The organism is Pseudomonas sp. MYb118 (assembly GCF_040947875.1).
In the GTDB taxonomy this organism is placed as follows: domain Bacteria; phylum Pseudomonadota; class Gammaproteobacteria; order Pseudomonadales; family Pseudomonadaceae; genus Aquipseudomonas.
This window is the reverse complement of sequence record NZ_JBFRXN010000002.1, coordinates 1,533,351-1,590,514: the sequence shown is the minus strand read 5'-3', so window position 1 is coordinate 1,590,514 and position 57,164 is coordinate 1,533,351. Positions and strand designations below refer to the sequence as shown.

Annotated in this window: 51 protein-coding genes and 4 pseudogenes; 23 read left to right on the top strand and 32 right to left on the bottom strand. The window is 55.6% G+C overall.

Annotation, left to right across the window (positions count from 1 at the left end; genetic code table 11):
- Positions 1 to 61: 61 nt before the first annotated feature.
- From alr to ABVN20_RS13195, 4 genes are all read left to right on the top strand, one after another.
- Positions 62 to 1,135: an alanine racemase gene (gene alr / locus ABVN20_RS13210; RefSeq protein ID WP_368556112.1), complete on the top strand. Its 1,074-nt coding sequence runs from the start codon at positions 62 to 64 to the stop codon at positions 1,133 to 1,135.
- A 117-nt stretch (positions 1,136 to 1,252) separates the two neighbouring features.
- Positions 1,253 to 1,801, top strand: a complete 549-nt coding sequence (locus tag ABVN20_RS13205; protein WP_368556111.1) for a cupin domain-containing protein — start codon at positions 1,253 to 1,255, stop codon at positions 1,799 to 1,801.
- Between the two features lie 181 nt (positions 1,802 to 1,982).
- Complete coding sequence (locus ABVN20_RS13200; RefSeq protein WP_368556109.1) at positions 1,983 to 2,396, top strand: cytochrome c5 family protein; 414 nt, start codon at positions 1,983 to 1,985, stop codon at positions 2,394 to 2,396.
- A 233-nt stretch (positions 2,397 to 2,629) separates the two neighbouring features.
- Complete coding sequence (locus ABVN20_RS13195; protein ID WP_368556108.1) at positions 2,630 to 4,552, top strand: acetyl-CoA hydrolase/transferase C-terminal domain-containing protein; 1,923 nt, start codon at positions 2,630 to 2,632, stop codon at positions 4,550 to 4,552.
- A 137-nt stretch (positions 4,553 to 4,689) separates the two neighbouring features.
- Here the strand turns inward: ABVN20_RS13195 and ABVN20_RS13190 are convergent, their stop codons facing one another.
- Together ABVN20_RS13190 and rep are read right to left on the bottom strand one after the other, a co-directional pair.
- A complete protein-coding gene (locus ABVN20_RS13190; RefSeq protein WP_368556107.1) occupies positions 4,690 to 5,262 on the bottom strand; it encodes a xanthine phosphoribosyltransferase in 573 nt (190 codons plus the stop codon).
- 56 nt (positions 5,263 to 5,318) lie between these two features.
- Positions 5,319 to 7,328, bottom strand: a complete 2,010-nt coding sequence (gene rep, locus ABVN20_RS13185; protein WP_368556106.1) for a DNA helicase Rep — start codon at positions 7,326 to 7,328, stop codon at positions 5,319 to 5,321.
- 265 nt (positions 7,329 to 7,593) lie between these two features.
- Between rep and ABVN20_RS13180 the strand changes: the two genes are divergently transcribed.
- A complete protein-coding gene (locus tag ABVN20_RS13180; RefSeq protein WP_368556105.1) occupies positions 7,594 to 9,267 on the top strand; it encodes a putative bifunctional diguanylate cyclase/phosphodiesterase in 1,674 nt (557 codons plus the stop codon).
- 150 nt (positions 9,268 to 9,417) lie between these two features.
- On the opposite strand, the gene ABVN20_RS13175 is transcribed toward ABVN20_RS13180, so the two are convergent.
- Entirely contained in the window at positions 9,418 to 10,815 is a 1,398-nt protein-coding gene (locus ABVN20_RS13175; protein ID WP_368556104.1) for a NorM family multidrug efflux MATE transporter, read from the bottom strand.
- Between the two features lie 159 nt (positions 10,816 to 10,974).
- On the opposite strand from ABVN20_RS13175, the gene ABVN20_RS13170 reads away from it, so the two are divergent.
- Complete coding sequence (locus tag ABVN20_RS13170) at positions 10,975 to 11,895, top strand: LysR substrate-binding domain-containing protein (protein WP_368556102.1); 921 nt, start codon at positions 10,975 to 10,977, stop codon at positions 11,893 to 11,895.
- Between the two features lie 177 nt (positions 11,896 to 12,072).
- The gene (locus ABVN20_RS13165) at positions 12,073 to 14,049 is read left to right on the top strand and encodes a methyl-accepting chemotaxis protein (RefSeq protein ID WP_368556100.1); all 1,977 of its coding nucleotides are present in this window, start codon (positions 12,073 to 12,075) and stop codon (positions 14,047 to 14,049) included.
- 112 nt (positions 14,050 to 14,161) lie between these two features.
- On the opposite strand, the pseudogene ABVN20_RS13160 reads toward ABVN20_RS13165, so the two are convergent.
- A pseudogene (locus tag ABVN20_RS13160) lies at positions 14,162 to 15,457 on the bottom strand (YifB family Mg chelatase-like AAA ATPase); the annotation flags it as partial.
- A gap of 660 nt (positions 15,458 to 16,117) precedes the next feature.
- Between ABVN20_RS13160 and ABVN20_RS13155 the strand changes: the two are divergent.
- From ABVN20_RS13155 to ABVN20_RS13135, 5 genes are read left to right on the top strand one after another with little or no spacing between them, the layout of a single operon-like run.
- Positions 16,118 to 17,428, top strand: coding sequence for a tyrosine-type recombinase/integrase (locus ABVN20_RS13155; RefSeq protein ID WP_368556099.1), 1,311 nt, complete (start codon positions 16,118 to 16,120; stop codon positions 17,426 to 17,428).
- Positions 17,425 to 19,059 carry a hypothetical protein gene (locus ABVN20_RS13150; protein ID WP_368556098.1) on the top strand — a complete coding sequence of 545 codons (1,635 nt, stop codon included), beginning with the start codon at positions 17,425 to 17,427 and terminating at the stop codon, positions 19,057 to 19,059. The genes ABVN20_RS13155 and ABVN20_RS13150 overlap by 4 nt, the downstream gene beginning before the upstream one ends.
- The gene (locus tag ABVN20_RS13145; protein WP_368556097.1) at positions 19,056 to 19,250 is read left to right on the top strand and encodes a hypothetical protein; all 195 of its coding nucleotides are present in this window, start codon (positions 19,056 to 19,058) and stop codon (positions 19,248 to 19,250) included. Before ABVN20_RS13150 ends, ABVN20_RS13145 begins: the two co-directional genes overlap by 4 nt.
- A gap of 15 nt (positions 19,251 to 19,265) precedes the next feature.
- Entirely contained in the window at positions 19,266 to 21,113 is a 1,848-nt protein-coding gene (locus tag ABVN20_RS13140; RefSeq protein ID WP_368556095.1) for a hypothetical protein, read from the top strand.
- On the top strand, positions 21,073 to 21,528 hold the full coding sequence (locus tag ABVN20_RS13135) for a hypothetical protein (RefSeq protein ID WP_368556094.1): 456 nt from the start codon (positions 21,073 to 21,075) through the stop codon (positions 21,526 to 21,528). Before ABVN20_RS13140 ends, ABVN20_RS13135 begins: the two co-directional genes overlap by 41 nt.
- A 206-nt stretch (positions 21,529 to 21,734) precedes the next feature.
- Here ABVN20_RS13135 and ABVN20_RS13130 read toward each other — a convergent pair whose 3' ends face one another.
- Positions 21,735 to 22,076 (bottom strand): hypothetical protein, encoded by a 342-nt coding sequence (locus ABVN20_RS13130; RefSeq protein WP_368556093.1) that lies wholly within the window; start codon positions 22,074 to 22,076, stop codon positions 21,735 to 21,737.
- 366 nt (positions 22,077 to 22,442) lie between these two features.
- On the opposite strand from ABVN20_RS13130, the gene ABVN20_RS13125 reads away from it, so the two are divergent.
- On the top strand, positions 22,443 to 23,507 hold the full coding sequence (locus tag ABVN20_RS13125) for a hypothetical protein (protein WP_368556092.1): 1,065 nt from the start codon (positions 22,443 to 22,445) through the stop codon (positions 23,505 to 23,507).
- Here the strand turns inward: ABVN20_RS13125 and ABVN20_RS13120 are convergent.
- Complete coding sequence (locus ABVN20_RS13120; protein WP_177182170.1) at positions 23,504 to 24,133, bottom strand: sce7726 family protein; 630 nt, start codon at positions 24,131 to 24,133, stop codon at positions 23,504 to 23,506. The two genes, ABVN20_RS13125 and ABVN20_RS13120, sit on opposite strands and share 4 nt — an antisense overlap.
- 565 nt (positions 24,134 to 24,698) lie before the next feature.
- On the opposite strand from ABVN20_RS13120, the gene ABVN20_RS13115 reads away from it, so the two are divergent.
- The 5 genes from ABVN20_RS13115 to ABVN20_RS13095 all read left to right on the top strand — a co-directional run bounded on the left by ABVN20_RS13115 (position 24,699) and on the right by ABVN20_RS13095 (position 28,862).
- Entirely contained in the window at positions 24,699 to 24,962 is a 264-nt protein-coding gene (locus ABVN20_RS13115) for a hypothetical protein (protein ID WP_093466155.1), read from the top strand.
- Positions 24,959 to 25,711 (top strand): hypothetical protein, encoded by a 753-nt coding sequence (locus ABVN20_RS13110; protein WP_368556090.1) that lies wholly within the window; start codon positions 24,959 to 24,961, stop codon positions 25,709 to 25,711. Before ABVN20_RS13115 ends, ABVN20_RS13110 begins: the two co-directional genes overlap by 4 nt.
- Positions 25,712 to 25,811: 100 nt before the next feature.
- The gene (locus ABVN20_RS13105) at positions 25,812 to 27,410 is read left to right on the top strand and encodes an ATP-dependent endonuclease (RefSeq protein ID WP_368556089.1); all 1,599 of its coding nucleotides are present in this window, start codon (positions 25,812 to 25,814) and stop codon (positions 27,408 to 27,410) included.
- Complete coding sequence (locus tag ABVN20_RS13100; RefSeq protein WP_368556088.1) at positions 27,403 to 28,500, top strand: UvrD-helicase domain-containing protein; 1,098 nt, start codon at positions 27,403 to 27,405, stop codon at positions 28,498 to 28,500. Before ABVN20_RS13105 ends, ABVN20_RS13100 begins: the two co-directional genes overlap by 8 nt.
- A gap of 242 nt (positions 28,501 to 28,742) precedes the next feature.
- Complete coding sequence (locus ABVN20_RS13095; protein ID WP_368556087.1) at positions 28,743 to 28,862, top strand: ATP-binding protein; 120 nt, start codon at positions 28,743 to 28,745, stop codon at positions 28,860 to 28,862.
- Between the two features lie 166 nt (positions 28,863 to 29,028).
- On the opposite strand, the gene ABVN20_RS13090 is transcribed toward ABVN20_RS13095, so the two are convergent.
- The 6 genes from ABVN20_RS13090 to ABVN20_RS13065 form a co-directional block, all read right to left on the bottom strand.
- Complete coding sequence (locus ABVN20_RS13090) at positions 29,029 to 32,187, bottom strand: efflux RND transporter permease subunit (RefSeq protein WP_368556086.1); 3,159 nt, start codon at positions 32,185 to 32,187, stop codon at positions 29,029 to 29,031.
- On the bottom strand, positions 32,184 to 33,668 hold the full coding sequence (locus tag ABVN20_RS13085; protein WP_368556085.1) for an efflux RND transporter periplasmic adaptor subunit: 1,485 nt from the start codon (positions 33,666 to 33,668) through the stop codon (positions 32,184 to 32,186). The genes ABVN20_RS13090 and ABVN20_RS13085 overlap by 4 nt, the downstream gene beginning before the upstream one ends.
- Positions 33,665 to 34,921, bottom strand: coding sequence for a TolC family protein (locus ABVN20_RS13080; protein WP_368556083.1), 1,257 nt, complete (start codon positions 34,919 to 34,921; stop codon positions 33,665 to 33,667). The genes ABVN20_RS13085 and ABVN20_RS13080 overlap by 4 nt, the downstream gene beginning before the upstream one ends.
- A 99-nt stretch (positions 34,922 to 35,020) precedes the next feature.
- Complete coding sequence (locus ABVN20_RS13075; protein ID WP_368556082.1) at positions 35,021 to 35,362, bottom strand: hypothetical protein; 342 nt, start codon at positions 35,360 to 35,362, stop codon at positions 35,021 to 35,023.
- 101 nt (positions 35,363 to 35,463) lie between these two features.
- Positions 35,464 to 36,852, bottom strand: a complete 1,389-nt coding sequence (locus ABVN20_RS13070) for a heavy metal sensor histidine kinase (RefSeq protein WP_368556080.1) — start codon at positions 36,850 to 36,852, stop codon at positions 35,464 to 35,466.
- Positions 36,849 to 37,532, bottom strand: a complete 684-nt coding sequence (locus ABVN20_RS13065) for a heavy metal response regulator transcription factor (protein WP_368556079.1) — start codon at positions 37,530 to 37,532, stop codon at positions 36,849 to 36,851. Before ABVN20_RS13065 ends, ABVN20_RS13070 begins: the two co-directional genes overlap by 4 nt.
- A 280-nt stretch (positions 37,533 to 37,812) precedes the next feature.
- Here ABVN20_RS13065 and ABVN20_RS13060 point away from each other — a divergent pair, with 280 nt between their 5' ends.
- Entirely contained in the window at positions 37,813 to 38,250 is a 438-nt protein-coding gene (locus tag ABVN20_RS13060; RefSeq protein ID WP_368557704.1) for a DUF411 domain-containing protein, read from the top strand.
- Between the two features lie 48 nt (positions 38,251 to 38,298).
- On the opposite strand, the gene copD is transcribed toward ABVN20_RS13060, so the two are convergent.
- The 5 genes from copD to ABVN20_RS13035 all read right to left on the bottom strand — a co-directional run bounded on the left by copD (position 38,299) and on the right by ABVN20_RS13035 (position 42,869).
- On the bottom strand, positions 38,299 to 39,234 hold the full coding sequence (gene copD, locus ABVN20_RS13055; protein ID WP_368556078.1) for a copper homeostasis membrane protein CopD: 936 nt from the start codon (positions 39,232 to 39,234) through the stop codon (positions 38,299 to 38,301).
- 2 nt (positions 39,235 to 39,236) lie between these two features.
- Positions 39,237 to 39,620 (bottom strand): copper homeostasis periplasmic binding protein CopC, encoded by a 384-nt coding sequence (gene copC / locus ABVN20_RS13050; RefSeq protein ID WP_007247295.1) that lies wholly within the window; start codon positions 39,618 to 39,620, stop codon positions 39,237 to 39,239.
- Between the two features lie 73 nt (positions 39,621 to 39,693).
- Positions 39,694 to 40,635 carry a copper resistance protein B gene (locus ABVN20_RS13045; RefSeq protein WP_368556077.1) on the bottom strand — a complete coding sequence of 314 codons (942 nt, stop codon included), beginning with the start codon at positions 40,633 to 40,635 and terminating at the stop codon, positions 39,694 to 39,696.
- A gap of 10 nt (positions 40,636 to 40,645) precedes the next feature.
- The gene (locus ABVN20_RS13040; protein WP_368556076.1) at positions 40,646 to 42,511 is read right to left on the bottom strand and encodes a copper resistance system multicopper oxidase; all 1,866 of its coding nucleotides are present in this window, start codon (positions 42,509 to 42,511) and stop codon (positions 40,646 to 40,648) included.
- Positions 42,512 to 42,659: 148 nt separating this feature from the next.
- Positions 42,660 to 42,869 carry a co-regulatory protein PtrA N-terminal domain-containing protein gene (locus tag ABVN20_RS13035; protein WP_368556074.1) on the bottom strand — a complete coding sequence of 70 codons (210 nt, stop codon included), beginning with the start codon at positions 42,867 to 42,869 and terminating at the stop codon, positions 42,660 to 42,662.
- A 420-nt stretch (positions 42,870 to 43,289) separates the two neighbouring features.
- Between ABVN20_RS13035 and ABVN20_RS13030 the strand changes: the two genes are divergently transcribed.
- The gene (locus ABVN20_RS13030; protein ID WP_368556073.1) at positions 43,290 to 43,616 is read left to right on the top strand and encodes a four-helix bundle copper-binding protein; all 327 of its coding nucleotides are present in this window, start codon (positions 43,290 to 43,292) and stop codon (positions 43,614 to 43,616) included.
- Positions 43,617 to 44,093: 477 nt separating this feature from the next.
- On the opposite strand, the gene ABVN20_RS13025 is transcribed toward ABVN20_RS13030, so the two are convergent.
- On the bottom strand, positions 44,094 to 44,459 hold the full coding sequence (locus ABVN20_RS13025) for a hypothetical protein (RefSeq protein ID WP_368556072.1): 366 nt from the start codon (positions 44,457 to 44,459) through the stop codon (positions 44,094 to 44,096).
- 677 nt (positions 44,460 to 45,136) lie between these two features.
- Between ABVN20_RS13025 and ABVN20_RS13020 the strand changes: the two genes are divergently transcribed.
- Positions 45,137 to 45,697 carry an arsinothricin resistance N-acetyltransferase ArsN1 family B gene (locus ABVN20_RS13020; protein WP_236383502.1) on the top strand — a complete coding sequence of 187 codons (561 nt, stop codon included), beginning with the start codon at positions 45,137 to 45,139 and terminating at the stop codon, positions 45,695 to 45,697.
- A gap of 26 nt (positions 45,698 to 45,723) precedes the next feature.
- On the opposite strand, the pseudogene ABVN20_RS13015 reads toward ABVN20_RS13020, so the two are convergent.
- From ABVN20_RS13015 to ABVN20_RS12985, 7 genes and pseudogenes are all read right to left on the bottom strand, one after another.
- Positions 45,724 to 46,793, bottom strand: a pseudogene (locus ABVN20_RS13015) (ArsO family NAD(P)H-dependent flavin-containing monooxygenase).
- 32 nt (positions 46,794 to 46,825) lie between these two features.
- Positions 46,826 to 47,248, bottom strand: coding sequence for an arsenate reductase (glutaredoxin) (gene arsC, locus ABVN20_RS13010; RefSeq protein ID WP_368556070.1), 423 nt, complete (start codon positions 47,246 to 47,248; stop codon positions 46,826 to 46,828).
- A 20-nt stretch (positions 47,249 to 47,268) separates the two neighbouring features.
- Positions 47,269 to 47,982 (bottom strand): arsenical resistance protein ArsH, encoded by a 714-nt coding sequence (arsH, locus tag ABVN20_RS13005; RefSeq protein WP_017337071.1) that lies wholly within the window; start codon positions 47,980 to 47,982, stop codon positions 47,269 to 47,271.
- A 47-nt stretch (positions 47,983 to 48,029) separates the two neighbouring features.
- Positions 48,030 to 48,500, bottom strand: coding sequence for an arsenate reductase ArsC (locus tag ABVN20_RS13000; RefSeq protein ID WP_003395039.1), 471 nt, complete (start codon positions 48,498 to 48,500; stop codon positions 48,030 to 48,032).
- Between the two features lie 16 nt (positions 48,501 to 48,516).
- The gene (locus tag ABVN20_RS12995) at positions 48,517 to 49,800 is read right to left on the bottom strand and encodes an arsenic transporter (protein WP_368556068.1); all 1,284 of its coding nucleotides are present in this window, start codon (positions 49,798 to 49,800) and stop codon (positions 48,517 to 48,519) included.
- A 24-nt stretch (positions 49,801 to 49,824) separates the two neighbouring features.
- A complete protein-coding gene (locus ABVN20_RS12990) occupies positions 49,825 to 50,169 on the bottom strand; it encodes a metalloregulator ArsR/SmtB family transcription factor (protein WP_368556067.1) in 345 nt (114 codons plus the stop codon).
- 8 nt (positions 50,170 to 50,177) lie between these two features.
- Positions 50,178 to 50,601 (bottom strand): annotated as a pseudogene (locus ABVN20_RS12985) (arsenate reductase ArsC).
- A gap of 127 nt (positions 50,602 to 50,728) precedes the next feature.
- On the opposite strand from ABVN20_RS12985, the gene arsN2 reads away from it, so the two are divergent.
- Entirely contained in the window at positions 50,729 to 51,190 is a 462-nt protein-coding gene (arsN2, locus tag ABVN20_RS12980) for an arsenic resistance N-acetyltransferase ArsN2 (RefSeq protein ID WP_368556066.1), read from the top strand.
- A gap of 104 nt (positions 51,191 to 51,294) precedes the next feature.
- On the opposite strand, the gene ABVN20_RS12975 is transcribed toward arsN2, so the two are convergent.
- The 5 genes from ABVN20_RS12975 to ABVN20_RS12955 form a co-directional block, all read right to left on the bottom strand.
- The gene (locus ABVN20_RS12975; RefSeq protein ID WP_368556064.1) at positions 51,295 to 51,594 is read right to left on the bottom strand and encodes an antitoxin Xre/MbcA/ParS toxin-binding domain-containing protein; all 300 of its coding nucleotides are present in this window, start codon (positions 51,592 to 51,594) and stop codon (positions 51,295 to 51,297) included.
- A gap of 315 nt (positions 51,595 to 51,909) precedes the next feature.
- Positions 51,910 to 52,539 (bottom strand): HAD family hydrolase, encoded by a 630-nt coding sequence (locus ABVN20_RS12970; protein WP_368556063.1) that lies wholly within the window; start codon positions 52,537 to 52,539, stop codon positions 51,910 to 51,912.
- Between the two features lie 81 nt (positions 52,540 to 52,620).
- Positions 52,621 to 53,118, bottom strand: coding sequence for a hypothetical protein (locus tag ABVN20_RS12965; RefSeq protein WP_175385222.1), 498 nt, complete (start codon positions 53,116 to 53,118; stop codon positions 52,621 to 52,623).
- 98 nt (positions 53,119 to 53,216) lie between these two features.
- Positions 53,217 to 53,534 (bottom strand): hypothetical protein, encoded by a 318-nt coding sequence (locus ABVN20_RS12960; RefSeq protein ID WP_033901845.1) that lies wholly within the window; start codon positions 53,532 to 53,534, stop codon positions 53,217 to 53,219.
- Positions 53,535 to 53,609: 75 nt separating this feature from the next.
- Positions 53,610 to 54,344, bottom strand: coding sequence for a metallophosphoesterase (locus ABVN20_RS12955; protein ID WP_368556061.1), 735 nt, complete (start codon positions 54,342 to 54,344; stop codon positions 53,610 to 53,612).
- Positions 54,345 to 54,520: 176 nt separating this feature from the next.
- On the opposite strand from ABVN20_RS12955, the gene ABVN20_RS12950 reads away from it, so the two are divergent.
- Positions 54,521 to 54,997, top strand: a complete 477-nt coding sequence (locus tag ABVN20_RS12950; protein ID WP_368556060.1) for a helix-turn-helix domain-containing protein — start codon at positions 54,521 to 54,523, stop codon at positions 54,995 to 54,997.
- Positions 54,998 to 55,049: 52 nt separating this feature from the next.
- Here the strand turns inward: ABVN20_RS12950 and ABVN20_RS12945 are convergent, their stop codons facing one another.
- Positions 55,050 to 56,246: a hypothetical protein gene (locus tag ABVN20_RS12945; protein ID WP_368556059.1), complete on the bottom strand. Its 1,197-nt coding sequence runs from the start codon at positions 56,244 to 56,246 to the stop codon at positions 55,050 to 55,052.
- Positions 56,247 to 56,556: 310 nt separating this feature from the next.
- Positions 56,557 to 56,763 (bottom strand): annotated as a pseudogene (locus ABVN20_RS12940) (magnesium chelatase domain-containing protein); the annotation flags it as partial.
- Positions 56,764 to 57,164 lie beyond the last annotated feature (401 nt).

Sequence of the window (57,164 nt, the reverse complement as noted above, 5' to 3'; positions counted from 1 at the left end):
GCGGTTACGCTGCCAGCCAGCGCCGGTTTTTATTCTCACGTCCGCCTAGAAGCCTGCCGCCATGCGTCCAGCCCGTGCCCTGATCGACCTCCAAGCCCTGCGTCATAACTACCGCATCGCCCGCGAAACCACGGGTGTCCGCGCGCTCGCGGTGATCAAGGCCGATGCCTATGGGCATGGCGCGGTGCGTTGCGCCCAGGCGCTGGAAGCCGAGGCGGACGGCTTTGCCGTGGCCTGCATCGAAGAAGCGCTGGAGCTGCGCGCCGCCGGCATCCGCGCACCGGTGCTGTTGCTGGAAGGTTTTTTTGAAGCCGATGAGCTGGGGCTGATCGTCGAGCATGACTTCTGGTGCGTGGTGCATTCGCTGTGGCAGCTCGAAGCCATTGAAAAGGCCTCGCTGAGCAAACCCATTGCGGTGTGGCTCAAACTCGATTCGGGCATGCACCGGGTCGGCCTGCACCCCAAGGATTACCAGGGCGCATACCAACGGCTGCTGGCCAGCGGCAAAGTGGCGAAGATCGTGCTGATGAGCCACTTCGCCCGTGCCGACGAGCTGCACAGCCAGGCCAGCACCGAGCAAGTGGCGGTTTTTGAAGCGGCGCGCCAGGGCCTGGCGGCGGAGGTCAGCCTGCGTAACTCGCCGGCCGTGCTTGGCTGGCCGCAGATTCCCAGTGACTGGGTACGCCCGGGGATCATGCTCTACGGCGCCACGCCGTTCGAAGAAGCCAACGTGGTGGCCTCGCGCCTGCAACCGGTGATGACCCTGGAATCGAAAGTGATCTGCGTGCGTGAATTGCCGGCCGGCGAGCCGATCGGCTACGGCGCGCGCTTCATCACCGACAAACCGATGCGCGTCGGAGTGGTGGCCATGGGTTACGCCGATGGTTATCCGCGCCAGGCACCGACCGGCACGCCGGTGCTGGTGGCCGGGCAGCGCAGCCGCCTGATCGGCCGGGTGTCGATGGACATGCTGTGCATCGACCTGACCGATGTGCCACAGGCGGGCCTGGGGTCGCCCGTTGAATTGTGGGGTAAAAACATCCTGGCCAGCGACGTCGCGGCTGCGGCTGACACGATTCCTTACCAGATCTTCTGCAACCTGCGTCGAGTGCCAAAGCTCTATTCCGGGGATTGAGCCCAGGCTGGACGGATTGCAAGGCCGGGATTGGGGGCCAAGTGTTGTAAATACTGAACGCTGTCGCCATGATGACGCTCAATATTCCTACAACATGATTCCCTGGAGGCTCCAGCCTTGGACGTCGGTGAACGACTGCAATCCATCCGTAAGCTCAAAGGTCTTTCGCAGCGTGAACTCGCCAAACGCGCGGGCGTCACCAACAGCACCATTTCGATGATCGAGAAGAACAGCGTCAGCCCTTCGATCAGTTCGCTGCGCAAGGTCCTGGGCGGGATTCCCATGTCCATGGTCGAGTTCTTTTCCGAAGAGATCCTGCAGGAAGTCCCGACCCAGATCGTCTACAAGGCCAACGAGCTGATCGACATCTCCGATGGCTCGGTGACCATGAAGCTGGTCGGCCGCGCGCACCCGAGCCGTGCAATCGCGTTCCTCACCGAGGTGTACCCGCCGGGCGCCGATACCGGTGACGAAATGCTCACCCATGAAGGCGAAGAAACCGGAATCCTGGTGGAAGGGCGGCTGGAGTTGGTGGTCGGCCTGGAAACTTTTGTGCTCGAAGCCGGCGATAGCTACTACTTTGAGAGTACCAAGCCGCATCGTTTCCGTAATCCGTTCGACGTGCCGGCGCGACTAATCAGCGCAGCTACACCGGCGAATTTCTAAGAGAAGAGGCGTCCTGCCAGCATGGCAGCGGCACCCAAAGGGTTTTTCCGTGGCGCAACAAGACCCCTTCGACTTTGGGGTTGTTTCAGAGCGACGGGCTAACCGTTATACTTGCGCCCGCCTGCGAACCGTGGCCGTAGGCGTGACTAGCCACCATGAGGGTGAACGCGTGAACCTAATTATGAAAATGCTGGCTGTACCAGCAACCGTATTGGCCCTATGGGCTGCCAGCGCTCAAGCTGCGACCAATGACGACATCGCAAAACGCATCGAGCCTGTTGGCCAGGTCTGTGTGACCGGTCAGGAGTGCAAGGGCATGGAAGTGGCCGCCTCTGCTGGCGGTGGCGGCGCGAAGTCTCCGGACGACGTGATTGCCAAACACTGCAACGCTTGCCACGGTACCGGCCTGCTGGGCGCGCCTAAAATCGGCGATGCCGCTGCCTGGAAAGAGCGCGCTGACCACCAGGGCGGCCTCGACGGCATCCTGGCCAAAGCCATCACCGGCATCAACGCCATGCCACCAAAAGGCACCTGCGCTGACTGCACCGATGACGAGCTCAAAGGCGCCATCCAGAAGATGTCTGGCCTGAAGTAATCGCTTCACGCCAAAAAAAGCCGCTTTCGAGCGGCTTTTTTGTGCCCGCAAGGTTTATCGCCCCCCTGTAGGAGCGAGCTTGCTCGCGATAGCGGTGTATCAGCCGGCATCATTGTTGGGTGTTGAATCGCAATCGCGAGCAAGCTCGCTCCTACAGGGGACAATTCAACACTGTTCAATGCAGCAAACACCCGTCAATCTCGGTCCAACCCCAAACGCCAAGGGAGGATCAGATGGTGCAGCTGTGTTCTATCGAGCAAGCGGTCGATGAGGTGTTGGCGCGGTTGCCAGCGCATATCCACATGGGTCTGCCGTTGGGGCTGGGCAAGCCCAACCCGTTCGTCAACGCCTTGTTCCGGCGCGTGGCGCAGTTGCCCGAGCGGCAGCTGACGGTCTATACCGCGCTCTGCCTGGGCCGGCCGGCGTTGGGCGATGGTTTGCAGAAACGCTTCCTCGAGCCCTTTGTCGAGCGGGTGTTCGGTGACTATCCGGAACTGGAATTCCTCGCCGCCCTGCGCCAGAACAACCTGCCGGCCAACATCCACATCCAGCAGTTCTTCATGCAGCCCGGCAGCCTGTTGCACAGCGAGACGGCCCAGCAGGACTACGTCAGCAGCAACTACAGCCATGCCGCGCGGGACATCAATGCCGCCGGCCTCAACCTGGTGGCGCAGATGGTCGCCAGCCACGGCGACCACCCGGATCGCCTGAGCCTGAGCTGCAACCCGGACATCACCCTCGATCTGTTGCCGATGATCGCCAGGCGCCGGGCGGCGGGGGAGACCGTCCTGCTGGTGGGCCAGGTGCACAATGACTTGCCCTACATGCCGGGCGACGCAGAGGTCGGCATGGATACCTTCGACCTGCTGATCGACGAGAAGGACAGCACCACGCTGTTCTCCACGCCCAACATGCCCGTGGGTTTCCAGGATCATTTCATCGGCCTGCATGCCAGTACCCTGGTACGTGATGGCGGCACCCTGCAGATCGGTATCGGTGCCATGGGCGACGCGCTGACCGCCGCGTTGCTCGCCCGCCAGGCGGATAACGACGGCTACAAGGCGCTACTGGGCGATGTGAATCTCAGCCAGTGGGCGCAACTGATCAAGCGCGAAGGCGGCCTCGAACCGTTCGCCCAGGGCCTGTACGGCTGCAGCGAAATGTTCGTCAACGGCCTGCTGGTGCTGGCCGAGGCCGGCATCATTCGGCGCAAAGTCTACCCGGACGTGCCGACCCAGCAACAGGCGAATGCCGGCACCCTCGACGAAGCGGCGCAAACCGATGGCATCTCGGTGCATGGCGGCTTTTTCCTCGGCCCGCGCAGTTTCTACGAGCGCCTGCGCGAGTTGCCCCAGAGCAAGCGCCTCGAATTCAACATGACCCGCATCAGCTACATCAACGAGCTGTATGGCCAGGAAGAGCTCAAGCGCTTGCAGCGCCTCGATGCGCGGTTCATCAACACCGTGTTCACCATGACCCTGCTCGGCGCCGGCGTGGCCGATCAGCTCGAGGACGGGCGAGTGCTCAGCGGTGTCGGCGGGCAATACAACTTCGTCGCCCAGGGCCACGCCCTGGAAGGCGCGCGCTCGATCCTGCTGCTGCGCAGCTGGCGCGAGTCGGGGGGCGAGGTCAGTTCCAACATCGTCTGGGAGTACGGCCATTGCACGATCCCTAGGCACCTGCGCGACATCGTGGTCACCGAGTACGGCATCGCCGACCTGCGTGGCCAGACCGATGCGGCGGTGATCGAGGCGCTGTTGAACATCAGCGATTCGCGCTTCCAGCCAAGGCTGATCGAGCAGGCAAAGAACGCAGGCAAATTGCCGAAGACGTTTGCCATCGACCCGCGGTTTGCCGACAACACCCCGGAGCGCTTGCAGGCGATCGCGGCGCGCCATCCTCAGCTGTTCCCGGAGTACCCGCTGGGTTGTGATTTCACCGCGCAGGAGCGCGACCTGTTGCGGGCGCTGAACTGGTTGAAGAGCAAGTTCAAGCTCAGTGAGGTGCTGGAGTTGGGCAAGGCGGCGCTGGATGCGCCTGCGCCGGAAGAGTTTGCGGAGCACCTGGAGAGGATGCAACTGACCCAGCCCGATGGGCTGAAAGAGGAGCTGTTCCAGCGGCTGTTGCTCACGGGCCTTAAGGCCACCGCCCGATAGCAGACAACCTGCAAAATCAACTGTGGGAGCGAGCCTGCTCGCGATGAGGTCCTGTCATTCAACACTGATGTTGGCTGACAGTCCGCTATCGCGAGCAGGCTCGCTCCCACAGGGGCAAGACTTGCCGTTCGGCAGTGTTACTCGATGAAGGTCACAACCCCACCCGCCAGCGACTTCACCCGCGCCAGCGATTCAACCCGGTAACCCTGCGCGTCCAGCTCGGCACGGCCGCCCTGGAACGACTTCTCGATCACGATCCCCAGGCCCGCCACGGTGGCACCGGCCTGCTTGATGATCGAGATCAGCGCCTGGGACGCCTTACCGTTGGCCAGGAAGTCGTCGATGATCAGCACGCGGTCGCTGCTGGTCAGGTGGCGCGGGGAGATTGCCACGGTGCTTTCGGTCTGCTTGGTGAACGAGTACACGGTCGCCGACAGCAGGTTTTCGGTCAGGGTGAGGGACTGGTGCTTGCGCGCGAAAATCACCGGTACGCCCAGGTTCAGGCCGGTCATGATCGCCGGAGCGATGCCCGAGGCTTCGATGGTGACGATCTTGGTGATGCCCGAATCCTTGAACAGCGCGGCGAATTCGTCGCCGATCAGCTTCATCAGGGCCGGGTCGATCTGGTGGTTCAGAAAGGCGTCGACTTTCAGGACCTGGTCGGAAAGCACGATGCCTTCTTCGCGGATTTTTTTGTGCAGGGCTTCCATGAAGCTGTCCTCATTTGACGCCGTCGGCGTCGAAGGTCTAGTAAAAGTGGTCAATTCTAGCGCTTTAACATCGCGCGTATATCTGCCAATGCAGTATTGCCGCGAACGGCTTTGACTTCGGTTGGCGTGTCGTCGGTGCCTTCCCAGGCCAGGTCGTCCGGCGGCAGTTCATCAAGGAAGCGGCTGGGGGCACAGTCGATGATCTCGCCGTACTGCTTGCGCTTGGCGGCGAAGGTGAACGCCAGGGTCTGACGGGCGCGGGTAATGCCCACGTAGGCCAGGCGCCGCTCTTCCTCGATGGTGTCGGCTTCGATACTGGAGCGGTGCGGGAGGATTTCCTCTTCCATGCCCATGATGAACACGTAGGGGAATTCCAGGCCCTTGGATGCATGCAAGGTCATCATCTGCACGCCTTCGGCACCGTCTTCCTCTTCCTGCTGACGCTCCAGCATATCGCGCAGGACCAGTTTGCCGATGGCGTCCTCGACGGTCATTTCGCCGTCTTCGTCTTTTTCCAGGGTGTTCTTCAAGGCTTCGATCAGGAACCAGACGTTGCTCATCCGGTAGTCCGCGGCCTTGTCGCTGGAACTGTTGGTGCGCAGCCAGTTCTCGTAGTCGATGTCCATGACCATGCTGCGCAGCGCCGAGATCGGGTCTTCGCCGGCGCATTGCTCGCGCACCTTGTCCATGAAGCGCTTGAAGCGCGACAGGCGATCGGTGAAGCGACTGTCCAGATGCTCGCCCAGGCCGATCTCGTCGGTGGCGGCGTACATCGAAATCTTGCGTTCGGTGGCGTAGTTGCCGAGCTTTTCCAGGGTGGTCGAACCGATTTCCCGGCGCGGCACGTTGATCACCCGCAGGAAGGCGTTGTCGTCGTCCGGGTTTACGATCAGGCGGAAGTAGGCCATCAGGTCCTTCACTTCCTGGCGTCCGAAAAAGCTGTTGCCGCCGGACAGGCGATACGGCACCTGGTGATGCTGCAGCTTCAGTTCGATCAGCTTGGCCTGGTAGTTACCGCGGTACAGGATCGCAAAATCGCTGTAGGGCCGGTCGGTGCGCAGGTGCAGGCTGAGGATTTCCATGGCCACGCGCTCGGCTTCGGCGTCTTCATTGCGGCAGCGGATCACGCGGATCTCGTCGCCGTGGCCCATTTCACTCCACAGCTGCTTTTCGAATTCGTGGGGGTTGTTCGAAATCAGCACGTTGGCGCAGCGCAGGATGCGACTGGTGGAGCGGTAGTTCTGCTCGAGCATCACCACTTTCAGGGAGGGGTAGTCTTCCTTGAGCAGCATCAGGTTTTCCGGCCGCGCGCCGCGCCAGGCGTAGATCGACTGGTCGTCGTCGCCTACCACGGTGAACTGGTTGCGCGTGCCGATGAGCATTTTCACCAGCAGGTACTGGCTGGCGTTGGTGTCCTGGTATTCGTCCACCAGCAGGTAGCGCACCTTGTTCTGCCACTTTTCCAGAATGTCGGCGTGCTCTTCGAACAGCTTCACCGGCAGCAGGATCAGGTCGTCGAAGTCCACCGCGTTGAACGCCTTGAGCGTGCGCTGGTAGTGGGTGTAGACGATGGCGGCGGTCTGCTCCTTGGGGTTGCGGGCGTTTTCCAGGGCCACGGCCGGCAGGATCAGGTCGTTTTTCCAGGCGCCGATCATGTTCTTGATCTCGTCGACGCCGTCGTCGCCCGAGTATTCCTTCTGCATGATGTCGGTCATCAGGGCTTTGACGTCAGTTTCGTCAAAGATCGAGAAGCCCGGTTTGTAGCCCAGCCGCACGTGTTCCTTGCGGATGATGTTCAGGCCCAGGTTGTGGAACGTGCACACCGTCAGGCCCCGGCCTTCACCGGCGCGCAGCAGGGTGCCGACCCGTTCCTTCATCTCGCGCGCAGCCTTGTTGGTAAAGGTCATGGCGACGATGTACTGCGCGCGAATGCCGCAGTTCTGGATCAGGTGGGCGATCTTGCGCGTGATTACACTGGTCTTGCCGGAGCCTGCACCGGCGAGCACCAAAAGAGGGCCGCCGACGTAGTTCACGGCTTCTTGCTGCCGGGGATTGAGTCGGGACATAGGTCGATTCAGGGGTCAGTCACGAAATGGGCCGGCATTTTAACAGGCTCACAGATTTGTGCTGCTCTCTCCGACTTGTGACGTAACACGCGATTCATATTTGCCGGTTTTGTTACTTTCACGCAGGATGCGCAAGGAATTTACGTCTAATGTACGTAATTCCGGATACAAGGATCCCGTTTGATAACTGATGTCGTTTGGTCATTGGTTGTCAGCACGGCATAATGCCAGCCGCCTACATCATTGCAGAGTCTAGGGAGCAAGCTTGTCTACGCCTGTCGAACCCTTGCGTTTGCTGCTACTGGCTGAAGAGCCAGCGTGGGCAGCGTTGTTGCGCGAGTGTCTGGCTCCGATGGGGAGCTCGGCCGTGCTCATCAGCGCTCCGAGCTGGGAATCGGTCAGCACTCTGTTCGACGACAACCGCAGCGCGGTGTTGTTGACGGTCCCGGCGCTTCAACCGGCGCCGGGCCGGTGCAATCTGCCGACGGTGTTGCTGCTCGAACAGGAGCCGCAACTGCCGCCCGATGGCGTGAGCGACTGGTTGGTACGCGATCATCTTGATGCGGGCATGCTGCGCCGCTGCCTGCGCCACGTGCGCGAGCGTGGTTTGCTGGAGCACACCCTGCAACGCCTGGCGGAACAGGATCCCTTGACCGGCATCGCCAACCGCCAGGGCTTCCAGACCCTGCTGGCCGCGCGGCTCGCGGAAAACGAAGGGCGGGGCGTGGCCCTGGGGCACCTGGACCTCGACAACTTCCGCCATGCCAACGACGCCCTTGGCCACCAGGCCGGCGACCGGCTGATCCTGCAAGTGGTCGCACGCCTGAAAAGCCAGCTCGAAGCCGGTGATCAACTGGCGCGCCTGGGCAGCGACGAATTCGCCCTGCTGATCGACACCCGCCGTGCGCCACAACGCGCCGAATGGATGGCTGAACGCATCACCGAAGCCCTGGCCGAACCCTACTGGGTCGACGGCGAAAGCCTGCTCATCGGCTCCAGCCTGGGCATCGCCCACGCCCGTGCCCAGGCCGGCGCCGACCCGCTGATGTGGCACGCGCACATCGCCATGCAGCAGGCCAAGAGCACCCAGGGCTGCACCTTCCACATCTTCAACGAACGCATCAACCGCAATGCCCGCAGCATGGCTGACCTCGAAAGCGAGCTGCGCCGGGCGTTGCGCCGCGATGAGCTGGAACTGCATTACCAGCCACGCCTGAACCTGGAAGACGGCCAGATCGTCGGCCTCGAAGCCCTGGTGCGCTGGCGCCACGCCGAACGCGGCTTGCTACCACCGAGCGAATTCGTGCCGCTGGCCGAGCAGAGCGGCTTAATCGTGCCGCTGGGTTACTGGGTGATCTCCCGCGCGTTGCGCGACATGCAGGTGCTGCGCGAACGTGGCCTGCCGGCGCTGCACATGGCGATCAACCTGTCGTTCCGCCAGTTCCAGGACAGCCAGTTGCTGTCGACCCTGAGCCGGCTGATCGCCGAACGGGGCGTCGAGGCGCAATGGCTGGAATTCGAACTGACCGAAACCGCCGTCATGCGCCGCAGCGACCTGGTGCAACAGACCATGGACGCCCTCGGGCGCCTGGGCGTGCGTTTCTCCCTCGACGACTTCGGCACCGGCTTCTCGTCCTTCGTGCACCTCAACAGCCTGCCGATCGCCTTGCTGAAGGTCGACAAGAGCTTTGTCGGCGGCATGGAATCACGCGAAGAGAACCGCAAGCTGGTCCACGCCATGATCAACCTGGCGCACAACCTCAATCTGGAAGTGGTCGCCGAGGGCGTGGAAACCGAAGAGCAACTGGACTTGTTGCGCGGCTTTGGCTGCGATCAGGTGCAGGGCTACCTGATCAGCAAGCCGCTGCCGCTGGCGGAGCTGGTGGAATACCTGAGCTTTGGCAGCAGCCAGCAGCCGGTGTTGGAAATCGTCGGCTAGGCAGGCTGTAACTGGGCTTGAATATCAAACTGTGGGAGCGACGGTGCGACGATTCGACCTGCTCGCGATGGAGTGTCAGTCGACGGTAATGTCACTGATAGAACATCGCGAGCAGGCTCGCTCCCACAGTCGTTTTTCCAGCGGTAAATCTCACTCAGTCTGAGCGTTCGCAAAGCCGTCTGTGGACGCCGACTCCCGCCGAATCATCCCCTCCATCTTCCACTCGAACGCCAGCGTCAAACTCACCGCCGCGCACGCCAGGCCGAGGGCCAGGCCCCACCAGACGCCCGTCGGCCCCCAGTTCAGGTGGAAGGCCATCCACCACGCGGAGGGTGCGCCAATCAGCCAGTAGCAACCCAGCCCGACCAGGAAGGTGGTCTTGGCGTCCTTGAGCCCGCGAATGCAGCCCATGGCGATGGTTTGCGTGCCGTCGAACAGCTCGAACCAGGCGGCCACGGCCAGCAGGCTCACCGCCATCTCGATCACCGGGCGGAAGGCCGGGTCGTTGTGGTCCAGGAACAGGCCGATCAACTGATTCGGCAGCAGCCAGAACACCATGGCGAAGCACAGCATCGCCACCGCCCCGAAGGTGATACCGACCCGCCCGGACATCCGCGCGTCCTGCAATTGCCCGGCGCCGTAGTGCTGGCCGATGCGCATGGTGATCGCGTAGGACATGCCTGCGGGCACCATGAACGCCACCGAAACGATCTGCAGGGCGATCTGGTGCGCGCCCAGTTGCGTGCTGCCCATGGTGCCCATGCACAGCGCCGCGAAGGCGAACAGCCCGACTTCCACGGCATAGGTGCCGCCAATCGGCAGGCCCAGGCGCCACATCTCCTTGAGGTACTGCCGGTTCGGACGCGACAGCCCCGGGAGCAACGGGTAGGCGTCGTACGCCGGATGCCGGCGAATGTGCCAGGCCAGCGCCAGGGCCATGAGGTTGGCGACAATCGCCGTAACCAGGCCGATGCCCACCAGGCCCAGTTTGGGCAGGCCGAACATGCCGGTGATCAACGCGTAGTTGAGTACGAAGTTGGCCACGGTGCCGGCCAGGCTGATGACCATCACCGGTGTCGCCCGGCCAATGGCGCTGGTGAACCCGCGCAGGGCCATGAAGCTCAGGTAGCCGGGCAGGGCGAACGGCAGGATCAGCAGGAACTGCCCGGCTGACTCCACGTTGGTCTCGGTCTGGCCGAACAACAGCAAGACCGGTTTGAGATTCCACAACAGCAAGCCGGCCACCAGCGCCATCAGCCACGCCAGCCACAGACCCGCCTGGGTCAGCCGCGCCGCCCCTGCGATGTCGCCAGCGCCGTGACGGATCGCCACCAGCGTGCCCACCGCGGCAATCACGCCGATGCAGAAAATCGAAACAAATGAGTAGCTCGCTGCGCCGAGCCCGCCGCCGGCCAATGCCTCGGGGCTGATACGCGCCATCATCAGGGTGTCGGTGAGCACCATCAGCATGTGCGCCAACTGCGAGGCAATCAGCGGCCCGGCCAGCCGCAGGATGGCCCAGAGTTCTGAACGCACTGGATGTTTCATTATCATCAGGCCCGTTAGTCAAGGTTTACAGGAAAGTGTCGATTCTCGGCGCTCTGCGGGGTTTGCACAAAGGGATAAAAAGGATGGGTTACATGATTAAAACTCATCATGGAGATCTTTCTGATACCTTGAACCTGTTTCGTCATAGGAGCTTTCTGAATGTCTCGTCGTCTACCTCCTCTTTACGCGTTGCGCGCATTCGAAGCGGCGGCGCGGCACAGCTCATTCACCCGAGCCGCTGAAGAGCTGTCGATTACCCAGAGTGCAGTCAGTCGACACATTCGCACGCTGGAGGAGCATTTTGCCTGCCGGTTGTTTCACCGCAGCGGGCGTCATCTGCAACTCACCGAGTCGGCGCGGTTGATCCTGCCGGGCATTCGCGAAGGCTTCACCGCCCTTGAGCGTGCCTGCCATACCTTGCAGGCCGAAGATGACATCCTGCGCATGAAGGCCCCATCGACCCTGACCATGCGTTGGTTGCTGGCGCGGCTCAGCCGCTTCCGCCACCTGCAGCCAGGCAACGAAGTGCAACTGACCAGCGCGTGGATGGACATCGACTCGGTGGACTTCAACCATGAGCCCTTCGATTGTGCGGTGATTCTGAGCAATGGGCGTTTTCCGCCGGACTGGGAAGCCAGCCTGTTGTTCCCCGAGGAACTGATCCCGGTGGGCGCACCGAGTCTGTTGAACGACCAGCCCTGGGATGTCACACGCCTGGCCAATGCCGAGCTGTTGCACCCGACGCCGGACCGGCGTGACTGGCGCAGTTGGCTGGAGCGCATGGGCCTGACCGATCAGGTGTCGCTCAAGGGCGGGCAGGTGTTCGATACCCTGGAGCTGGGGATGATCGCTGCCGCGCGGGGGTACGGGGTGTCGATGGGCGATTTGCTGATGGTCGCCGAGGATGTGGCGCAGGGAAGACTGAGTTTGCCGTGGCCGACCGCCGTCGCCAGCGGTGAGAATTACTACCTCGTCTGGCCGAAAACCCGTCCGGGAGGTGAACGTTTGCGCAGGCTCAGCGATTTTCTGCAAAGCGAGGTGCAGGCCATGAATTTGCCGGCTGTTGAACGTTTGCGCTGAATCGTTAGAGCTTTGTTACAAAAGCGCTGCGCGGTACCCGATATAACCACTCAAGTATTAGGTTTTTAGGCCGAAAGTATCATTGTGGAACCCTCGTGCATGTTTCACGCAATTCCCATTATTAGAAAAATTGCTGGGCAGCCGATCAAGGAGGAAGGCGCCCGGCCAGGAGCAGTCATGTCTCAACCTCGTGCTCGAATCGCCTCACAGCTTGGCCTTGCGCTAGCCGTGATTCTGGCGATCGTCATCACCGGTAGTACCTTATTCGCCCTGCGTTCGCTGGACACTGCCAACCTCGCCACGCGCGAAGAACACCTGGCCAGCGAAGCTCGCTTGCTGGCCGATCAGTTGACGACCTTCCACGGCACCCTGCGTGAAAGCACTCAACGCCTGGCGGGCCTGTTCGAAAAGCGCTTCGCAGGTGGCCTGAGCGTGCACCCGGACGAACAGTTCAACGTTGCGGGTACCCAGACGCCGGGCCTGCACCTGGGCAATGAAGTGCTCAACAACAACTTCAAGGAAGTGGACGAGTTCAAGCAGATGACCGCCGGCGTAGCCACGGTCTTCGTGCGCAGCGGTGAAGAGTTCATTCGCGTCAGCACCAACGTCAGCAAACAGGACGGCACGCGTGCCATTGGCACCATCCTCGATCATGCGAACCCGGCGTATGCCCGCTTGATGTCGGGGCAGAGCTTTGTCGGCCGTTCCCTGCTGTTCGAACGCTATTACATGTCGCAATACACCCCGGTACGCGACAGCGCCGGCAAGGTGATTGCGGTGCTGTATGTCGGTTTCGACTACACCGACGCGCAGAACGCGCAGTTCGCCAACCTCAAGCGCTTCCGCATCGGCCAGACCGGCTCGCTGGCGCTGCTCGACGAGAAAAACAACTGGCTGGTGCCGATTGCTGGTGTGCAGGCGCTGGACAAGGCCGCCCCAGCCATCGCCACCCTGGCGAAGTCGCCAAGTAAGGGTGGTTTCTGGAGCGACGCTTCCGAAGACTTCTACAGCGTCGCCGTACCGTTCGAAGACGGTCCATGGTCGGTCGTCGCCAGCATGCCGAAGGAAGAAATCAGCGCGGTGACCTGGAGCGTTGGCATTCAACTGGCTATTGGCAGCCTGTTGGCGATGCTGATCGCCGTGGGTTCTGCGGTCTGGCTGCTGCGCAGCAAACTTGCGCCGCTGGGTGATCTGGTGCGTCAGGCCGAAGCCCTGGGTGCTGGTGACCTGAGCGTGCGCCTGAATGTGTCGAGCAACGATGAGATCGGCCAACTGGCCCGTGCGTTCAACCAGATGAGCCAGGCGCTGTCGACCATGGTCGAGCACATCCGCAAGGCCTCGCAAGAGGTCAACAGCCGTGCGCAGGCGTTGTCGGGCCTGTCCGGCGGTGCTTACGAAGGCATGGAGCAGCAGTCGGGTGAAATCACCAGCATGGCCGGTGCCGTGGAAGAGTTCAGCGCCACTTCGCTGAACATTGCCGACAACATGGGCAACACCCAGCGTCTGGCCCAGGAAAACGCCCAGCAGACCAAGATTGGCCGTACGTCCATGGACGAAGCCTCGTCGTCCCTGGAGCAGATTGCCGGTGCCTTGAACAGCACAGCGGTAGTGATCAACACCCTGGGGCAGCGTTCCCAGGAAATCGGCGGCATCGTCGGCACCATCACCTCGATTGCCGAGCAGACCAACCTGCTGGCGCTGAACGCCGCGATCGAAGCGGCACGTGCCGGCGAGCAGGGCCGCGGTTTTGCCGTGGTGGCGGACGAGGTGCGCAACCTCGCTTCCCGTACACGCCAGGCGACTGACGAGATCTCCGGGATGATCCAGAGCATCCAGCAGGAAACCGGCAACGCCATCAGCACCATGGAGCAGGGCAACGTGCTGATGCAGGAAGGCCTGTCGCGCAATGCCAACGTCGCCTCGGCGCTGGCGCGCATCGACGAACAGAGCCGCTCGGCCGGTCAGCAATTCACCGCCATCACCACCGCCACCCAGGAGCAGAGCAGCACGGCGACCTTGCTCAGCAGCAACCTGCAAAGCATCGCGCTGGCCAACAGCGAACAGCGTGAAGTGGTGGCCAACCTGGCCGTCACGGCCAAGGAGCTGGAGAAGCTGGCGTCGGACCTGCGTGCGGAGGTCGACCGGTTTCGTTGAGGTGCGGCTGAGATAGCTATCGCGAGCAGGCTCGCTCCCACAGGGTCCGGTGTATGCAGATCCATTGTGGGAGCGAGCCTGCTCGCGATTGGGCACGACTCAATCCCAAGCCTTACTGAGTCGCCGGCCGATACTGCAATGCCTCCGCCAGATGTTCCCGCGTGATCTCCTCAACCTGCTCAAGGTCCGCCAACGTGCGTGCCACCTTGAGCAGCCGATGCGCCGAGCGCAGCGACAGGGTCAATCGTTCGCAAGCCGTTTCCAGCCAATGCTCATCGGCTGTGGATAACGTGCAGTGTCGCCGCAACCCCGGCAAATCAAGAAAGGCGTTCGCACAGCCCTGACGTTTCTGCTGTCGCTCCCGGGCATCTGCGACCCGTGCCGATGCGCTGCCACTGTCATCGCCGGGCTTGGCGGCAGGGTTAAGCGCCGTAGCTTCCCGTGCGACAGTCAGGTGCAGATCAATACGATCCAGCAGCGGCCCCGACAACTTGTTGCGATAGCGCTGCACCATGTCCGGGGTACAACTGCATTTGCCGCTGGGTTCGCCCAGATACCCACAAGGGCAAGGGTTCATCGCCGCCACCAACTGGAAGCGCGCCGGAAAGCGCACCCGCTCCCGCGCCCGGGAAATCACGATACAGCCGGACTCCAGCGGCTCGCGCAGCACCTCCAATACCTTGCGATCGAACTCCGGCAACTCATCGAGAAACAACACGCCATGGTGGGCGAGGGTGATTTCCCCCGGCTGCGGTTTTGAACTGCCACCGACCAGCGCCGGCCCTGATGCCGAGTGGTGTGGCTGGCGGAACGGACGTTGCGGCCAGTGGGTCAGCGGCGCGCCGCTGGCCACCGACTGAATTGCCGCCACCTCCAGGGCTTCATGCTCGGCCAGCGGTGGCAGCAGCCCCGGCAACCGGCTGGCCAGCAAGGTCTTGCCGGTGCCCGGTGGACCGCTGAACAACAGGTTATGCGCCCCGGCAGCGGCGATCAGCAGCGCCCGCTTGGCGGCCAACTGCCCCTGCACCTCTTTGAGGTCGGGGTAGGGCTTGGCCGCATGGATCAAGCCGTCCGAGACATAAGGATCAACCGGCGTATGCCCGTTGAAATGCGCCACCGCTTGCAGCAGGTGGTCCACCGCGATCACCTGCAGACCGGAAGCCAGGCAGGCTTCCTCGGCATTCGCCCGCGGCACCACCAGCGTTCGCCCGGCCTTGCGCGCCGCCAGGGCCGCCGGCAACACTCCGCGCACTGGCCGCACCTCGCCGGACAACGCCAGCTCGCCCAGGCACTCCACGTCATCCAGGGTCAAGGTCGGCACCTGTACACTCGCCGACAGAATCCCCAGGGCAATGGCCAGGTCGAAGCGCCCGCCATCCTTGGGCAAGTCCGCTGGCGCCAGATTTACAGGTCAATACCGGGGTATGGACATCTAGAGTACAAATGTCCATATGGACACCTTCCAGTCCAGCCCTAATTAACCAATAAAGTTTCGATGATCCCAAGGGATTCCCAGTGACCCAAACTGGAGTGTTGTCGCTGCGATAACTGGCGGCTTTTGCTGGAGATGAGGATCGAGATGACCCAGCAAGCAGATCTAAGAAGTTCTGTAGATGGGGCGGGGGTGTGGAGTGCAAATATCGTCATGATCGACGAGCAGCCTAGCGAAATCCGCGTACTTGAATCTTGGATGGCTACTGTACTAAGGCAGCGAGATGGGCAAGCGAGATGGGCAAGCGAGATGGGAATGCGAGATGGGAATGCGAGATGGGAATGCGAGATGGGAATGCGAGATGGGAATGCGAGATGGGAATGCGAGATGGGAATGCGAGATGGGAATGCGAGATGGGAATGCGAGATGGGAATGCCGAGCGGCGTATCAGGGTTTGCACGAGCCAAACCCTTAATTCTGGTACAGAAGTGGGAGAATCACAAGATTGACTAGAGGTAAATCTGGCGTAAAATAAACATTTCTTTTGGCGAAGATAAGCCTCTAGAATCAACCAGATAACCTGATAATACGGTAAGGGTGTGGCGTTGTCAATATATGGCTAAAGGTTCGAAATGCGTGGCTTACGTGGAGTTCATTACCCTCACCCTTTTTCACATCACAGTGGCTCCAGGTGTCGCCTCCTACGTCCTTCCATTCGCGCATGACCTCAAGCGGCAGAAGAATTACGTCGTCCTAGGGTTCCCGATCCTGCGGTGGTCGACAGGCGCGTTATGGGATGAGGCGAATCTTTGGCTAGGTGCTCTTGCCCAAAGCATCCCTACTCAGGGCATACGAATTAAGTCTATAAGGTCTTTGGCCTATGCCCTGATAACTTTTATGCGATTTGTAGAGAGCGAAGGGCGCCCATGGAATTATCTTCCCTTGATTCCTGCAGATAGGACAATAAACAGGTACAGAAAGCACCTGATCGACGCCAGAGAGGGCGGTGAGCTAGCACCATCAACTGTCTCCGCAAAAATGTCTGTCGTGCTGCGCTTGTTTAGATGGGCCCAGATAAACAAGATTATTAGCGCCGTTGCTTTTGAGGTAACCGGAGTTAAGGTAGTTAAGGTTCCTGACCAATATGGCCGGGAGTTAGCCGTAAGTGTAAGTTTTTCGAACTTGGCTATTCCTAATCGCAAAGCCTCGGCAGATCGAGTTGAAGGCGGGCTGATGCCAGTTTCGATAGACTATAGAAATGAGCTGATTGATTTTGCACGGGATCATCTAAGTTATGACCTATATCTAATGCTTAGAATTGCGTTTGAATCTGGTCTACGGATTGAGTCGATCTGTAATTTAAAAGTCAATACTGTCAACTGGGGCACTCCTGATTTTTTTGATGCGGAGCTGTCTTGGTTACAGGTGGGGCCCAATGTGGATGGCGCGCCTGTTGCAACTAAGTTCGGGGTGCAGGGGGCCGTCATGATTGGCACAGCGCTTTTAGATGAGCTGAAAGAATATTGCAAATCCATACGGCGAATCACTAGAGAAAATAGAGCATCTGAGGATTGTGGCGAGCTGTTATTCATAACAAAAAATGGAAACTCCTACGGTCGTCGTTCGGATACTGATCGCAGCGCCATAAACTCTCTTGTTTTTGCGGCAAAAGAAAAGGCGAGGAAGATGGGTTTGAACTTCGATGATTTTCACTTTCATCGAGCTCGTGCAACCTTCGGTGTGGCGATAGTTCAGTGTGGGATGGAATGCGAACCCAGCATACCACTGTCAGATATCTTGAGCTTCGCAAGGGACTGTCTTCTCCATAAAGACATCGAAACCACAATGAAATACGTTAGGTTTCTGCAAAATTCAAAAATCAAAGCCAAATATGCCAATGAATACACTGCAGCAATGATGGGCAGATATAACGAGCGCAGTAAATGATAGACGATCTTGAATTTGACGGTGTGGTTTATGGGGAGGAGCGAATCCCACTGACGTTGAGGTCTTGCCTTTACGTGAATGGCGCTGGCTGCCATACAAAGAAATTTGGAGAATATCGTCTGGGTAACGTCCTTGGGCTCGTGGTGACTGCACGCATCCCGCTCGTCTACGCCCTTCACTCGGAATTGAACGGGATTGTTTCATCAGGGGGTAGTCCCAGAACTTTGGAAGGCGGTGTGTCTCGTGTACGGGCTTTTTATATGTACAGTGACGGACTAGGTATCGACCCAACCAAGGCAAATGCTTGCAGCCTATATTGTGAATGGGTCAAAAGCCTCTATAAAAGTGTTAATAGCGGTGATGCTAAAGAGGACGGCTGTTACGGGAAAGCTAGTGGCATGGCGACGTTGCTCGGAAACGCTACAGGCCTGGGCCGGGAATTTTTTGTATTAAATGCTGGGCTAACGGCCCCTAGCAAAAAAAATGCATTCCCCCAAATAGATAAGCAAAACCTTGTCAATGCTAAGCGCTTTATTGATGACTTGATGGATATTCGTAACTGCTTAGGAATCGAAGCATTTCAGCGACCTCTGCCAGCGCAGCTTAAGATGTCAAATGGTCAGGAGATAATGCTGTACAGTGGCCTAACTCAGCATGAACAATTACTGGCTGATAAGCTTGCAAATGTAAGTTTAAGAGTTCGGTATGCCTTATATAATGTCCGAGTGGAAACTGAATTGATGTTATTTATAAGTCAGACGTCCATGAACTTGTCGGACGCTGCAGGGCTCAAATTTCAGGAGCTAAAGTTCTACACAGTTGGTGCCAGTTTTGAAGCGCGCACATACAAAGGCCGAAAACAAGGCGAAGTTATATTCACGGCTTACGGTGAGTATAAGCCTTATTTCTTGGATTTTCTTGCGTTCAGAAAAGCGCTGGGCATCAGCGAACATACCAACCTGTTATTCGGTAAGTTGCCACAGGCCGGAAGAACTGTTAGCGACAATCCTAACCCTCGTTCACTAATTCGTTTGATGAAGAAGCTGGAGCGTCCGTTTGTTATAGCGGGAGAGCTCCGGAAAACCCGGCAGAACTGGTTAGCCCGAAAAGCAGGTGACCCCGCCCTCGCCGCTGAGATAGGCCAGCATGATTTGGAAACTTTCGGTAGATATTATGAGCGCCCAAATCACCAGACAGCGACCACTGAGTGGTCGAACTACTATAGAAGTAGTGCGAAGGCTAAGCGTGCTGCACTCGTGGGAGAATGTACTGGCCAGCCTATTCCTGTAAAAGAATTACCAGCGGGTTTTGAGGAACCAAATTGCGTCAATCCGAATCTTTGCATTTTCTGTATTAGTTACAAAGGCATAAAAACATATTCTTATATATGGTCTATTGTTTCTTATAAGGTTTTACGCGAGCGTGAAAAGTTGGTTTCTCTGCGCAGTAATGCGGATGTTTCTGGGTTGGAATCTGCAATAAGTCGCCTTGACCAAATCATTGGCGCGTTTGAGACCGCTGGAAAGAAATGTGCGGGATGGTTAGCAAAAGCTGCGCAGCAGACGCAGATGGGAAATTACCACCCTCGGTGGAGCGGCTTTATTCATTTGTTAGACGTGGCCAGTTTATGAGTGCGTTAGATCCTGAGTTGTTCGATAGTCTTGAAAGCCCAGAAAGCTCGGAAGGTCTAGAGAGCCTGGAAGTCTTGCAAGGCATGGGGACAGGGCTCAAGTTTCCGCTAGATAATGACTATCCTATTTTGGTGAAAAAGGATGAGTCCACGGGACAGGATCAGGTGCTTGTCACCTATAGTCAAGATTGATGGGATTTTTCAAGTGTGTCTGGAACAATTAAAAACTTCTATTTCTATAGGGTTTCAAATTCAGCGAAGGGGGAAATTTCTGCTTCGGGATGGAAAGCATTCAAGATGGTAATGGCGTACTTGTGGATTAACCGTGGGCACTCGATCTCGATTGAGACTTACAGCTACTACTACAAGCAGTTTCGTGCCCTTTTCGTCATAATGACTTCGCATAATGTGGATGTGCTTGAAGCCCCAATGAATGAGGATCAGGCCTACAAGGTGTTTGGGCTCCACCGTCGCGCTAGCGTGATGCTTCAGCTCATTGCCGTTTTGTATGTTGGGCGTAGTCGCTTAGGCTTTTATTTTTTGGCACCGTGGGAGAGCACCTTGGTGCAGCGAATGCTTGAGCCAGTAGAGTTTCAACAAACGCCATGTATTCCATGGCGGATTTGGGAGTACCAGAAAGATCGGCTTAAGGAGTTTATGGATGATTTCATCTCGTCATCAGAGCGGCTAGATAGGCTCCAAAACCGTTTGATCGATCTTTACGAAGGGTCTGATTATAAGCGAAAGCGGGTTAAGGGGCGCGTCACCAGCGACACGCATAATATCAAACCATTGGGTAAAGATGGTCATAGGTATTTAACCTTTCACCATTATTCTACTTTCTATAGATTGTCTCCGTTATTGAGAAAGTGGATGGTACCTTTTGGGAGAGATCTTGATACGATTATCTCTCAAGATGGGGCGAGAATTTTTTCATCATATTTGACCGCTGTTTCTTATGTGGGCTTGCTCTATCTTGCTAACTATTCCGGCATGCGAAGAGGCGAGCTTTCTAAGTTGAGAGCAAACTGCTTTATTTCAGATGATGATGAAGTTCTAGGTAAGGCTTACTTTCTTTGTGGCGGCACATCAAAGACAATCAATGACCCCAATGCTCTTTGGGTAACTGATGAATATAGTGGTGAGGTCGTAAAGGCGCTGGGTGCCGTTTCAGCAATGAGATTGAGGTGCGCAAAAATTTTTAATCGGGGCAATGTCGTAGGCGCCGATATGCTCAACCCTCTTCTGCTCCTACGTGCTTATGAGCCTTGGGGCCGTGCTAGGGGTGAAGCATTAGATAAGAGCGTCGAACTCTGTAAGGATTTTTCCTACAATGGCTGGCAGGGGGTATGCCCTAACCTTTTTGATACAAGAGTGCTTACTATTACTGAAGAAGACTTCCTGTTGGCCAAAAAGTATACCCCGTCATTGGACATACAAGAATTTGCCGTTGGTAATATTTGGCCTTTTGCTCTTCATCAGCTGAGACGTACGCTACTGATAGACGCCACTGAATCTGGGGTAAGCAGGTCATCAACTCAGTATCAAGCGAAACACCGGGATACGTCGATGACTCGCTATTATATATCAAATTTTCAGAGCAATCTTAGCGCTGAAATGCGTAAGGGCTTAATGGCTGAAATTGTTGCAAGTTTATCAAGAACTGCTGTGGGCCTTAAAGAAAACCATTTTGTTTCTGTCTATGGTCAGGAGCATAAAGCGAAGCTCATCGAATTCGTAGATTTGACCGACATCAAAGACCTGGGCGAGACTGCCGACACAAGGTCTTTTTCGATCCGAGAAACATTCTTCGGTATATGTTTGAAAAAAGGCTATTGTTCATCAGGTGGAATTACTTTTGTAGGCGATTGCGGTACCTGCGCAGAGGGTCTGGGGGATAAACGTAAAGTTGCTGTATTAGTCGCTCTTAAAGATGACCTAACTTCTCGCCTCGTTGATTTCAAGTCAGGTGATTTGGATTATATTTCCATGGAGTTCCAAATTAAGGCTATAGATGCAGCCCTCAAAACTCTCCGGGGTGATGATAATGGGTAAGGCGGAGCTTGGTTTCAGTGCGTCCTTCGAGAGGCTTAAGTATGGAAACACCCTGATCCTTCCACCCGGCAGCCCGGTCTCTCAGAATAACGTTGCTAGGGAGGCCGGGAGAGACCCTTCTGCCTTGAGGAAGTCTCGATATCCTAAGCTTGTCGCAGACATCCAGGCTTGGATTGTAATGAAGGCCTCCATAACGACGGGCACGTCCACAAAGGTGGTGATTGCGGAGGAGAAGGATCCACATTTTGAATCCCAGCTAGCGGATGCAATGCTCCAACTGGACTCCCTTCGAGAAGAACGCGACCTACTGCTGTCCAAGCTTTTGATAGCAAATGACAGAATCCTACTTCTGACATCAAAAATCAAAGAAGACGGCAATGCAGGCAAAGGCTCGGCTCCTATTGTGTTCACCTAGGTTATGTCGAGTGCGCCAACCGACAAGGTGAGTGATACCGACTTGCCGTCCAGATCCGTCCAGCTGTGCCGCTCGAAGGAGGCGCAGAGAGTTTCGCAGCAAGGCCAGCTGACGGCACTTGTGGCCGTCAGGCCTGATTCATCTGGCTGAGCCGTCCGAGCGTCCTGCCATACCGGACAGGAAGCTTTTCCCGATAGACTCAGAGGTCAAACAGGCAGCGTCATCTGTACCAGCCAGACAAGAGCCTCCAGGGCTTGTGTGTGGTAGGAGGCGAGGATCAGCAAGGCCGCGCCATTCAGATATCCCCCAGCCGCGATGCCTGCCTTCCACGTAGGCTTCACCTTGAGGCCATGCTCACGCTTCAGTCGTTTGATCAGCTGCTTCTGAGGCCGCTTTGACAAGGCAGCCAAACGCGAGAGCCCCAGGAACACCACCGCGAGCAACTGCATGTGGTCGCTTAAGTAGCGTTCGCCGGCGCCGAAGCCTTCAGGCAGGAAAGGCGGGGGCCCCGAGAAGGTGGCTGTAACCGTGAGGGTCGCGATCAGCACCCAAACGCTGCCTCGGCATCCTGACCAGTACGTCACCCTCCCTTTGAGATCTTGGATGGTGACCTCATGATCGGACTGTTTGGTGAACTCCCCTATGAGTAACTCACCGACTCACCGACTCACCGACTCATCGGCCATAGGCGCACCCCATATCCCAAAATAGCGCATTAAAGCTTTTATTGAGTGGCCAAGTGCTATCTTACTAATCTCCACCTGCCGTCCCGCTGAAAGCATGACGTCGCCAGTGGCAGTGAGCAAAACCGATATGTTCCGTATGTCGACGCTCGCTGATCGCCGGGGCCCTTTACTCGCTATGCAAACAGCGTCACGGCGAAGCCGTTTTTCACAGCATGCAAGGAGTGCAAGATGCAATACGTGGCTTGTTTACGAGTTGGTCAGAATGACGTTAAGGCGCTGATAAATCTGGAAGACCACAGACGGGACGTCGTAGCTCCGCTGTTGGACATGCGAGGCGACGAGGACAGACACCTACAAACATTTCTGACGAATTGGACTGAGCATCCTTTTTTTCTGGATGTTTCAAGAGTAGCGAAGGACGTTGCTGAGGCCTTCATTACTACGAATGACCTGCATAACCCTCATGGTGCGTTTGAGAACAAACGTCGATTCTTCTCAGATGTGGCAGGCATCAACCAGAACGTTATACCAGTGGTTTCCTGGGTTGATGATGACCCCCAACGAGCAGTCATCCAAAGTGCACTCGCTCTTCAACGCGATTTCCCACATATAGCTATCAGGGTTACCTGTCCGGAAAACCCGACTGCGACTTCGTGGAACAGATTACTATCAATCCTGGATGCTCTTGAAAGCCCAGACACCGCGACGGTGATTTTGGATTTCGGCGCCACAGCCCCGGCCAATACTGCCTCAGGTTCGGATTTCAATGTATCGCTGCGTCAACTGAATACCTATCAGATACCGAATCTGGTGCTGATGAGCACCTCCTTCCCTATCGATAAGCCGGCCTCAAACACTTCACGTTCCTCCGCCTGTTACGACGTTGCGTGGCAAGCAAGGGTCGATACCAGCGGCATAGCGTCGGATATTGTCTATGGGGATTACGCTGCCACTAATCCAACCGCCTCGATGGAATACATACGAGGCATGCCTGTGCTTCCTTTCGCCTGCTATTACACACCAACAGAATGGTGGCAACGACGCAAAGGTTCGGACAAGGAATTTGTGCGGTACATTGAAATCGCTCAAGAAGTCAGAGGGCTGCCGGGTTACCACGGTGATGATTTTTGCTGGGCTACTCGTGAGTACAGCAGAATTGTCGCCACATCTACCGGCTACGGGAACAACGGAACATGGAATGGATACAGGATCAATCAGCATATCTGCGCCATGATCCAGTCCATCGTAGATACTGACGGCTTCGATGACCTCGATGCCGATGACTTGCTCTAACGGTAACGTTGTTTCAGGCTGACCAATACATGTGACCTGATCACATTCATGGGGAGGGCGTCGCTGAGCTGGCGGCGCACTTCTTTTATGAGGTCGCGACTTTTCGTTGGCACTCCATGCTGGTTCGCGAGTGCATCCAACTCACTACGCCATAAAAACCCCGTAAGGTGGAATTTATCCTGGAGCTTGTTGGGCTTCGCCTTTCGAATCATCGCCATGCCGGAATAGTCATCGACGACGAGTACGCCAACATGCGGCAGACATGACTCAAGGGCCTTCACCAAGTGCTTTGAATGGCAGCATAGCCAGACTTCGTCAAAGCACGCCATATAGGCCCGCTGCTGACCCTCCCAGCGTGTCAAGGTGTCAGCATGGGACTTGATTTCGAAAGCGGTTAGCTTCCCATTGGCATGAACGAGATCGGCGCGTCTGGCCTTATCGATGAAGCACAGCTCCTCGATGAAGACGTCACTCTCTTCATGGGGCATCGCTTTCGCGACCCACTGCTTGAGGATTGGGCGGATTTCGGTTGGATTCAACATGCGCGGATTATAGACAGACAGTTGAGGCTTCTCACGCGAAAAAGCATCCGGTCGTCGACGGCCACAAGCCCGTACCTGCATCATGACCATTTTGCCAGAGGCTGGGGATGCGCCCGATAGAAGCTTGGGCCAGTGTTTACTATCCTCACCTGCTCATCCCTGGCCGACCTTACTCAGTGATGCTGCGCACCGCTAGGCATGGAACGCTCGCGCCAAAATAGCTGGACTCATAGGGGCCATTGATTCGAAATTATTTGCCATCATAATGGCACCACCTGCGGAAGCAGCCCAAAGGTCTGCTGTTGCTTGCTGTAGAAGCCCGCTACCTATCCCTCGCTGCCGTTTTTTGCATTTAGGGAATAACATCGAACAAGGACGCTTTATGACTGCAAACCAAGAACTAGCACACGCCCTACGTATGCGATTCGGCCTTCCACCTACCCAGCCTACAGACTCTCAGCTTGCCATCATCAAAGCTGCTATCAAGCGGATCAAGGATCAAGGGCGGACAGCTACTCAGACAGATTGGGCTGAAGTGGTTAAGACGTACTGCCCTGGGTTCGGTGAATGGGCCTATCGGGGTGCGGACAACTCAGACCTTAACACGTTACTCGCCCTGGCACTGGCCGACGCGAGGAGGGGGTAGCCCATGGAGGCCAACAACCTGGCGGCGTTCAAAGCCAAGATCGAAAGAATTCTCCATCCGTGGCAATGGAATCCGGCTCTAGATCAACTGGCCCGTCTGGCAGCAGATTTTGCTCAAAAGGCCCCTAAAACACAGATACAGGCTTTAATCATCTTTCAACGGCATTTTCCTGGCCACAAGTTTTTAGCCGTTGGTGGAGCTGACAATTCGGACTACAACACACTACTAACTTTGGCACTTGCCGATGCCAAGGCAGCATCAAGATGACCAAAGAGCAAGAAGTAGTTGGAATTCGTGCAAAACTCAGCGAGTTTCGGAGCGATGTAATGACTTCACTACATCGCTTTCTTTCTGAAGACCGAACCAATAAGAGCAAAAAACGCGATGCTCTTCTGGCCTATCAGAGAACAGCTACAGCCTATTTCAACAGCGCTGAAACTTTTGTAGGCGACAGCGAACTGTTAGGTGCAAGGGAAAGCAAGCACTGGGCCCAGGGTTTTGCGGAAGATTGCTTTGCAATACTCGAATCGATACCGCAGCACCTAGAGCTTCTTAGAACTGAATTTAAAAATTTCGGATTAAACGACCTTTCTAGCATAGAGCCAACTCCAACAGCTTATGCCAACATGCAAAGAATGGTCTGCCTGTATCTTACGCCCGACAAAAAAGAAGCACTGTATAATAAATTTAAAGACAACCAACTCCCAGTGTACGGCTTTGAACAAAAGGCAAAAAACTTTATCATGGTAGACAAAATTCTGGCGTTTTTCTTTGGCGCCATTTTCCTAACCGCCATTCTGGTAATCGCACTATTTGTCCCTTCACCGACAGATTTTCAATACAACGTCTTTAGGACTACCCTAGCATTGGCAGGTGCAGGTATAGGCGCAGTGATCCCAGGTTTTATGGAAATTCGCTTTCAAAAATGGCTACGGGCTGGCGGTGCGCTAGCTGTTTTTGCTGTGTTGTACTTCTTCAGCCCAGCGAATTTGGTTGTTCAAGCAGCTGTTTCTTGACACTGGCTTTTAATATCATGCAAAGCGCATGAGAAAATTAGAGATCTGAAATTAAGACACCATAACTCCCAGTCCTCCACTCACCACCTAAGGACAGCAGATGATCACGAAGATCAAAATCCAGGGCTATCGGATCTACGGCGATTTCACGCTGCTGCCCAACAAGGATCTCAACATCCTTGTGGGCGGTAACGACGCGGGGAAGTCGACTCTGATGGAAGCGATTGGTCTCGCGCTAAACGGGCGTATCGGTGGTCGCTCCGCTCAAGAAGAGCTGAACCCGTATTGGTTCAACAAAGAGCTGGTTAATCAGTTCTTGGAAGACTGCGCCTGGGATGAAAAACCAGCGCTGCCAGAGATCCTGATTGAGCTGTTCCTAGAGAATCGGCCTGAGCTGCAATTTCTCTGTGGCGCGATCAATAGCGATAGGAAGACAAATGCCTGCCCGGGCATCTCATTCAAGGTCATTCCCAACCCTGAGTATGACGAGGAACTTACCCAGTGGCGTATCAATCCCAGCACGCTGATCCCCGTCGAGTACTACAAGATTGAATGGCGTACCTTTGGGGATGAGGTACTGACTAGGCGCCCCCGGCAGCTCGCCGTTGCGACTATCGATTCCCGTACCGTCCGCTCGACCTCAGGCGTCGACTACCACTTGCGCCAAATCCTAAGTGACCATTTGGAGCCGGGCGAGAAAGCCAAGATCTCCCAGCATTACCGCGAGATCAAAGAGTCAATGACTTCTAACTCCCTGGGTGGCGTGAATGATCGCCTCAAGGATATTCGAGCGCCACTGGATAACCAGGTGATGGCCCTGGCCATGGATCAAAGCGCTCAATCCTCCTGGGAGGGGTCGGTCACACCACATGTGGATCATGTGCCTTTCGCGCTGGCAGGCCAAGGGCAGCAAGCCTCGATCAAGATATCGCTGGCCATGCAGCGCATGTCCGAGCAGACCAGCATCGTGATGATTGAAGAGCCAGAGAATCATCTGTCACATACCAGCTTGACCACGCTGCTGTCGCGCATCGAGGAGGCTGCAGGTGAGCGTCAACTGTTCATCTCGACGCACAGTGCCTATGTGCTGAATCGCCTCGGCCTGAGCTCCTTGCTCCTCCTGCATCGCGGCAAGGCATCTCACATCGAGACGCTTGATCCGGACACGGTCGGCTATTTCCAAAAGCTCCCAGGCTTCGACACGTTGCGGATGGTGCTGGCTCACAAGCTCGTCCTAGTGGAGGGCCCTTCAGACGAGATCCTGTTCGAGCGCTTCTTCAAAGACCTCTATGGTAAACACCCGATGGAGCTTGGGATTGACGTGATGAGCATGCACGGGCTGACGTTGAAGCGCTGCCTGGAACTTTGTACGGCCATTGATCGGCCCGTTGCCGTGCTTCGAGACAACGACGGGGAAGATCCAGAAATCCTTAGGGAAGCTGTCACCGAACTGCTCGAAACAGGAAAACGTGAGCTCTTCATTGGAGCGAAAGAAGCGGGCAAGACGCTGGAGCCGCAATTGATGGCGTGCAACAGCGATGAGTCTCTGCGCAAGATTCTTAAAGTCACTGATCGGGCCATTCTTGGCAAATGGATGTCGAGAGAAAAAACGGAAGCGGCGCTTCTCATCGCTAAATCCAAGGAAACAATCAACTCCCCGCCATACATGACTGCAGCAGCGAAGTTCATCCATGGCTAACAATTACCTGACCTTGGCAGTTGCGGGCGCACGTAAGACTCAAGGCCTGGTTGAGCACTGCAAGGCATTACCAGCCGATCGCAAAATCCTGCTCATTACCTTCGCACAGGCCAATCAAATCGAGTTGCGCGAGCGTGTGAGGCGGTATGTCGGCGATCGCCCCAGCTTGGAAGTCTCTGGGTGGTTCAGCTTCCTGCTGCGTCATTTCGTCAAACCCTTCGTGCCATTTGCATTCCCCGGCAAGCGCTGCAGGGGCTTCAATTTCGAAGGTGATCCAGGACGATACGCCGTCGATGAGAATCAATTTTTCGATTCTTCGGACAGCGTGTATGCAAAGGAATTAGCACGCTTGGCCCACCAACTCATTGGCCAAAGCGGCGGTGCTTTGATTCAACGCCTCGAATGCCTCTACGACGAAATACTCATCGACGAGGTGCAAGATCTTTCGGGTTACGACTGGGACATCCTAGAGGCGCTGTTCGGCACCCGCATAGCTATAAGGCTCGTAGGGGACGTCAGGCAGGCGGTCTTGTCCACCAACCCGCGTGGCCAAATGAAAAAGGCGTTTGCCTACTCGAAATCCATTGCATGGTTTAAAAAACAGCAGAAAGCTGGCCGGCTTGAAATCAACTTCAGCTCTGTGACCTGGAGGTGCTGCCAGATAATCGCTACCTTTTCCGACACCATCTTCGAGGCGAGCTGGGATTTTCCTGAAACGACATCTCAAAATCACACGATCACACCCCACGATGGTGTGTTCCTAGTGAAGAAGACTCATGTCCGTCAGTACGTTGAGACATTCCAACCCCAGTGCCTGCGCAATAGCATCAGCTCGGGCAAGGAGTTCGATTTCGACTATATGAACTTCGGGGTATCCAAAGGACAGACTTTCAATCGCGTACTGATCTATCCGACTGGCCCCATCGGCAAGTTCATCAGCAAAGGGGAGCATCTCGTGCCCCTATCCGCAGCCGATTTCTATGTGGCGGTCACACGGGCCGAGCAGAGTGTTGCGATTGTCTTGGATAAACCTGGTGCGTCACAGATCCCCTATTGGCATCCACCTGTCGATGCCTCACCCCCAGATTGATACCTGGCTGTGTTACTGCTGAACTTATCTGGAGCCGGCGTCTTGTGGATTGAGGGTGGCCACCCCAGAATTCCTTGCCGAAGAAAGATCTACCCGTCCTGGATTGCTGTCCACGCACAGATCAAGCTGCCTCACTTCACCCTGAACTCCTTTGGCAGTGAATTTCGTATATCGGTGGCATCAATGCGCAGCTTGGCCGGTTTTTACTCGACGTTATCGATCAGCAGTCACAGAACGGATCGTTGCTGATCGCTAGCCAGTTCCCGAGAGAGCAATGGTACGACCAGTTTTCCAACCCCACGATCGCCGACGCGATTCTTGACCGTATCATTCATAAAGCCCACGTACTGAGCCAAAGGTGAATCAATGCGAAGGGTCAAAAGTCGTCGGCGCTCAGAGGCGCGTCAGGCTCGTACCTAGACTGGGCAACACGTATACAAACAGCCGGTCAAGAGCAATGCAATCGGCTGTTCTTGAGAGAAATCGACAGCATAACTACTGTGCTAGCCACTGCAATCAGGGTCAATTTCAAACGACTTTTCCTTGAGATGGGTTGGGTTTATCTTGGGGATGACGGCGACGCATCAGGCGATACGCTGCCGGAATGACAAACAGCGAAAGCAAGGGGGCCGTGACCATGCCGCCGACCATCGGAGCGGCGATGCGACTCATGACTTCGCTTCCGGTGCCGCTGCCCAGCAGGATGGGTAACAGACCGGCAATGATCACGGCCACGGTCATGGCCTTGGGTCGAACGCGCTGCACAGCGCCTTCACGAATCGCCGCCAGCAGCCCGCGCTCAGTGCTGTCGCCGAGGTCTTCACGCTCGGCCCAGGCGTTTTTTAGGTAGAGCAACATAATCACGCCGAATTCGGCAGAAACCCCGGCTAAGGCGATAAAGCCGACTCCGGTGGCGACCGACAGGTTGAATCCCAATAGATAGAGAAACCATGCTCCACCAGTCAGTGCGAATGGCAATGTGGCCATGATCAGCAAGGCCTCATCGAATCGGGCAAAGGTCAGGTAGAGCAACACGAAGATGATCAGCAGCGTGGCAGGCACCACCAGCTTGAGTCGTGCGTTGGCCCGTTCCAGAAATTCGAACTGTCCTGAGTAGCTCAGGCTCATACCGGGCTGCAACTTGACCTGCTCATTGACGATCCGGCGTAGATCGGCGACCACCGATGCAATGTCCCGACCACGCACATCGATGTACACCCATCCTGAAGGCCGTGCGTTCTCGCTCTTGAGCATCGGCGGCCCGTCGCTGACCTTGATCTTCGCCACTGTGCCAAGGGTGATCTGGCTGCCTAGCGGGGTGTAGATCGGCAACTGCTCCAGGGCGCCGAGCGAGTCACGCCACTCCCGTGGGTAACGTACGTTGATCGGGAAACGTGCGAGACCTTCGATTGTCTCCCCTACGTTTTCACCACCGATAGCGCCAGCCACAATGGACTGCACATCAGCGATATTCAGTCCGTAGCGGGCGGCGGCCTTGCGGTCGATATCTACATCGATATAGCGGCCACCGGTCAGTCGCTCGGCCAGAGCCGAGCTGACACCGGGTACATCCTTGGCCACCCGCTCGACAGCCTGAGTTGCTGCATCAATCTCGGTCAGGTTTGTGCCGGCAACTTTTACTCCGATGGGGCTTTTGATCCCGGTGGCCAGCATGTCGATACGGTTGCGAATCGGCGGTATCCAGATATTGGTCAGCCCTGGAACTCGTACCACTCGATCCAGTTCTTCCACCAGTTTCTCCTGGGTCATGCCTGGGCGCCATTGCTCGTGTGGCTTGAACTGGATAGTGGTTTCGAACATCTCCAGCGGTGCCGGGTCGGTGGCGGTTTCGGCGCGCCCCGCTTTACCGAAGACGTGTTCGACTTCGGGCACGGTCTTGATCAGGCGGTCGGTCTGCTGCAGCAATTGCGCCGCTTTCTGCGCCGATAATCCCGGCAGGGCTGAAGGCATATAGAGCAGATCGCCCTCGTCCAACGGGGGGAGAAACTCGCCGCCCAAACGGGACATTGGCCATAGCGCACTGGCAAACACCAACAGTGCCACCACCATTGTGATCTTTGGTCGACGCAAGACTGCGTCCAGGGCTGGCTGATAGATCCGTATCAACCACCGGTTCAACGGGTTCTGTTGCTCACTGGGGATTCGTCCTCGAATCCAGTAGCCCATCAGCACGGGCACCAAGGTCACTGACAATCCCGCCGCTGCCGCCATGGCGTAGGTCTTAGTGAAAGCCAAAGGGCCGAACAACCTTCCTTCCTGAGCTTCCAGCGTGAACACCGGAATGAACGACAGGGTGATGATCAACAAACAGAAGAACAGCGCGGGGCCTACCTCTGCCGCCGCTTCGGTCATTACATGCCAATGACGTTCACCCTTCAGTTCTTCCCCCGGATTGGCCGCGTGCCATGCCTCAACCTTCTTGTGGGCGTTCTCGATCATCACCACAGCGGCATCGACCATAGCGCCAATGGCGATGGCAATCCCGCCCAAGGACATGATGTTGGCGTTGATGCCTTGGTAGCGCATGACGATGAAGGCAATCAACACACCCACCGGCAGGGAGATGATCGCCACCAGGGATGAGCGCAGGTGCCAGAGGAAGATTCCGCAGACCAACGCGACGACAATGAACTCTTCGATCAGCTTGTGGCTGAGGTTTTCAACAGCGCGGTCGATCAGCTTGCTGCGGTCGTAGGTGGTGACGATTTCCACCCCAGACGGCAAACTTTTTTTCAGCTCGTCGAGTTTGGTCTTGACCGCAGCAATGGTCTCGCGAGCATTCTTGCCGCTGCGCAAAATCACCACGCCGCCGACGGTCTCGCCCTCACCGTCGAGTTCGGTGATGCCACGCCGCATTTCCGGCCCCAGCTGGATCGTGGCGACATCGCCAAGGGTCACCGGCACACCGCCCGAGCCCAGCTTCAGCGGGATCGCCCGAAAGTCATTGAGTGTCTTCAGGTAGCCGGAAGCACGCACGATGAACTCGGTCTCTGCCATCTCCAACACCGCACCACCGGTTTCCTGATTGGCGTTGCCGATAGCATCGGTCACCTCAGACTGAGTGATGCCGAGGCTGGCCAGTTTGAGCGGATCAAGCTGCACCTGGTATTGCTTAACCATGCCTCCCACGGTGGCCACTTCCGCAACGTTCGGTAGGGTCTTGAGTTCAAACTTGAGGAACCAGTCCTGAAGAGCGCGAAGTTGTGCCAAATCGTGCCCGCCACTGCGATCCACCAGTGCGTACTGAAAGATCCAACCCACCCCCGTCGCATCCGGCCCCAACGCCGGTTTGGCGCTGGCCGGCAAGCGGCTTTGTATCTGACTCAGGTACTCCAACACCCGCGAGCGAGCCCAATACAAGTCAGTGCCGTCTTCGAACAGCACGTAGACAAAACTATCGCCAAAGAAGGAATAACCACGCACGGTCTTGGCCCCCGGCACCGAGAGCATGGTGGTGGCCAACGGATAGGTGACCTGGTTCTCGACGATCTGCGGCGCTTGTCCTGCATAAGGGGTGCGGATAATCACCTGTACATCGGAGAGGTCTGGCAACGCATCAATGGGCGTGCTTTGCACCGACCAGATACCCCAAGCGGTGACAAACAGTGTCGCGAGTAGCACTAGGAATCGGTTGGCCACTGACCAACGAATCAGGGCAGCAATCATGGCTGGCTCCCCGATTTATCCAGGCGTTCAACACGCAAGCCATCATCGGTCTGGCTCACCGCGACCCGAACCTTGTCACCAGCCTTGAGGCCCTGCATCAGCGCCGGACTAGCGAGAGGGAAAGTCATCGTCATGCCAGGCATACCCAGCGTCTTGAAAGGGCCGTGGGCGAGCGTGACTTCTTTGTCGTTGATCTCAACGATCTGACCATCAGCCTCATGAAAACTGGAGGCTGTTTCACTGGGTGCCGACTCTTCATCCGTGCGAGCAACAATGCCTTTAAGACTGGCCTCCGAGTCGAGCAGGAACTGGCCAGATGTAACCACCTTCTGGCCTGCTTCCAGACCTTTCACTATCGCAGTTTTGCCATCGCTTTCCTGCCCAAGGAGCACCTCCACGGGGCGGTAGCGGCCAGCGTCTTCGGCGAGCATCACCAGCGCTCGTCGGCCAGTGCGAATCACCGCCTCACTCGGCACCCACAATACACTTTGCTCGGTCGAACGATTCAGGCGTACTTGCGCCGTCAAACCCGGCCTGAGACGCCCGTCCGGATTGGGTAACTCGACACGTACCCGAAGTGTGCGGCTGTCCGGATTGGTCTCGGGCAAAATCGCGCTGACGTTGCCGCTAAGTGTAGTTCCTGGGAAGGCTGGCAGACGCGCTTCGACTGCCTGCCCCACGGTGATAGCTCTGGAATCCGATTCTGGAACGGCCACGGCTAACCAGACACTGCTCAAGCCATTGACGCGGGCCAGAGTATCGCCAGCCGACACGGTCATACCCGCACGTACATTCAGCTCTTGCAGCACGCCGCTGATAGGACTGGTGAGGGTCAGGTTCGGCTGGACTTTGCCACTGCGCTCTACCTGGGTGATCAGCGCAGCTGGCATCCCTGTGAGCCGCAGTCGCTGTCGGGCCGCAGCCAATAGGTCAGCATCACCGTTGTGCTTAATGGCAAGGAACTCTGTCTGGGCAGCCGCCCACTCCGGCACCAGGATATCTGCCAGGGCCGCGTTGGCCTTGAGCACATCACCGGGAGCATGGGCATAGACCCGTTCCACAAAGCCAGGGGTGCGTGCCTGTATCACCGCAACATCTCGTTCGTTGAACGCCAAGACACCCGTCACATCAAGGCTGGAGTCAAAGATTCCACGGGTGACTGTTGCAAACCGCAGACCGAGATTCTGGGTCAGACTCGGATCGATACTGACGGTCGCACGATCTCCTGCGCCACCGGCGTACTGAGGAACCAGTTGCATGTCCATAAAAGGGGATTTACCCGGCTTATCGAATTTTTGCTGCGGGTACATGGGATCGTACCAATACAGAGCCTTGCGTTCCTCTGAGGAGTTGGGACTCTGCTCCGGGCTGGCACCAAGTACTCCGCTCACGCGTTGATGCGCGAACCAGTACCCCCCGGCAACCCCGAATGCCAGCGAGACGCCTACCAACAATGCCCCGTTCCATTTTTTTAGGATCATTGGCTGGACTCCCCATAAGCGAAGTACAGACGCGCACTGGTCAGCGCTCGCTGCTCTTCTACGTCGATCTGTTTGAGGCGGGCTTCGATGAGTTCACGTCGGGCGGCAACAACCGCGTTTAAATCGCCCTTGCCTGCACGGTAACTGGCCATGCTGAGTTCGACCTTTTCCTTGGCCAGCGGCAACAGGCTGTTCTGATTTCTGCGCACGGCACGATCCAGACGCTCATAGTCGGCCAGTTCATTTTCGAGTTGCTGGGTATGCTCGCGTGACAGAGCTTCGCGCTCGGCCTCCAGCTGGTTGAGTTCAGCCTGCTTGGCAGCAATCTTGGGATTTTGGCGAGAGTCTGGAAATAGCGGTAGATCCCAGGAAAGTTGAACGCTGACCATGTCGCCGAACTGACGGTCACGATGCTGATAATCAAGCTCCCAACTCCAGTCCGACTGCTTTTCCGCTTCGGCTTCATGAACTTTGGCTTGCGCTTCGCGGGTCATCGGCGCGAACGCTGCCAACTCGGGGTGGTGTTGCACCTTATGAGAGTAAATTGAGGTGTCGACCGGCCATTCAGGCAAGCTGCCCACAGGCTTGTCGTTGGCGGCGGAGCCAATCCAGCGTTTGAGGGCCGCACGAGCCTGCGCTCTCTGCAGAATCAGATCGTCCTGCTGCTCCGCCAGTTGAGCTGCTTCTTGCTTGGGTGTCACCGCATCGGCGGGTTGAGCCCGGCCACCGGCAATTTGGGCCCGGACGGTATCGCTCAGAAGGCGGTTTTCTTTGTAGAAGTCTTGGAACAGCACATCTTTGCGCTCAACCGAGTAGCTGTTGATCCAGGCCAACGCCGTGGACTGGCGCACCTTCAGACGCTCGATTAGACGCTCCGCAGAGGCACGATCAATAGCTGCATCGGCGACTGCGATACGCGCTTTGCGCTTGTCGCTATTGGGCACCTCCTGCCTGACCCCGACCATCTGCATGGTCATGAAGTCTTGGTCGATACTCCAACGATCCGGGCCGCCGATGGGGTAGTTCTGCACCCCCACCAAGAGCTTGGGATCAGGTAATTCACCAGCAGGGATGGCTGCACTGCTGGCAGCCTGAATTTTGGCGTCTTGTGCGGTCAGCGACGGCGCATTGTTTTCTGCCAGCCGCAAAGCTTCATCGAGCGTCAATGCGGCAGCGAAACTCGGCAATGCCAGCACGCTTGCCGCTAGGCCAGCCACGAGAGACCAGCCTGTGCAATTGCACTTGGAGTTCATGTTTACGATTCCTGTAATCATCCACTGCACGCGTCAAAAGACATGCGCGCAGCTAGTCCATCCCGCTAATGCGGAATGAGGCTCAATGTGGGACAGGAATCAAACGCGAGGCGGTCGCCATACCCCGGATGGGGTCTGTATGGGTAGGGATTTAATGAAGAAGGAAGCCACTACGGGGCTGAATACGGTCACAGGAGGCTTCAAGATCGAAACTTGAAGCATGCCGCCAGTTTTGCACTCCTGGCCCGGCTTGCACGGTTTTCCATGCTCTGTCGGGCTTTTCATGTCGTTACAGCAGTCCATTCCCATGTCATCCATCATTGCCATTCCCATGGTCTTCATCGGGCAAGGTTCTGTGGGTGCCTGCACGCCCGCCATCCCAGACAGGGGAAGCGTCAAGCTGATCAGGAAAAGGATGCAAAACCGCAGGTAGCGTTTCATAGAACTGGAGTGTAGTTGGTGCGAACCGCCCTTACAATTGAACAGGCCAAACGTCAAAGCTTCGACTTGATAGCTCTGACTTCGGAAAGATTCCGAGCGTTTCACTCACGAGCAGTAGACCAAGCAGGCAGGCTGATCGTAAAAGTCGTCCGACCATCTATGGAGACACACCCAACAGTTCCGTCATGCGCATCTACCAGCGATTTTACGATTGCCAAACCCAGCCCTGCATTGTTTGTAGAGCTTTCCCTTCGTGCAGGGTCAACCCTATAAAACCGATCAAACAACCGAGGCAGATGTTCAGCGGCGATTTGTTCACCAGGATTTTGCACTGATAAACTGATCATGCTGCCGGACGGTTCGATGTTCACAGAAATGGTGCCACCAGAGGGCGTGTACCGGATCGCATTCGATAGCAAATTGGAAACCATCCTGTCCAGCATAGTCCTGTCACCACGCACCTCACCGTGTCCAATGACCTGTAGCTTCAGACCGGTGTCATCTGCCAGCAGTTGGTAATACTCCAAGAGTTTCTCCACCACCGACCGCAGTTCGACTTTTTCTTTCGCGGGTAGAACCAGACCGTTATCAGACTTCGCTAAAAAGAGCATGCCATCGATGATGCTTGAAAGTCGGTTGAGATCTTCCAGATTGGAGTAAAGATTCTCCTCATATATTTCTGGCGCACGCTTTTTTGTGAGGATGACTTCAGTATGCGTTCGCAGATTACTAATTGGCGTACGAAGCTCATGGGCAATATCGGCTGAGAAATTAGATAACCGAGAAAATGACTCTTCTAGCCGGGCAAGCATGGCATTGAACGAACTGACGAGTAGCTCAAGCTCACGAGGCACAAAATCCATTGGAATGCGCTCTTTCAGCGATCCTGCCGACATCGAAGCCGCGACTTGCGTCACTCGTGCGACGGGTTTTAGGCCGCTGCGCGCAACCAACCAACCCAAGCCGGCGCTGACCAATGCACTTATCGCCAAACCTATCACCAACCACCAGCGTAGAGTCTCCACGAAATGCATGTGGCTTGTGATATCCATACTCAGCCAGGCCGTCAGTGGCCCTGCTTCATTCACCAAGTGAACTTGGGCTTTCATTCCTCGGTAAAGATGGCCTCCGTCTGTCCACTCCCACATATCATCATCAGGAGCATCGGGAGGAATAGAAGGATGCTGAGCTGCGTTAGAGGTCGCAAAGATCGTTTTTCCTCCCTGCATGACAATCGAGGCTGAGAGTTCCTGGTGCGCCCCCAATAACGCTTGTAACTGAAGCAATACATCCGAACGGTCAGCCGAGCCAGCTTCGCCGTCCATGATTTGACGAATTGATTCGAGCTTTTCCGTCATAGCTTGCCGGTCGAGTGCCTTGAAGTGATGCCGGCTGAAACCGTCGAAGGTGAAGCCTGCTACTATGAGCACTGCTACCACAGCGCAAACAAACATCAGGCTTAGACGAAGCGTTAGAGACGGGCGCTTCATTCTGAGTCCGGGGCATCAAGCATATAGCCCATGCCTCGCGAGGTCTGAATCAGCTTTGTATCGAAATCATCATCAATCTTGGCCCTAAGCCTGCGAATGGCGACCTCAATCACGTTGGTATCGCTGTCGAAATTCATATCCCAGACCTGGGATGCGATGAGCGACTTTGAGAGAACCTCCCCTCTGCGGCGCATCAGCAGTTCCAGCAAAGCAAACTCCTTGGCTGTCAGGTCAATGCGTTGACCTGAGCGCGAGGCCCGACGTTTGAGCAAGTCGACTTCAAGATCGCCGATTTTGATAGACGTCAGATTGGGAGCACCGGCCCCCCGACGCAGAAGGCTTCTGACGCGAGCGAGTAGCTCAGAAAACGCGAACGGCTTAACTAAATAATCATCTGCACCAAGCTCTAAGCCTCTAACGCGGTCATCGACTCCGTCCCTGGCTGTAAGGAATAACACGGGAACCAAGCTTCCAGCCGCACGAACACTTTGGATGACCTCCCATCCGTCAAACCCAGGCATCATCACGTCCAGAATCAGAAGGTCGTAGCTCTCGTTCAGCGCCTGATGCAATGCCTCCGTGCCTGTCACCACCCGGTCGACATTAAAACCCGCCTCCAAAAGTCCTTGCTGGAGATACATTCCGGTTTTGGGTTCGTCTTCTGCTACCAGGATTTTCATGGTGGAACTCCAGCTGTGCGTAACTCAAGTGTGCTACGAAACCGACAACGATGCGCAAGCTGACGCAAATGTAATCGCTCTGACAGCTGACAGAAAGCGCCCAGGCACCATGGCATGGAAGGGCGTAAGCAGCTAGACGGCAGCTTACGAAAAGGTAATCGGCAATGATCAGTTTTTGCGCTTAACCTACCTTGGAACGGTGCGGATGCGAGGCCATGGTTAACGGCCCAAGGCATATATAGCAACCGCGCAACGAAATGTTAAAGAGGGCATCAACATGATGAAGCGCAAGTTATTACTCGCCACGGGGCTGATGTTCATAGGCGTTGTACAAGCTGCGGAGCAGCTCAGCATCGATGTCCACCGTGACGCGAATTGCGGATGCTGTAAGGAGTGGGTCAAGCACTTGGAATCCAATGGATTCAAGGTGACTGACCATGTGGAAAGCGATATGAGCGCTATCAATAAAGGGCTGGGTGTGCCGCAGGGACTAGCGTCCTGCCACACGGGCATTATTGGTGGGAAATTCGTAGAAGGCCATGTTCCAGCGGACGACATTAAGAAGTTGAATGATCGTCCCGACCTTGTAGGGATTGCAGTGCCAGGCATGCCAGCAGGTTCGCCTGGTATGGACTATGGCCAGAAACATCAACCTTACCAAGTCCTGGGCCTCACCAGGGATGGCGCGCAAGAGGTGGTCGCTGACTACCCGAAATGATCGTCACGCAGCTCTGAGCGACCAGTGTTGCTCAGACCTGCCTAGGCATTACCCTTGGGCCATCTCGATTGAAGGGCTGAGCGTTCCTAGCCAAGCCACCAAGCAAACAATGATAACTGCACAGGTCGATTCGAGCAGCACGCTCTTTTTCAAAGCCGTGACTGCGGAAGAATAATCACCCCCGCTTACAGAGCGTTCCAGTGAGGGGCTCAGGTAGAAACGATTGAGGGTCGCGAGCCCGAGCATGCCAGCGAACAATATGATTTTTGCTAGGAGGAGAATGCCATAGGTACTGGTCACTACCTCTGTAATGATCGGCCCGACAATGAAAAGATAATTAGCGACTCCGGTGAGTATGATCGTACCCACAATGAACCCGCCCGCTGTTTCGAATCCCTTGAGCGCCCGAGTCAAAACCCGTACGAGTTGCTCAGGATTGCCTCCCCTCATGCTCAGCATCAGAGCAAAGGCTGCCAAGGCGCCAATCCAACCGCCAGCAGCCAGTAAATGGAGAATATCTGCTGCGAAATGCCAGAACCGTCTAGCCCCCTCATCCATCGCCCCGTGACCTGTCCATGGGAGCGTAGCTAAGGCAATACTGCCCGCTACGGTAGCTATCCAAAGACTAGCCGATGGCAACCGAGTGCTTTGGCTTGCAGCGGTTATCACCACCGCAAGCGAGACCATACGTGCTATCCAGCTGTAACCGATCTCGGTTTCAGAGAGCATCATTTCAAGGTGGGGTAACAGCTCCGCCCAGTTGGACGCACCGCTCATGTTTTTTGTCATGACCAAGAACGTGGCCACAGAAAGAAGAATGCCTATAACGGCAGCCCCACTCAGCAGCGACCCAAAATGCAACACCGTTCCCGAGACGCGCTCTTTCCCGCGAAAGCTGTACAGCCCGAACACTGCGAGCCCGAACAGGAGCATCAAATCCAGATAAAGCGCGAGGCGCAGCGCCACATTCAAAGGGTCGCTCATGCTTATTTCACTTTGAAAGTTACGGCACCGGTAATTGGATGAGTGTCGGACGATACCGCCCGCCATTCTACTTTGTAGGTGCCCGTTGTCAGGGGTGATGAAGGCGTGATTACCATGGTCTTCGGATCATTTCCGCCTGCTACGCTGGCTTTGACGCCCATAGGTGAATTCGGCATGCCTGGCATGTCAGTCATGATCAGCTTGGCACCAGAGAACTGGGTAACCAGGTTTTCGGAAAAATGCAGTTCGATTTTGGAAGGGGCCGCACCGGATTCGCCTTCTGACGGAGTCGAAGACAACAGCTTCGGGTGAGCTTGAGCGACCGAGCTCAGCAAAATACCGGATGAAAGAGCGACAGCCACTACGCAGGATTTCAAGAACGACATGCAAGGCTCCTCACAGCGCATAGCTGTTGTAATGAGGTTGAGTAATTATTTTTTTGGTGCCATTAACTCTGGTTTAGAACCAGACCCGAACGCCTAGCACCAGGCGTGCTTCGTTATTGTCTTCGCCTTCCTCGCTGGCGTAGTCAGCCGTTTTTCCATAACTACGATTCCAGGTTACGCCCACGTAAGGAGCGAATTGTGGACGGATCTCGTACCGGAGCCGCAGACCAATCTCACTTTCTGATAACCCGGAGCCAATGCCACGCTGGGGATCGTTTTTCCCGTAAAAATTGAATTCTGCAGTAGGTTGCAAAATGAGCTTATTGGTCAAAAGGATGTCGTAGTCTCCTTCCAGCCGCGCCGCAGTCTGGCCACCTTCGCCCAGATAAGCAGTAGCCTGGGCTTCAAAGTTGTAGAGCGCCAAGCCCTGGATGCCAAAAGCCGCCCACGTTTGTGGATCACCTGGTTTGAAGTCTTGACGAACCCCTCCGACGAGATCCCACCAAGGGCTGATAGCGTGCCCCCACAGAGCTTGAATCTCGGCTTCCTCTGTCTTCCCATTGGTGCGCTCGCCTTCAGAACGCAACCATAGACGATCCACGTCACCGCCTATCCAACCTTGAGCTTCCCAGTTCAGCGCGCTTCCTTCATCAGCATCCTGCCATTCCAATTTTTCGAAAATGAAATACGAGTTAAGAGCGGTGTCATGAACCTCATGGCCGCCAGGAGCTTTATAAACTGCGGCTCTCTCAGCATTTGTAATTGGGGGTATTGGAGTTCGGCTCTCAGTTCGACCCTGCTGCTTGGCGGGCTGCATCCCCTGCATCTGGCTATGATCCATGCCCTGCATTTGGGAATGATCCATGCTCTTCATCTGGCTGTGATCCATGCCCTGCATTTGCCCGTCGTCTGCAGACTGAGTGGTGTCAGCGGCTGCCGGCAGAACAAAGCCAAGGCTGAGAGCGACCGTAGCTACAACCGAGTGAATGCGAGTGCCACAAAAATAGTTGCTCATAGTCGTCCCCTTATTCATCTACTCGCACTTCTCGGAACATGCCCATTTCCATGTGATACAGAAGATGGCAGTGGTAGGCCCAGCGACCTAGCGCATCGGCGGTGACTCTGTAGCTGCGCTTCGATCCTGGCGGCATGTCGATGGTGTGTTTTCGAACAAGGAACTGACCATTTTCGTCTTCAAGATCGCTCCACATCCCATGCAAATGAATGGGGTGCGTCATCATGGTGTCATTTACGAGTACGATCCGGACTCGCTCGCCATACTTCAGTTTTACCGGCTCGGCGTCAGAAAACTTCACCCCGTTAAATGACCAAGAGAATTTCTCCATATGCCCGGTCAAGTGCAGTTCGATAGTTCGGCTTGGCTCACGGCCATCAGGATCTTCAAACGTGCTCCTGAGATCGGAATATGTCAGCACCTTGCGACCGTTATCACGAAGGCCCATACCAGGGTCGTCAAGCTTCGGTGAGGTCGACATTGCTTGCATGTCTACGAGAGGGTTGTTGGCTTCTGTCTTGGGGTGCGACTGCATGTCCCCCATCCCATCCATGCCTTCCATGGACATTTTGCTGTGATCCATTCCGGCCATGCCTTCCATGCCGGACATATCCTGCTTAGCGCCGTGGTTCATTGATGTCATTGAGCCGCCGTCCATTCCCGACATGCCATCCATCGAACTGCCACCCATGCTGGCCATTTTGCTGTGATCCATCCCAGCCATATCGCCCATCCCCCCCATCGAGCCATGATCCATACCCGCCATACCCATGTCGGCCATGGTGACGAGAGGACGAGGATCGAGCTCGGGTACAGGTGCGACTAAGCCTGATCGAACAGCCAAAGTACCTCGGGCATATCCCGACCGATCCATCGACTGGGCAAACAACGTGTAGGCTTCTTGGGTGGGCTCGACTATTACATCGAACGTCTCAGCTGTGGCTATTCGGAACTCATCCACGCTCACGGGTTTTACATACTGGCCATCGGCGGCCACAACAGTCATCTTCAGCCCAGGAATACGGACGTCGAAGTAGCTCATTGCCGAACCATTGATGAATCTCAACCTGAGTTTTTCGCCAGGTTTGAAGGTGCCTGTCCAGTTCGAATCAGGAGCTTGGCCGTTCATCAAATAGGTGTAAGTTGCGCCACTGACGTCTGCGATGTCAGTGGGGTTCATCTTCATTTCTGCCCACATCTTGCGATCAGCAACGGTGGCTGACCAACCTTTGTCAGCCACGTCATTTATAAAGTCGCTAACCGTTCGCTTGTGGGTGTTGTAGTAGTCAGCCTGCTTCTTTAGCGTATTCATCAACGAGGCCGGATTTTCATCCGTCCAATCGGTGAGCATCACGACGTAGTCACGGTCATACACAAACGGTTCGGGGTCTTTCGCTTCAATTACTAACGGGCCATACACACCGACCTGTTCCTGAAAGCCGGAATGACTGTGATACCAGTACGTTCCATTCTGGGTGACCTTGAATTGATAGACGTATGTACCGTCCGGCTCAATCCCGTGGAAGCTAAGGCCAGGTACACCATCCATATTGGCGGGGAGAATGATCCCGTGCCAGTGAATGGAAGTCATGTCCTTCAGGCGGTTTTTGACGCGCAAAGTTACCGTGTCACCCTCACGCCAGCGCAGGAGGGGCCCCGGAAGCCCTCCATTGATCGTCAGCGCTGTACGGCGATTGCCTGTAATGTTTACCGGTGTTTCGCCAATAAACAGGTCGAACTCCGTTCCTGACAGGACGTTCGCTTCCCCAAGGCCAGGCGCAGCCCATACAGGGTTGCGCCAGAGCCCTAAGCCCGCAAGAATTCCGCCTGCGGTGAGGCCTTTTACGAAGGTGCGCCGAGAGGTGTTGGAGTGCATACCGATTCGTGTCCCATCAGTCGGAGGGAGGCGCGCACTACTGCGCACGTTCCGAGGATTCAATCTCTTGATCGCGTGGGCGATTTCCTACATCGAAGATGCCACAAGCCAGCAAACGAGGTAATTACATTTCCGTAAGCTGGGTGACTCAGCATTGATGGTTTGGCTTTTCAGCCACAGGTTTGTCCTGCGCAACGTCCTCCTTCGGCTGTGTTCCCGAACTCGGGGTGAGCGTGGACATCGCCGTCTCGCGGGCTCGCTCCATGCGCTCAGCTGCACGGTCGCCACCGCCCTCAGCAAACGCCAGCGACGATATAGCCAAACTGAATGTAAGAATTAGAACTTTGGTTGCTTTCATGGCGCATCTCCTCAACAGAATTAGCTCTCAGGTAGTCCAGAGAGACTGAGCATCGGCTCAGTGAGGATGATGGGGGCTTGCACCTGTCAGCAGGCTTAGCCTGCGATTACAATTTTGACAGCGGCGTTAGCCGGGACTGATCAACATAACGGGAGCGCCAAAGGTGGCTTAGATCGCAGACGATCTAATCCAGCCGTCCACCTGCTCCACGCAATGCATGCGCCTGCATGGAAAGCTGAATCTCCAGATCTATGACAGAGAGTGCCGGCTTGATGAGGCAAGCTGAATAGCGAAGGTTCGCCTACCTTACAAAACTGTAATTTTTTTCTCGAAACCCAGCCAATCTGCTTGGGTCGGACGGAGTGTACCTTCAAGAAAAGTACATCAACTGAATCGACCGTCGACCTCGGAGAATTGGTTATGAACAGTAGCTATGAAGATTGCATTTCAGAATGCCTGCGCTGCGCATTGGCCTGTGAAACTTGCGCGTCAGCCTGTCTGGAAGAGCAGGACGTTAAGATGATGGCGAACTGCATAAAGCTCGATAGGGATTGTGCAGATATCTGTAGGCTCGCAGCGACCTTAATGGCGCGGGGAAGCCCCTTCGCGAATGAGATTTGTATGCTTTGCGCAAAGATTTGTAGGGCATGCGGTCAGGAGTGCGGCACTCATGAAACAGAACATTGCCAGAACTGCTCCAAAGCGTGTTTAGCTTGCGCACAAGCATGCGAATCAATGGCTGCTTGAGTCTTCCTTTGGCCAAGAAATCATCAACCTAGTGGCCAACCATTGAATGATGGGGTGGTCACTAGGTTGAAAAAAACCGACACGGCCTTAGGGCGGCAACGCAACGGATAAATATGGACATTGCGTGCGAAAGGAAAGCAGTCGCTCAATGCAAGCCTTCCCTCAGCCCCAAGCTCTGCTCAACAATGGCTACAGCATCTCTGTCGCTTTAGTAGACATCATAAAACTGTTTATGAAGATCCTGACACGGCTCAGCAGAGCCATGGACTGGTACAATAAGCACTTGGTGCGCAAACGCTCACCACTCCAGCCGTGGATACTGTAAGCCTCTTTTTTGCACTGTTAACCACCATGCTTTACAGATCAAAAAGTAGGTTTACAGGCCCAGATTGACCACGACAGTTACAGCACACCGTCGCTGCTGATTGACTTTGCAGACCCCGCCAAAGCCGAAGATCCGTTGAAGAACAAGATCCGTTAAAGCCCAAGATCGGTGCTCAGATAGTCATCACGCATTGCCGGCGTGGCCGAGCCGTCCTTGATCATACGTTGCTGCAAGTGCTGCACAATGTGCCAGCGCAGGCGGCGTCTGAGCTCCTGGTAGTTGAGGTAGTTACCACGATCGCAACCGCTTGTCTCCGGCATTCGTTTCGACAGTGCAGTCCTCAGGGCAATAAGACCGTCCTGGCCTGCTGTGCTCGCATGCAGACGGGTAAGGTCGTCGAGACCCGGCTGCCGCTTGTACTCAACTAACGCTTGCTCAATGACTGATTGAAGATTGGAGCGATATGTGCGCCCAGCGGCTGTCCAGATGCTGACTTCTAACGCCGAGTCTAACTCCATCAATCGTCGCCCCACCAAAAATCAAATCCAGACACTACATATTGTTGATATTCCAAACTTAAAGAGAAATAACCACAATATGTTGTGTTCTTAAAAAATTAGCTGTGTTGTTTGTAAACAAAGCATAAGCAGCAGCCTGCGGCTGCAAAGAGAAGCAACGACTCCCCGTAGGCCCCGGCCTCACCATGCTAGCCTTGAACACCGTCTCAGTCCCCAAACCGTGCCACTGAAAAGCCGTGAAAAACAGAAGTAAAAGCCAGAGGTGTCCGCTGAGGAAATCGGTGTCCGCGCCACTGCAGCTTTTCCTTTGCTCTCAAATATAAGAACTCCGTCTCGCTTAAAAATTTTCAAGAGGGGGGGGTGAAAACAAAATGGACATTGCCGACGAACGGTAAATAAATTGCCTATTTGTCAATCTGAGTGTTCACTCAAAAATCCTCGAAAACCTATAAAAAATGCTTTAAATCAGGCGAAAACGCTAACATTTATGAGTTTCGATTCACCAAATGCGAATTTTAATCGCCTACGAGCGCGCCCAACAGGTACATTGGCCATGCCGGTCGTTTCTGCCTCTAAGTCATACCAGTCACCGGCTTCAGTCAGAAATGCATCGCTGCGGTGAGTGTAGTTAGATTCCGAGTGCCGAACGACGGCTATTCAACGAGAGATCATTCACGATGGCTGTAAAGGGCTTGAAAATTCGTACGGCAGTAATCACCGACGCAGAAGCCATCCAGCGCATTTATGCTCCCATTGTTCTAAATACAGCGATCTCATTCGAAGAGACCCCGCCAAGCGTTGAGGAAATTGCTCAGCGGATAGCGACGACACTTCAGACATATCCCTACCTAGTGGCTGAAGAGGATGGCGAGATCAAGGGCTACGCCTACGCAAGCCAGCACAGGGCTCGTCCGGCCTACCGATGGGCTGTTGACGTGACGGTGTACATAGCAGAGTCAGCTCGCCGTCAGGGTGTTGGCCGTGAACTCTATGAGACCTTGCTTCCGATTCTTGATAAGCAGAGATTTCGCGCAGCGTACGCCGGAATTGCGCAGCCCAATGAAGGAAGTGTGGGCCTGCATGAGTCGCTGGGGTTCGTCCACATCGGCACATATCCGGAGGTAGGCTTCAAGCTTGGGAAATGGCACGACGTCGGCTACTGGCGACTCGGGCTGTGTCCGGCAACTCCTCCACTGGAGCCTATTCTCTTTCCTGAGCTTGAAGTCGCATCACAGTAGGCACACTCGATTTGCGTCGCGAGACATCAGGGTTCGCTAGTGAGATAGCTTTGGACTTGGTTGACTACATCCCGAGCGGTGCGGGTTACTCCGATCAATGTCGCAGAGGCGAGCCCCGTCCAATCGCCGTAACCCACCAGCCACAAATTGGGTGACGCAACACTTCGATTTTCGTCCACAGCCACTTTACCGTCCAGGCCTACAACGCCCAGGCTGCTCAGGTGGTCGAGCGCGGGAGAAAATCCCGTGCACCAGATGATAACGTCCACCTTTGTTTCGTCTCCTGATGACCACACAACGCCTGTCGAAGTGAAGTGCGTGAATGGCCGTACCGCTCTCAATACACCGCGTTCACGAGCGTCTTTCACCGATGACACCATTACGATGTCGCCCAACCTCCAGCGGGCTGCTCAGGCTCCACACCATCCTGTTGCGCCTTCAATCGAGCTGTAGCTCGTTCGAACAGGACGCGCCCATCAACCTCATCAGGTAGAAACTTTGGGACTTCTTGAGTTACCCAGGTTGCCTGAGCCACTTTGGAAACCTCGGCGTAAATCTGGGCTCCCGAGTTGCCACCACCGACGACAAGGACAGTTTTCCCCTCAAACTCATCCGGCCCAACGTAATGAGCGGAATGAAGCTGCTGCCCTACAAACAACTCCTGTCCGGGATAGCTTGGGATAAATGGGCGGCTCCAAGTGCCTGTTGCACTGATAACCGCTTTGGCCTCCCAAGGTGTGTGCTCGGAGACAACCCGTAATCCGTCTTCGATTTTCTCGACACGGTTTACCCGCGTGGATCGGATGATGGGAAAGTCATATCGACGCTCGTACAGAGTTAGATAGTCGATAACATCGTCCCGCCCAGGAGTCCCCTCGGATACTGCTGGCATGGGCCAGCCGGCAATTGAGCTCCAAGCAGACGGGGAGAATAGTCGGAGAGAATCCCACCCATGCCGCCAGGCCCCTCCCGGTGCTGACTCGGCGTCGAGTAATACATAGGAAAGGCCTGTACGCCTCAAGAAATAGGCTACGGTGAGCGCGGATTGGCCACCGCCAATGACCACTACATCAAATTTCGAGTTTTGATTCACCAGAGTCCCCCCAGGCCCATCTGCTTTACATCGGTTTAAACCTTGCGGCCATTCTCATCAATGACGACTTGTCCGTCTTCTTTGACGAAGCTGCCGCGCTGCTCTTGCGGCAGAAGGTCGAGGACTGCCTCTGACGGTCGACACAAGCGTGTGCCCAAGGGCGTCACGACGATAGGACGATTGATCAGGATGGGGTGAGCCATCATGGCATCGATGAGCTGATCATCAGTAAGTGACGTATCGCCCAGTCCCAACTCCTCGTAAGGAGTGCCTTTGATGCGAAGCAGGGCCCGCACCTCAATACCCATATCCTTGATCAACCTGACAAGCGTGGTGCGGTCAGGTGGGGTCTGTAGGTACTCGATAACAGTCGGCTCTTCTCCGCTGTTGCGGATCAGCTCCAAGGTGTTGCGAGAGGTGCCACATTGCGGGTTGTGATAGATCGTGATCTGGCTCATACAGTTTCCTCGCACTGACGTTAGATGGAGCGCTGGTTGACGCGTTTGGAAAGCTCTTCGGCGGACTCTTTGCGCTCGGAGTACCGATCAACCAGATAATCCTGGCGATCCCGCAACAGCAGGGTGAACTTCATCAGCTCTTCCATCACGTCCACCAGTCGGTCGTAGTACGAGGACGGTTTCATACGACCTGCCTCGTCGAACTCGGTGAACGCCTTTGCCACCGAAGATTGGTTTGGGATGGTGAACATCCGCATCCATCGACCCAGTACGCGCAGCTGATTCACCACGTTGAAAGATTGCGAGCCGCCGCAGACTTGCATCACAGCAAGGGTTTTGCCTTGCGTAGGTCGTACAGCGCCAATCGCCAGCGGAACCCAGTCAATTTGGGCTTTGAATACTGCACTCATGGAGCCGTGCCGTTCAGGCGAACACCACACCTGTCCTTCAGACCATTGCATGAGTTCGCGCAATTCCGCGACTTTGGGATGTGTATCCGGAGCATCGTCCGGCAGCGGCAAACCCGAGGGATCGAAGATTTTGGTTTCGGCGCCAAACTCCTCCAACAAACGGGCTGCTTCCTGAGTCACCAATCGGCTGAAAGAGCGCTCTCGCGTCGATCCATACAGAAGCAAGATTCGAGGCTTATGGAGTGACGGTGTACGCGGCTCCAGTTGCTCCAACGATGGAATGTCGATCAGGTCGGCGTGTACGTTCGGCAATGTATCTTGCATAAAAACTCCTACGGCGGCGCTAGGTTGGGCACCGCCTCGGTTGATCTTTAAAGCGAACCGATGCGATTCAGTTCAGCTTTCAACTGTTCAGCGCTGATGGTCTTCAGTGGCAGCGCAAGAAATGCGCTCACGCGCTCGTGAATTTTGGCGAGTGTGGTTTCAAACGCTGCGGTGATCTCGGCTTCCGACCCGCTAGCGTCAGACGGGTCGGCCAGACCCCAATGCGCCTTCAAAGCTGGCCCAAAGAAGATTGGGCATGCCTCACCCGCTGCCCGGTCACAGACAGTGATCACGATGTCTGGAGGCGAACCTTCAAAAGCATCCGAAGCCTTGCTGCTCAAGCCCGCAGTGGAGATACCCGCCGCCTCCAGCGTTTGCAATGCCCGTTGATTCACCCGGCCACTGGGAAAGCTTCCTGAGCTGACGGCTTCTACACCCTCGGGCGCCAAGTGGTTGAAAAGCGCCTCGGACAGAATGCTGCGGCAGCTGTTGTGGGTGCACATGAACAAGACTTTCATCAGACGATTCCTTGATTCAAAAACTGAGGCGCAGTGCCAGGGCGGACAATGTGGCGACGAGGATCGGCACGGTCAGCACGATCCCGGTCTTGAAGTAGTAACCCCAGCTGATCGTTATGTTTTTCCGGGCGAGCACGTGCAACCACAACAGAGTTGCCAAGCTCCCAATTGGGGTGATCTTCGGGCCCAGGTCGCAGCCGATGATGTTGGCGTAAACCATCGATTGCTGGACAACACCATCGACTTCGGCAGCATGAATGGATAAGGCGCCTACAAGAACGGTGGGCATGTTGTTCATGATCGAAGACAGCAACGCTGTCAGCAGCCCTGTACCAAGGGACGCGCCCCAAACTCCATAACCGGCGAACACGTTCAGGATCTGCGCGATGTGGTCGGTCAGGCCGGCGTTCTTCAGGCCATAAACAACCAGATACATACCCAAAGAAAAAATCACCACCTGCCATGGCGCCTCTTTGAGCACCTTGCTTGTGTTGATGGCGTGACCACGAGCCGCGATGACGTAAAGAATGAATGCACAGACCGCTGCAATGGCGCTGATTGGCACCCCCAGTGGCTCAATGACAAAGAAGCCGATCAGGAGTAGTGCCAACACCCACCAGCCAGCTACGAAAGTGGCCCGGTCGTGGATTGCCTCGTCCGGGTTGTCCAGTTGGTTGAGGTCATACGTCTTTGGTAAATCCTTGCGGAAAAACCACAACAGCATGGCTAACGTCGCCGCCACGCTGACGATGTTTACCGGCACCATGATCGATGCATATTCGTTGAAGCCGATATCGAAGTAGTCGGCAGAAACGATGTTGACCAGGTTGGAAACCACCAGCGGTAAGCTCGCCGTATCGGCGATAAAACCGGCTGCCATGACGAATGCCAAAGTAGCCGCAGGAGAAAAACGCAACGCCAACAACATCGCGATCACAATGGGTGTGAGGATCAATGCTGCTCCATCATTGGCGAACAGGGCCGACACCGCTGCGCCCAGCAGGACGATAAATGCGAACAGCTTGCGGGTGCTCCCGCCTCCCCATCGGGCGACATGCAGCGCAGCCCATTTGAAAAAGCCTGCCTCATCAAGCAACAGGCTAATAATAATCACCGCGATGAACGTTCCGGTAGCGTTCCAGACTATGCGCCAAACCTCTGGTATGTCGGCAAGGGTAACGACACCTGCCAGCAACGCCACGATGGCACCGAACATCGCACTCCAGCCAACCCCAAGCCCCTTGGGCTGCCAGATGACAAGGACGATGGTGGCGATAAAGATCAATACGGCAATCAGCATTTCATTAATCCGGTTGGGCGTGAATCAGCTACACACGGCTTGGTTGATCGGACGGTTGTTCATGCCGCAGAGGCGCTTAGCCTCGGTTTCCAGCCATTGCTGATTGGCGTCTACCACTTCCTTCAAAACTGCAGTCACCCACGTGGGCAAATCGGGATTCAGCCGGTAGTACACCCATTGGCCTTGGCGACGATCCAACAGCAAACCGGCAGAGCGCAGCAGCGCCAAATGACGAGAAATCTTCGGCTGACTCAGGTCGAGTGCTGCCGTTAGCTCGCAAACACACAGCTCACCTTCACTCACGACAAGCAGCGAAATTTTTGCTCGGGTGTCATCCGCCAGGCACTTGAATAAGGTGGTGGGGTTCATGGGTTCTGTCACAGATCCTCCAGGTGTTTGGTCTTGACCAAAACGAAGAGCTTGATGCGCTCGTGGATGTCGTGGAGCGTGTGGCGAAATTCGCCAGGATCATCGCTAGTTACTGGGTCAGGAAAATCCCAGGCAATGACTTCACCTTCATTGGGCATTGGTAGGCACTCGCTTGCGGATTTATCACAAAGAGTAATTACGTAATCGAATCGATCAGCTTGAAATTCGCTGATGGACTTGCTGCGCAGGCCCGTTGCATCGACTCCAACCGCCTCCAATGCTTGAGTCGTGCGCAGATCAACCTCAGACGGTTCAGACCCTGCGCTGAAGGCCTCGAAGTGCGGGTCGGTGGGGACGCAGCAAAGCCTCTGCAAGCTGGGAGCGGGCTGAGTTGGAAACGCACACGAAAAGCACTTTGATAGCAGGGGTCATGACTGACTCGATGCATATGGAAAAACGAATATACGATTTTGCAGATATTCGGTAAAGCGAATATGATGATTGCCGCTTAGCTTGATCCGTAGCAGTTCATGCAAAGCAGCACAAAGGAGATGAAAGGATGGAGGAGGAGATGATGATCCATGCAATGGAATTAGCCGGAGGGCAATGGCGGCGCTTTCTCGACGCTCTGGAATCTGCTGATCTTCCATCAGACGATATTGACCTTCCGAACCGAGCCTTTTTCGAATTCACACGGGATGGTGAGACTGTTGGATGGGGAGGGTTTGAAACGCATGGGGCAGATGGATTGCTGCGCTCCCTGGTCGTGGAGCCGGCGTACAGATCGAAAGGGGTTGGGGCTGAAGTGCTTCGAGTCATTGAAGCAATAGCTGCGAAGCAGGGAATCGCTCGATTTCATTTGCTGACAACAACTGCATCAGGCTTTTTTGAACAGCAGGGCTACGCGCTAAACCAGCGAGGCTCTGCGCCGCCTCTGATCTCACAGACGGAGCAGTTCAGGGGGCTTTGCCCTGGCTCGGCTTGCTACATGTGCAAGGCGTTACCACTCGTCAAAGGCTGACAGTCTGCCCAACCGATAGCCTGAGAGGCCAGATCGGAAAAATGTGGCAGTGAGGCTCGGCACACAGGATCACGAATCGTACAGCTTCTGGGATGGCGCCCCCCTCACTCGATAGAGCGCAACAACAGGCTAAATGGGAGGGCTCGTATGCCGTGGTCAAGCCGCATAAGCTCCTCATGAATAATTGTGAAACCCATAGGTGTGCACAGTACCCTGCAAGGTGTCTGACGGCCTACACCTACCGCAGATCCTACAAGCCATCGCTGCGCCTTCTTCCGACTTCCAAATACTTCAAGCGCGATCGAGAAAACATGCTCATAACGCGCATGAAAACATTGATACTTAGCACTCCAGCAGCCAGTTTGGGAACGAACGCATCGTTCGACAACTTTAAGCTCATTCATGCTTCAGCCTCTTGTGATACTGGTCTGGTCGTCTCGTACTCTATGCAGGGGGCCTCCACCCCACACAACGCCTTTAACCCTTAACGATTGTGCCGGACACCCATGATCTGCACGCATGCCTTCGAGGCTCACTCACCGTCCTAACTTGGCTGCCTTGATCGACGCCTGGGTCTGCAGGCGCGCTTTTAAGCATCGTTCTGGGCACTTAGCCTCTCCACCTACTGACCCGTTCGCACGTGTGGACAGGCCCAGCTCGTGGCGTGGCCCTGTAATTCAGGCACAACGCTTACCATCGAATTGAAGTTCTGCTCGCAGCTACCTATTACTCAACACTGACAGTGCGAAATGGGAAAGATTGGAAGCCCCGTCTCCATTCCTGCGCAACAGGTAACCCTTGATACCGATCTGGCCAGGCCCATCACGATCACACCTTTCTGAGTCGCCAATCATGACGATCCGCCTCTGACCGCTGAGCTCATTTTCTGGCCGGACATTAAGCAGATCGCAGGTGTGCTGGTAGATGGCGGCTTGCGGTTTCATAACACCAAGACGATAGCTGAAACCATAGGCCCCAAGGTGCGGGAAAATCCTTTCCACTACGGGGCCGTAGGCCATTGCCAGGTTTGAACATACGGCCAGTCTCACCCCTGCAGCTTGCAGTAGCCCAACGGCCTCAACCGCGTCTGGATAAGGCTGAATGCTTGCCAGCTCTTCCTCCAAGCATTGATCAAGAAATGCGAGTTGGGAGGGCGAGATCTTGATACCAAAGGCCAGCGCAGCCTCGCTTAGAGAAAGGCAACGGGTCATGATCGTTCGAATGTCATTAGCGCGAGGCAAGCGGCCTTGGCGTCGCCCCTCTCGAAGCAACTGTCGAAACGGATGTGTCGGCTGCTGTATCTCGACCAGCGTTCCGAAGGCGTCAAAGATAACGGCGTTGGTCTTCATCTGAGTTTCCTTCGCTGTTCAGCGTCCGCAAGACAGCCAGCCACTCTAACGAGAATCAAGTTCAACAACCAAAAAACCAAGCTACCGAAGAGTAACGCCAAATTTTGAAAATTCATCCACCAGCGTTTTTCGACCCAGCATTTTCGGAAGCTTGAAGACGTTCCTGTACCCATACCACAAAAACATAGGAATAATGACAAGCCCAACTCCAAAGGTTGCCGTTGCAGCAATAATCCCAGCTGGAACCGCTGCTAGCGAAATAACCACACCCTTTACCAAAGTCGACCTTGCAATAATTCGCAGATCATCCAAGTCGCACTCAACTTTCCCACCAGCCTTCTCAAAAGCGACAACAATTATCGATTTCTTTGAGGCATGCTTATAGTACCAAGTTCGCGGAACATCAGTCGCCAAAGCACCATGCTTCGCAAGGTACTTCAGCATCACAACCTCTTTGAAATAGAGAGTAGCGCCGTGCTCATCTTCATATCTAACACGTCGATAGAGAGCGTCTAGATCACCGCTCGCTTGAGCATCATAGTTCTTAACAGTCAATGTCAATTTCTTTAACTCGGACATGCTTCTTCCCTTAAACACACATTAACTATTAATGGATTAGATGACGGTGGGGCCTAATGAAGCAGGCTGAGACAGCGGCCTCGATGACGCGGGGGCACTCAAGCGGCGGCAGGCAATCGGCTGACCATGACGTAATGATCGTTGCCTGACACTGTCCGCAATAACGCCATGCCTTCAACCTCCGCTATCACTTCACTAGGTGGTGTGACAATTGTCATCCCATCAACCAGTTGCCCTGAAAGATCGCCATACACATACGCAACGAAACGATCGCCAACTTCAGCTGCATCTACCAGGTACGCGTCCACTAGTGCACCCCAATCATGGGCCTGCGCGATCGCCAACTTAGCTGACACCAGACTGGGCAGTCGTATTCCGCCCTCAGCCGTCCAGTCCTGGGAATTCAGACAACTCATGGATTCTCCATCACGTTCGAATTTGAAACCTACTCACTTACTGAAAAAGCTAAACGACGGCAGCCCAATCAGTCTTCATACACTGACAACTAGGTCTGGCCGAAAGCCAGTTTCTTCGGTGGGATAACCACGAGGATTACTCACAAACCGGACGCCATTAACAACCTCATCCACAGCTTCGTGGGTATGGCCAAAGATCCATAGATTGATCTTGAAATCCATCAGGCCATCCCAATTGTTTCCATAGGCTGCTCGCAAGTGAGGATCGGCTCCTTGGTCACTCACGAACTTCATAAGAGGCGGATGGTGAGTCACAACTACACGCTTACCGTTGAATGGCAGCGACAGCTGAGCCTCTAACCACTCCTTCGTCTCTCGATTTCTCGCGATCAGGTCGTCAGGGCGCAAACGCCGATACTGTTCACCGACACGGATAGCGCGAAAGTCATTCAGTGAGTCACGAGCACACCAAGAAGCAGCTACTGGGTCTCCGGTCGCGGCCAGGCTTGTCCAAGCCGTAGCACAGAGAAACTGCACATCACCGTACTCTAAAACCTGATTTTCCAAGACGTGGACGTGCGCCTCAGCAGCGTCAAGCAGCTTGCCGTGAGTTCGATCTATATTCCCGCTGTAGTGCTCATGATTGCCCATGGCGTAGACGACAGGCGTGCTGAAGGCCAGGCTGGCCCATCTGGCCCCCCTGGACTTCACGTGGATGTCGCCGGCTAATACGACCACGTCACAGTCCACCACAGGGGGGACGAAATCGGCGAACTCACAATGTAAATCAGACAGTATGTGAAGCTTCATCCCTAGCCTGCTGACGTCGACTTTCTAATAAATTGATCACTCCCTGGCCGGTCGCCCGGACGCGGCGAGGCTGTCATCTGTAGGCCCACGATAAACGATGAGCGCCATTATTGCCAGCTTTCGATATTTATCGACGCATGGCGCTGTGGCCCTATTCTTCGTTTTGAGCGCTCAGCATGCAGAACGAGATAGCAGCAATAGTCCGAGCTCTGCGCGACCTTAGAGGATCGGCCCAGGAGGAGCTCGCCGAGATCAGTTCCCAAGCCAATCTGTCGCGATTGGAGCAAGGGAAAACGCAGGTCTCTTTGGTCAAGCTGAGCAAGATCGCGCTGACCCTAGATTTCGACCTCGTGGCTCTGGTCGCACTGTGTCAGGCCCTCCAAGATGGGTCATCACCTATTAATGTCATGGCGAAGGCTTCGCAGGATTTGGAGGGCTTCATAGCCCTGGGAGGCTTGCAGGGCCTGAAGAGGCACTGGGACGCTGGTGAAGGGCTGGTAAAGCGCACGCGAGGCAAACCCAGCAGCCCAGATCGAATCCGAGCCGTGCTAGAGCTCAAGGCCAGTGGCATGTCGAAGGCGGAGGTGAGTCGAGCGCTGGGTTTGCCTGAAGCGACTGTCAGGCGTTACTGGCTCAAAGAACTGCCTGGCTAGAAAGGGAGTTGTGGGGTACGAGCAGAGAAGCTCTCCACTTGTCCGATTCGATTTAGCGCGGCGGCAGATCCGTGAAGCGCAGCCTGGGATAGATCCGCCTTTCCTCAGCGCATTTGGAAATCTGGAAGAACGCTGACAGCAGTGCATCTTCCGAAGGGCAGTGGCGGGTCATGACCTCGAACTCGTTGTAATCGAAGGCTAGGACGCGGACACCAACCTCATCCATGAACTTCAAAATCATGGTGCTGTATTCATCGTAGTTGTCGATAAAAAACTCTCTGACCACGACAACTCCCACCAGGGGTCGTGCAGCAAGATCAATGTCCAAGGGCGTGCCGTCCACAAGCGCCAAGGCTGGATTGCCTTCTCGCCTGATCGTTGAGACAGCACCGCGTAGTTGCTGAAGGCCGTTCTTCAACTGACCTGTAGCCTTCTTTCGCTTTCTCTCAAGCGTAGTGTTCAACGTCGCTGGGGTATTGGGACTGTCCTTCGCCTGCAGCAGTAAAGTCACTTCATCGCCCATTACCACTACGTCAGCCAGCTCCTCGCCATCGGAGACCTTCAAGGGGCCATGGATGATCCGCTCGGAGGTATATGCCCGCTGGAGCAGATAGATGATATCCAGTTCCTGAAACGTACCCGGCTCAGTGCGCTCCAACTGTGTATTGGAGAAGCCTTTGGAGCCTCGAAAGTCCTGGCGGGTAAGGTCGGTGATCAAATAGTCCGAAGGGAACAGATCCTCCTCTAGGAACACCGTTGTGGCACGAGCGTCGTCCTCATAGGTCGTAAGGCTGAACCATCTGTCCGCCTGCTCATACATCTTGGGCCAGTGATCTGCTCCAATGGGGCTGAGTGTACCGAGCTCCTTGCGGAGCTGACCAAGCTTCGCCTGGGCCTTACAACTGAACAGCTCACGGTTGTGCTCGTCGAAAAAGCACACACTGAACTCGTCAGGGAAGCTCTGCAGTGCCTCGGTGAGAGGGTCACCAGGAATGAGTGGGGTTTTGATCAATAGCGGGCTTTGTGGGTCATCAAAGCAGGCAGTGAGAAGCGTAAGTCCCGTCGTTTCGTCTGCCTTGTATGGCGCGAGGTAAAGCTTCAATTCACGCCGTTGCTGAGCGGCCAGGATCAGCTCTTTCCCTGCCTTGATTACCAGCACGGAGCCTTCAGGGCCTTCAACGATCCACAATCCACGGGCTAACACCGCGATTTGCTGAAGCGCTTGTGGCTTCATGATCGTGAGGTACATGTGAACTCCTTGGCGGTTGCCTGATTGCGTCCTGCATAAACTGAAGCCTACGCTGGAGGTCGCCCGAGAGATAGCAGCTCACTGGTACATCAAGATCGAAGTAGCCACTTGGAGCAGGCGTGCCCGGTTATGCCTACCTGAAGGATGTGTTGACGCGCCTGCCTACGCAGCGAGCTAGTGAGATTGGCTATCTCAATATTACAGAAATCAGCGTGGACGTCGCCGCAGCCATTGACGTCCATACCTAAGATGCTACGGCCCCTGAGTGCGGGCTCAAAACCGTGTCCATACCCCTCATTGATGACCTTTAGACGTTCAAAGTGATCCGCCGCGCCGGAAACTGCAGCCCCGAATTGATGATCGCGCTGCGCACCCGGTCCTTGCTCTCCTTCACCGCCGCTTCCGGCAGGCCGACCATGGTCAGCGACGGCAAACCATTGGCCAGGTGAACTTCGACGGTCACGGCAGGCGCATCCACGCCGATCTGGGCGCGGCTGTGGACGATGGAGAGGGACATGGTCGTTCCTTGAGCTAAACGAAAGGCCGCTTCCTGCGGGTGTTTTCAAGGGTAGCCGTGGGGTGGGGGTTTTCCAGGGTGGTGGTGAGGGGGAATGTTCGCAGGATGTTGCGGGTCGATATTGGAGTGATTCGTGGACGAAAAAAAACGCCCATCAGGCGATTTTTTTGGAAGAAGGCTCAGGCTCTCTTGCCTGCCATCAGGCCCGCAGGTTCAAGTTCTTTGCCGTAAGCACAAGCGACATCAAGAAACCGTCGTTGGTTGGCTGAGAGGCCGCCTCCGAGTCGGACGGCTTCATTGTGCAGCTCAACAATCTGTCGAAGCTGCTTCCATCGCCTTTTGAGTTTCATTAAGACCTGATTTGTTCTGGATAGCAGAAGCGATCATGTTTGGGCGACATT

Coding starts and splice junctions, on each gene's coding strand:
- alr (WP_368556112.1), top strand. CDS start 62: ATGCGTCCAGCCCGTGCCCTGATCGACCTCCAAGCCCTGCGTCATAAC.
- ABVN20_RS13020 (WP_236383502.1), top strand. CDS start 45,137: ATGGCTGTAAAGGGCTTGAAAATTCGTACGGCAGTAATCACCGACGCA.
- ABVN20_RS13000 (WP_003395039.1), bottom strand. CDS start 48,500: ATGAAAGTCTTGTTCATGTGCACCCACAACAGCTGCCGCAGCATTCTG.
- arsN2 (WP_368556066.1), top strand. CDS start 50,729: ATGGAGGAGGAGATGATGATCCATGCAATGGAATTAGCCGGAGGGCAA.
- ABVN20_RS13135 (WP_368556094.1), top strand. CDS start 21,073: ATGCAGCCCTCAAAACTCTCCGGGGTGATGATAATGGGTAAGGCGGAG.
- ABVN20_RS12945 (WP_368556059.1), bottom strand. CDS start 56,246: ATGTACCTCACGATCATGAAGCCACAAGCGCTTCAGCAAATCGCGGTG.
- ABVN20_RS13175 (WP_368556104.1), bottom strand. CDS start 10,815: ATGAAACATCCAGTGCGTTCAGAACTCTGGGCCATCCTGCGGCTGGCC.
- ABVN20_RS13115 (WP_093466155.1), top strand. CDS start 24,699: ATGGAGGCCAACAACCTGGCGGCGTTCAAAGCCAAGATCGAAAGAATT.
- ABVN20_RS12975 (WP_368556064.1), bottom strand. CDS start 51,594: ATGAATGAGCTTAAAGTTGTCGAACGATGCGTTCGTTCCCAAACTGGC.
- ABVN20_RS12990 (WP_368556067.1), bottom strand. CDS start 50,169: ATGAACCCCACCACCTTATTCAAGTGCCTGGCGGATGACACCCGAGCA.
- ABVN20_RS13145 (WP_368556097.1), top strand. CDS start 19,056: ATGAGTGCGTTAGATCCTGAGTTGTTCGATAGTCTTGAAAGCCCAGAA.
- copD (WP_368556078.1), bottom strand. CDS start 39,234: ATGAGCGACCCTTTGAATGTGGCGCTGCGCCTCGCGCTTTATCTGGAT.
- arsH (WP_017337071.1), bottom strand. CDS start 47,982: ATGCAAGATACATTGCCGAACGTACACGCCGACCTGATCGACATTCCA.
- ABVN20_RS12960 (WP_033901845.1), bottom strand. CDS start 53,534: ATGAGTTGTCTGAATTCCCAGGACTGGACGGCTGAGGGCGGAATACGA.
- ABVN20_RS13075 (WP_368556082.1), bottom strand. CDS start 35,362: ATGAAACGCTACCTGCGGTTTTGCATCCTTTTCCTGATCAGCTTGACG.
- ABVN20_RS12965 (WP_175385222.1), bottom strand. CDS start 53,118: ATGTCCGAGTTAAAGAAATTGACATTGACTGTTAAGAACTATGATGCT.
- ABVN20_RS13100 (WP_368556088.1), top strand. CDS start 27,403: ATGGCTAACAATTACCTGACCTTGGCAGTTGCGGGCGCACGTAAGACT.
- ABVN20_RS12970 (WP_368556063.1), bottom strand. CDS start 52,539: ATGAAGACCAACGCCGTTATCTTTGACGCCTTCGGAACGCTGGTCGAG.
- ABVN20_RS13025 (WP_368556072.1), bottom strand. CDS start 44,459: ATGGAGTTAGACTCGGCGTTAGAAGTCAGCATCTGGACAGCCGCTGGG.
- arsC (WP_368556070.1), bottom strand. CDS start 47,248: ATGAGCCAGATCACGATCTATCACAACCCGCAATGTGGCACCTCTCGC.
- ABVN20_RS13065 (WP_368556079.1), bottom strand. CDS start 37,532: ATGAAAATCCTGGTAGCAGAAGACGAACCCAAAACCGGAATGTATCTC.
- ABVN20_RS13170 (WP_368556102.1), top strand. CDS start 10,975: ATGTCTCGTCGTCTACCTCCTCTTTACGCGTTGCGCGCATTCGAAGCG.
- ABVN20_RS13085 (WP_368556085.1), bottom strand. CDS start 33,668: ATGATCCTAAAAAAATGGAACGGGGCATTGTTGGTAGGCGTCTCGCTG.
- ABVN20_RS13120 (WP_177182170.1), bottom strand. CDS start 24,133: ATGATGCAGGTACGGGCTTGTGGCCGTCGACGACCGGATGCTTTTTCG.
- ABVN20_RS13200 (WP_368556109.1), top strand. CDS start 1,983: ATGAAAATGCTGGCTGTACCAGCAACCGTATTGGCCCTATGGGCTGCC.
- copC (WP_007247295.1), bottom strand. CDS start 39,620: ATGTCGTTCTTGAAATCCTGCGTAGTGGCTGTCGCTCTTTCATCCGGT.
- ABVN20_RS13045 (WP_368556077.1), bottom strand. CDS start 40,635: ATGAGCAACTATTTTTGTGGCACTCGCATTCACTCGGTTGTAGCTACG.
- ABVN20_RS13105 (WP_368556089.1), top strand. CDS start 25,812: ATGATCACGAAGATCAAAATCCAGGGCTATCGGATCTACGGCGATTTC.
- ABVN20_RS13190 (WP_368556107.1), bottom strand. CDS start 5,262: ATGGAAGCCCTGCACAAAAAAATCCGCGAAGAAGGCATCGTGCTTTCC.
- ABVN20_RS13070 (WP_368556080.1), bottom strand. CDS start 36,852: ATGAAGCGCCCGTCTCTAACGCTTCGTCTAAGCCTGATGTTTGTTTGC.
- ABVN20_RS12955 (WP_368556061.1), bottom strand. CDS start 54,344: ATGAAGCTTCACATACTGTCTGATTTACATTGTGAGTTCGCCGATTTC.
- rep (WP_368556106.1), bottom strand. CDS start 7,328: ATGTCCCGACTCAATCCCCGGCAGCAAGAAGCCGTGAACTACGTCGGC.
- ABVN20_RS13110 (WP_368556090.1), top strand. CDS start 24,959: ATGACCAAAGAGCAAGAAGTAGTTGGAATTCGTGCAAAACTCAGCGAG.
- ABVN20_RS13125 (WP_368556092.1), top strand. CDS start 22,443: ATGCAATACGTGGCTTGTTTACGAGTTGGTCAGAATGACGTTAAGGCG.
- ABVN20_RS13150 (WP_368556098.1), top strand. CDS start 17,425: ATGATAGACGATCTTGAATTTGACGGTGTGGTTTATGGGGAGGAGCGA.
- ABVN20_RS13035 (WP_368556074.1), bottom strand. CDS start 42,869: ATGAAAGCAACCAAAGTTCTAATTCTTACATTCAGTTTGGCTATATCG.
- ABVN20_RS12995 (WP_368556068.1), bottom strand. CDS start 49,800: ATGCTGATTGCCGTATTGATCTTTATCGCCACCATCGTCCTTGTCATC.
- ABVN20_RS12950 (WP_368556060.1), top strand. CDS start 54,521: ATGCAGAACGAGATAGCAGCAATAGTCCGAGCTCTGCGCGACCTTAGA.
- ABVN20_RS13060 (WP_368557704.1), top strand. CDS start 37,813: ATGAAGCGCAAGTTATTACTCGCCACGGGGCTGATGTTCATAGGCGTT.
- ABVN20_RS13090 (WP_368556086.1), bottom strand. CDS start 32,187: ATGATTGCTGCCCTGATTCGTTGGTCAGTGGCCAACCGATTCCTAGTG.
- ABVN20_RS13040 (WP_368556076.1), bottom strand. CDS start 42,511: ATGCACTCCAACACCTCTCGGCGCACCTTCGTAAAAGGCCTCACCGCA.
- ABVN20_RS13080 (WP_368556083.1), bottom strand. CDS start 34,921: ATGAACTCCAAGTGCAATTGCACAGGCTGGTCTCTCGTGGCTGGCCTA.
- ABVN20_RS13030 (WP_368556073.1), top strand. CDS start 43,290: ATGAACAGTAGCTATGAAGATTGCATTTCAGAATGCCTGCGCTGCGCA.
- ABVN20_RS13195 (WP_368556108.1), top strand. CDS start 2,630: ATGGTGCAGCTGTGTTCTATCGAGCAAGCGGTCGATGAGGTGTTGGCG.
- ABVN20_RS13165 (WP_368556100.1), top strand. CDS start 12,073: ATGTCTCAACCTCGTGCTCGAATCGCCTCACAGCTTGGCCTTGCGCTA.